Raw genomic sequence first — 57,671 nt, forward strand, 5'->3', positions numbered from 1 at the left:
CTGCCTCGGCGACCCGAATGGATTCAGCCTTGTGTGTACCAGCTGTGACGATGGATGCATAAAGTGCGTCAACCGCGTCAGCTACTTCCGGCGTGGAGCCGGAGGTGACTTTCGTGATCGTCGTCAGTCGGTGTTCCTTGTCGCCGGGGTTTATCCGTTCCGGGCTGTAGCCGCAGAAGAAGTCCTCATTGAACTTGAGGCCCGAGTGCTGCTCCAGAACAGGAACGCAGTCGTCTTCAGTCGCGCCTGGATAGACCGTGCTTTCATAAATAACGATGTCGCCCTTTTTCAGCACTTTGCCGACGGTTTCAGATGCCTTGAGAAGTGGGGAAAGGTCGGGGCGCTTGTGGGCGTCGATTGGTGTTGGAACCGTGACGATAAAAACCGTGGCACTGGCTATTTCGTCGAGCGAATTTGTGAAGCTGAGCTTGGTCGCTTCTTCCAGATGGTCGGCTTCCACTTCGCGGGTCCGGTCATAGCCGCTAGCAAGCTCGTCGATACGTTTCTGGTTGATATCGAAACCGATCGTGGAGCGCTTCCTGCCAAACTCGACCGCTAGCGGAAGTCCAACATAGCCAAGGCCAACAATTGCTAATTTTGAATCCGATCCGATCATGTTTGCCTACTTATTATAGTATTCTCGAAACCATGCGACGAACCGAGCGATGCCGTCATTGAAATCAGTTTGGGGTTGGTAACCTGTCAGTCGGCGGAGCAAGGATGTGTCCGCCCATGTCGCGGGTACATCTCCGAGCTGCATACCCATCATGTTCCTTGTCGCCTTGAGGCCGAGGCACTTCTCGATAGCGTCGATAAAATCGAGAAGCCGGATCTTTTCTGAATTTCCGATGTTCACTATGCGGAACGGCGCCACTGGCGAAAGGCTATCGCCCTCTTCAACTATTCCGTCTTCAGGGCGCTCCGGTACCGCTTCCGTCAAAAGGAAGATGGCGCGAACCAGATCGTCCACGTAGGTGAAATCGCGATACATTTCGCCGTGATTGTAGATGTCAATTGCCCGGCCATCGAGCATGGCATCCACAAACTTGTAGAGTGCCAGGTCGGGTCGCCCCCAAGTTCCGTAAACCGAAAAGAAACGAAACATTGTAATCGGTAGATCATGTAAGTGAGCGTAGGCGTGCGCCATGCTCTCATTGGCCTTCTTCGTGGCCGCGTACATGGTCAGCTGTGTGTCGGCCTTCTCGGTCTCGTGGAATGGCATCTCGTCATTGGCGCCGTACACCGAAGACGTTGAGGCCATGAGGAGATGGTCGACACCAAGGCGTTGCGCAACATCCATCACGTTGAATGTGCCGGTGACATTCGAGCTGATATAGGCGCGCGGATTTTCGAAGCTGTAGCGTACGCCGGCCTGCGCAGCGAGGTGCACGATAATCTGCGGCTTGAAGTCGAACATTGCGGCTTCGACTTTGTCCTGATCTTCAAGCATCCCGATCGTTGCGGAGAAATTACCGTGTTCAAACAGCATGGAATGACGCCGCTCTTTAAGCGTGACGTCATAATAGTCCGTCAGGCCGTCATAGCCGTGCACCGCGTGGCCGTTCGCGAGAAGCAGCTTCGCGAGATGAAAGCCGATAAAGCCTGCAGTACCTGTAACGAGAACTCGTTTCTTCTCTGCCGGATCAGTCATATCTAGTTTTCGGATGTTGCAAGCTGCACCTGTTCAAGAAGACCTTGCGGAGCGATATTTGGCTTTCATGGCCGCGAGTTCGCTTTCAGGCAGGTCCTGACCAATATCCTCAATCTCGGTTTTCAGGATCTCGTATTCAGACAGCTTGCGGGACAAGAAGCGCTTAGTGAGATCCGTCTTGGCCGCAATGCCTTTTGGGGTCAGTACATAAGAATAGCGTCGTTTATCAGGCGCGGCGCGGAAGTTTCCGAGTTTGACCAATCCCTTTTTGACAAAGGCGCTCAGGACATAGTGCACGCCGCCAGTGCTCACGCCTAAGGCTTTAGCCAAGTCGCGTTGGCTGAGTTCGGGGTTGGTCTCGAGTAGTCTCAAAAGTCTGAAGTGGACGTCTTCGCGCAATATGTCTCGCTGGGAGGTCATTGCGCGACCAGCCTGTAAAAAGCTACCGCACAGGAGCTCGCTTCAGGGCATCCTGGTGGATAAAAACCTTCGATGAAAAGCAGACAAATCATGTTCGCTCAATTGTGAGCGATATCGAACTTGTCGCCTTGGGGCAACTAAAATCCGAACCATTACATAGCCGAACCAAGTTACGCTCTTATGTCAGCGAAAGGGATGCAAGTCGCGGTCCAGAAATGTATCCAAGTCTTGGCTGATCGGCCGGCCCAAAGACGGTAGGGGAGCGCACTCAGAAAATTGAGGCGATTGCTGATCGATAGGCTTCCACGACAATGGCCTGGTCAAACTCCCTCGCCATCTTGTGCCGGCCGGCGAGCCCCATCTCAGCCTGCGCGCTGTCAGACAGGCTGAGAAATTGCTCTATCGATCTTGCCAGGCTGGGGGCGCTTCTAGGCTCGCAAAGATAGCCCGAAACCGTTGGGTCGAGAACAGAACGGCACCCTGGCACATCAGTTGTGATGACCGGGCGTGCCATGGCGGCTGCTTCTATCAGCGTGCGCGGCGCCCCTTCCCGGTAAGAGGGCAGCACGATACATGACGCGCCTTCAATAAAGGGTCGCACGTCTTTGGTCGTGCCGAGATAATCTACCACGTCCTCTGCGACCCAAGCTGCTACCTCACTTGCGCCTACGGACGTGCGATTCTCGCTTCCAATGGCCCCCAGCAGTTGGAATTTAGCGCCGGGGTGTTTCTGGCGTATCAGGCGCGCGGCATCTACGTACTCGACGACACCCTTGTCGCGAAGCAGGCGCGATATCATAAGAAATGTTTTGGGCTTAGCACCGATCGGAAAAGGTGTCGCCGGAAAGCGATCAAGATCTATTCCCGAACCGGGCAATAGCTTTGCCTGATCGGAGCGCACCAAGCCTCCTTCCAGAAAAAGCGCAAGGTCGTCTGCGTTCTGAAAGAAAACAACCGGCAGCGATCTGAATGCTGTGCGGTAAAGCTGCTCAGCGATCGTTTGCAGAACTCTCCCTGACAGAAAGGCGGTGCCTAATCCCGTAACATTGGGAACGAATGGGATCCGAAGTGACTTGGCCGCAATTGCGCCGAAGAGATTGTTCTTGATCGTATAGCTCAGGACGAGATCTGATTCCGCTGCGCAGATTATACGCCTGAACTGGCTGATCAGGGAGGCACCATCGAGCGGATTGAGGCCTTTTGCGTCCATCTGAAGCGGTATGAAATCGCATCCAAGGGCTTGCAGGTCTGGGACGCTATCATCTGTCGGGGCAGCAATCGTGATCAAATGCCCATCCGCAAGCAACGCCTCGACCACGGGCTTTCTGAAATTCCAAATGTTCCAGGCGGCGTTCACCGTCATCAGAATGCGCATGATTTGTCCCTCACCCCATTCCACTTCTACGTTTTGAGCTTGGATGGGCGCAAGTCGAACAAAGAGAAAAGCGGCAGGCGCCGTTGAGGCAAGTGCGCGACCATAATGGAAGTAGGCGGACCTTAAACAAGGTCCGCCAGTCCAGTTTAGTCTTATAATCAGTTAGCTACGGTTGTCTGGTGAAATGACAAAGCTCGCATTTGGCGGAAGTTGCTGAAAACTGATCGACTTGAACAGCGGCGCGTCTGCAGCGGCCACTATTACACGCGAACGGAGCGCGTCGGATGCTGAGGGGCCGTCCGGCTGAGGCGTAGATGGGATGTCGTCGACGACTGCTTCATCTTGCTGGGGTGTGCTCGTGGTTTCCAGTTGGTTCCCGGGGGTTTTGGGCGCCACAACAGCTTCAATCTCGTCCGACATGCTTGCGAGCTGAACAAGTGTTTCGGCGTCCATTTTTTCGATGCCTTCGTTACTTGTTGCAGAGTCGCTTGAGACTTGTGCAACTTCTAACGGGCTCTGTTCTGCCGATACGCTTTCGTTTTGCTTCTCGCGTTGTGCGGCGACCGCCAGTGCTTGAGGCGATTGGCTCGCCGGCTTGAGTGCGCCACCCCGTCGGAAATGGTCGATGGTCGTCTCCGACAATGCGACTGCCTGTGGATCGATACCTGCCATTTCATCAGGCAGGAAGCTTCCGCCTTCATGGGTGCGGCTCCAACCGTTTGCATGGGCGAGTTCATGACAAAGCAGGCGTGCATACCAGCCGGACGTGATTGTCTGGCAAGGGTTTGGCATCGTAATCATGCGGCCATCGCCGCAGCCCATCGAGTTGATCTGTGGTACCCCAAAAACGTGCGCACCTCGCTGTGCGCATCTTGCGCCAACAAGCATTGGAGAGACGAATTCAACGGCAACTGTGTTGTCGCCGCGATATTCGAGCGGTGCATTTTTGACCGGCTCCAAGGGGGCGACAGTCATGCATCCTGCCAATAGCGACGAGACGCACAGCGAGCTCATCATTGAGAGGCGTTTTGAAAACTTATTTGTCATGTCCATCATCCCACTTCTTTGAGTTGGTGACGGCACATCTACAGACTGTGCGATAACGGCCGTTTTCAACCGGTCAGCGAATTCAGGTCTTCTTGTATTTGTTTTGTTAATTGTCGGCCGCAAACCGACTGGAGCCTTAATCTTCTTCAGAAATTAGTATTAGAAAACATGCCAGTATAAAAAGCACTGGTTAATAGGAGGGTCGGTTTCTGCGTGCTCAGGGGCTGGGAAGAAACAAAAAAAGCGTGCCAGATCGGCACGCTTTATAGATTCCATCGCTTAGAAAAGAGATTATGGGCTTGCCGGAGCGCCATCATCATCGTCGCCGGTCGCCGCAACAGCCGCGCCCGCCGCTGCAACAGCGCCGCCTATGATGCCAGCCGCGCCAATTGCCGGAGGTGCCGCTGGTAGGCCGCCTAGCGCAGTGATCTGTTCCCCAGTGAGCGCTACGGGCGTTGTATTACAGAAGGCTGCATTCACGACGACCTGCTGGCCAGGCTGTAGTACTTGCTCGCAGCCCCCGACTATCAAGGTTACGGTGCCAGGTGTGGCGGCAGACTCTGGGAGGGTCTGGATGATGTCGCCCTCAATCAGAACATCTCCTTCAGCAAGCGAGTAAAGCTCTCCGTCGCGCACAACAATGACTGAACCAACCTCAGTAGATAGATTGGCGACCGAACCCATCTGATTGACGGTCTCCACCGCTGCCGTTTCTGACTGAGCGATTGCGAGAGGTGCTGAAGCAGCAAGTGCGGTTGCCGCTATTGTTGCTTTGAGTGCGAGACGCATATCTGTTCTCCTTAAACTTGACCCAGTCATATGCTGACAACGCATGATTGTATATATGCCTGCGCTCAATCTTCGTAAAAAATTAACATTAAGCTTAAGCTAATCAGCCTCACAGTATTGACGCGCCTGGAGAAAGCAAACGTCTTCTCCTTCTAGGCGAACTGCCGTCAGGACTCCCGTGTCATACGCGCCAGTGTCTATGCCGATCCGGTTTAATTGGTTGGATATCTCCGGCTCGACGGTGTGACCGTGCACAATTACAAACCCATGGTCTTTTTGGCTGTCCAGGAATTCGCGTCGGATCCAACGCAAATCTGAAGGATGCTGGTCTTCTATTGGGATCCCCGGACGAATGCCGGCATGCACCATCAGGTAGTCGCCAAACTGTATTCGATCGAGAAAGCCGGCCATGAATTCGACGTGGCGATCTGGGATGGCTGAAATAAGCGCGTGCTCCAAGGCCTCGTTGCCTTGCCGACGAAGATAGGCTTGATCGATCCCATAGCTTTCTGCAGTTGCATCTCCGCCATGCTTGAGCCAACCATCAAGTTGATCCGGCTCGCCGCGAAGCCCGCGGACAAGTGCTTCCTCATGATTGCCCATTATAAAGTGGCATTTGGCATGGGCGGGCTTGTAGTCCATCAGTTTCTCGATCACGCCTCGCGAAGAGGGGCCCCGATCTATAAGGTCGCCTAAAAAAATAATGTGGTTCGACTTGGTCGGACGCTCGCCAATGTCCCGTTCGATCTGCTGGAGAAGGTCTTCCAGCAAATCTAGTCGGCCGTGCACATCTCCGATTGCGTAAGCACGCTTTTTTGGCGGCGCTGAAGCACGGCGAGGTAAAGGCGGATTTTCCACAGATTTCGACAAGAAGCCGAGCATGATGCCTTCTTTTCATTTCCTCGGGCAGCAGATCGCGTGGGTTTTCGTGCTCTGTTGAGCGCCCTCAACTTAGTTCTGCAAAGCGAAACTTGCAACAACGATAGTCGATCTGGCGACAAAGCATCTGCTCGGCACGTATTTTGCTCCGGGTTTGATGAGTCATTAAACAGTCAACCCTGCAGGGTAAACAAAATACTAATATCTGTTGCGCTTGCGAGGCTGGCATGTTTGATCTGTACACACTTGAAATTGGTCGAGGCGTAGATGTTGGGGGCAGGTAGATGGCAATTGAGGGTTCCTGGTTTGCTGTTCAGACCCAGGCAGCGAAGGAGCAATTAGCTGTCTCGCATCTAAACCGGCAGGGCTTTGAAACTCTTTTGCCCCAGCTCTGGCGGTCTGTCCGTCGGTCGCGAAAATCTGTGAATGTGCTGAAGCCAATGTTCCCAGGTTACGTATTCGTGAAAATTGATATGCAGCGCATGAGATGGCGCGCTATAGACAGCACTGTAGGGGTCTCGAAACTCATTCGCTTCGGCGAAAAGCCAGCTGCGCTGCCGGAAGACCTGATCCAAAATCTTCAGACAAGCATTGGCGATGATGGTGCTGTCACGTTTGACCACAACCTGCGTGAGGGTGACCAAATTCGCGTTATGTCCGGTGCCTTTTCTGATTGGCTGGGACGAGTCATTGAGATGGCCGATGCTGATCGGGTGAAAGTTCTTTTCGGCATGATGACCCGGCAGGTCGAAGTAACGCTGCCGAAGCATCACTTGGCTAGAGCCGTCTAGCGCGAGGACTTAACGCATGAACACTCTCAGTCATCTTGCGGTAGGCACCGAACAGCGTGAAAAGTTTTCTCGCCGTTTAGCTGACGCGCTTTTTCGCATCCGTTACCAGCTGACTGGCGCGATCCTACTGGGCGTCTTGGCACCCGTTATCTTGAGAGGGCAGTTTGAGCGCCTGCCCGATCAAATCGCCAGCTACGACAATTCGCTTTTCGGAACGCTATGCGCTGTCCTGATCGGTTATATGGTGTTCCGCAAAGTCACGGCGTTGCCGGGATCCAACGCGTTTACCAGTATTACGCCCGCATTCCTGTCTTCATACGGCATCATCATCGCCATCTTTTTTGTACTGAGGTTGGAGTACAGCCGCTATCAATTCCTTGCAAGTTTCGTCCTAACCACGTGTTGGTTTATCGCCTTATCTTATTATGTGGCCCGTTTCAGGCAGGCGACACTCGGACTTGTCTCCTCTGAAAGAGTGCAGGACCTCGCCTCCCTTCCCGGGGTCAGCTGGGTCAATTTTGCAACGCCAGAAGCAGCGTCGCGTCAACGTCACCTGCCTCTCGTCGTGAATCTTCGGGATCCGAAGCTAAGCCCTGAGTGGGAGCGCTATCTGGCTGAAGAGGCGATCGCAGGGCGCGTAATCTATAACACAAAGCAAATCGTCGAGTCGCTCGAAGGTCGCGTCCGGGTCGATCATCTATCCGAGAACTCATTCGGACACCTCGCGCCCGACTCGATCTATGCTCCAGCCAAACGCTACATTGATGCGGCAACAGCTGCTGTCGCACTTTTCATCCTGTCTCCATTTCTTCTTCTGGTCGCGCTTTGGATCAAGCTCGACACCCCGGGGCCGGTAATTTTTCGCCAGGAACGAATAGGCTATCGTGGCAAAAGATTCACGATGTTCAAATTTCGGTCGATGACAGTCCAGGCACATGACGAAAAGAATACTCGTGATGGAGATATGACGCAGAGTGACGATACACGTATCACTCGGTCTGGACGCTTTATCCGAAAGACAAGAATTGATGAGCTGCCGCAGCTCTGGAACATTTTTATCGGAGAAATGAGCTGGATCGGGCCTCGCCCAGAGACCCTCAGACTGTCTGCATGGTACGAGCAGGAAATTCCCTTTTATCGATACCGCCATATCGTTCGTCCGGGCATCACGGGCTGGGCCCAGGTCAACCAGGGCCATGTGACCAGTGTCGACGACGTTCGTCGCAAGCTCGAGTTTGACTTCTATTACGTGAAACACTTTTCAATGTGGACGGATCTTTTTATTGGCATTCAGACGGTACGAGTAATGCTGACGGGGCACGGAGCAAAATAGGGTTTAAAGGTTGGGCCTCTCCTGCGTGTGAGACTCAGTAGAAGTTTGCGGGATTGAGGAAGAGTTTGTGGCTATGGCTAAGTGCGGCTAGGGCTTCCAGCTAGTCGGGCCCGTCATTTCTGAAACGCTCACCGAACTGATTGTACCATAGCACAAAGACTTTCGTCGCTAGCAAAGCCGGCACAGACCCGAAGCTTCAGACTTCTAGCTTTAGATCACAAGGCTTCGATCATCGTCTTCGGATTGATCACGCCCTCGGCTAGAACGTTTTTTGCGTGCTTGGTCCTGAACCAGGACAGCGAGGCAGGCGGCCGCGACGCAGGCGATGATCGGTGTGCGGGCCGGGTAATCAACCAGACTGTGGAGCATGATGATAAGCAAGGCTATCGTAGCAGCACGACTTGTGTGCCTAATTTCATCGCTTTCCTGTTTCCATGCCTTTTTAAAAAGCTGCCAATAGAGACGCAGGCCTACGATAATCAATATCGCACCAACCAGGCCGGTTTCCATGACGAACTGGAGCACATCGTTGTGCGCATTGTTAGCGTAGGTGCGAGTAACTGAGCCGGGATCTTCATATATCCTGAAGACATCCTCGAACGACCCGAGGCCTGTGCCGAAGAGCCAATGGTCGCGGATGATCTGGAGGGTTGTGCTCCAGATGTGTGGCCGGGACATCTCAGAACCGCTGAGAGACATTAAGCTGAGCCCCCCAAGCACCGGACTTGAGAAAACGAGCAGGCCGGCCATCATAACCAGTACGCCTGCCAAGAGTGAGAATCTGATCATGGATGGGCTGAGCGAGGCTCTTCCATTGAAAATGAAAAAGCTACCGGCGAGCGCGGGCAGGAGTAGTAGATATCCTGCAACAGAGCCCGCAGCGAGCAGGCACAGCAAAATAGGAAGCGCCATCGCAAGGACGCTGATGGCCTTGGCGATATCGACATCGCGTGACAGCCAGCGGCGCTTCATATCGCGAAGCAGGGCCGCCGTGAATGGCAGAGACAGCGCCAGAAAGCAGGCTTGGTGATTTGCGTTCGCAAAGATGCCGACGGGTGAATTCGGGTTAGTGACTTCGTAGAAGTATAGTCGCTGGTCATTGTTCGATAGGATCTGCGCGAACCCCAACAATGCCGTCGCTGCACCCATGGCGGGAATGATCCAGTTCAAAGTAGACGCTGATCGACGTCCGAGCACGAGAACCAGACAGTAAACAGCTAGAAACGGGGTGGCCCCGGATAGCGAAATCCTCCCGCTTTCTGGCGCTAATGAAATCGGCATGGGGTGGTTGGCTGGGAGACTTAAAATCGTCAGTCCTTCTTCAATCACTGATCGGTCACCGAGCTTGCTCCAGATCGCCTCCGGTAGAGGCACCAATTGAAGAATACTCCATGCCGACCAGACGAAGATAATCAGGAGCAGAAACTTGGCCTTAGGTGTCTCGGATTGCCTGAGGGCAAATGGGAGCAATGGAATGACCGTAACGATCGACAGCACGGACAGCCAGATGCGCGGCGACAATTCAGGATTAGCCGCACCGCCTAAGCCAAGGGTAGCGAAAAGGCATGCCGGAAGAGAAAGATAGCGCGCGCGGCGCAAGAAAGAACGGAAACTCATTCCGTTAGTGCCCGCTCTAGTAGATCTATTTCGAACCTTTGAATGACCGCCCGCCCGGTCCGTGGAAAATCTCCTGGTATGCCTGCGAGTTCAATCCGCTGAAACTCACAATCGCTTTCTGGAACAGTGAAGGTTTCGGTCATCGCAGTTGGTTCGGATGGAAGATTTGTGGCCCGCATCGTCCAGATTGGTGTTCTAGAATGATAACAGTAAATGGCCCATTCAAAAGCGTTCCCTCTGTCGGTGACGCTACCAGACATTACAATGCTGGCTTGATTCAATCCCGCTGGAATTTTTGTTGCCTGACGTGCGATGGACTTGCGGCTTGGCCCGTAAGAGCTGGCGGCAAGGCCGCCATTTGGTTCGAAACTGGCTGCTTTGTTGTCGACGGTCCAACTGAACGGCCCGGCACCTCGTAGACCCTCAAAGTTCGCATCATACGGCACCGTGATTGAGGTTGCCGCCTCTGGTTCAAGAAATGTCAAAAATGCGGAGTAAGCTAGGTCCAAGCGATTTTGTCGAAGCAGCGCGCTCACGACCGCCGCTTCACCGCGCTTATCGCCATCAGCCCAGCTCCAAAGATATTTCTCCTGAGCAGACGTAGACGCGAGCCGTACAATCAGAGTTGAGGACCATCGGGGTTGGTCCGCTATTAGGCTAGCAACGAACGGTCTTGTTTGTGAGTTTCTTGCCATCTCAGCCAAAGCGTCTAGCAAGGTACTTGAACTGGGGCCGCCTAGTGCCAAGGCCTTCGATATATGTTGCGTAGCAGCAGCATAGTCTTTTGATAGGAAATCGAGTTCTGCAAGCGAAATTCGCGCAAACGTGCTGCGAGGAGCAACCTTCAGCAAGTGATTTGCTACGCGGCGTCGGTCGGACGAGAACCCTTGGCGGGCCGAGGGTGATGCGGCGAGAAATTCGGCGAAAAGCTCACCTGCAAGAGGGGCTGCGAGGAACTGTTCCCGCAATGCAGGGATTGGCTCTTCGTTGGTGTCGAGGGTGCGGTCGCTGGGCGACGCACCCTCGTTCAAGAGTTTCGGGTCGGATAACTCGGCGCTATCTCCTAAGTCTTCGGATAGTCGGATTAGAGCGCCGGTGCCGAGCCAGATCAGAACAAGCAAGCAGATTAGGGTCGCGAGCCAGCGCATAACTAGCCTGCGTCGCGGATATCTGCCGGATCTTCTGGACCTGAGAAAAGGTGGATTTTGCGCTGACGGCTTTCTTTGGCCGAAAGCTGCTTCTGATCGTAAGCGTAGGCGCCTTTGCCATAGTGGTAGTAGTAGTAGTCGGAATTGTAACCGACTTTCTTCGCGTCGAACTTCGTGAGAATGACGCCCAGAACATTCGTACGGCTTTCCATCAGTCGACCGATTGTACGGACAACTTGGGGCGTGCGGATGGCACTAGACTGAATAATGACAACTGTGCCCTCACATATGGACCCAAGGAGCGGCGCATCTGTGAAACTTAGAACAGGCGGAGAATCGACCAGAACCAGGTCGAACATCTGCTCAGCCTCTTCAATGATCGATTTCAGGCGCGGGTTTGAGAGCAACTCAGCCGGGTTTGGCGGGATGACGCCTGCGGGCAGGAGATAGAGGCCGTCATGACGTGACGTCACGATATTATTCTCAAGTTCAGCCTCGCGCGTCAGCATACCGGACAGACCTATTGATGCACCCGATTCTGCAACAAATGAAGGTTTGCGCATGTCCGCGTCAATGATAAGCACTCGCTGACCAATTTTCGCAAATGCCATGGCGAGCGCCACTGTCGAACTCGTCTTGCCTTCGCTAGGACGGGTCGAGGTCACAAGCAGACTGCGCGGCGCACCGCTGGAAGTGGTAAACTGAAGCGCTGTGCGGGTCGAGAAGAAAGCCTCAGACACAGCGGATTTTGGATCTGAAAGCTCGCTTGAAACGATATCTTTATTTTTCTTCACTTTCGGAACGACACCCACAGCCGCCAGACCGAGTTTATTCTTTACGTCGTCAGGTGTCTTAATCGTGTCATCTATAAAGTTGAGGGCGAAAGCTAGGCCCATGCCGCCAGCAAGGCCCAATACGAGTGCCATCAAGATCGCGCGGCGCAGGTTGGGCTCATACGGATGAGCCGGTACTTTAGCCTGGTCAATCACAGACACTTGGCTGGATCCTACACCACTTGCAATCGAGATTTCCTTCATGCGCTGAAGAAGGGCTTCGTATTGCGTGCGGTTGGTGTCTACTTCGCGTTGAATAATGGTATAATCAATGCGTCGATCACGAAGATCCTGAAGTTCGCCGCGTAGCTCGTTAACACGTTCACTCAAAGAAGCTTCCCGCGCTTCCGTAGCTCGATATTCAGCCTCCAGCGCATCGACGATTGCCGCCCGCTCGACCTCAATTTCTTCGTTAAGCGATTCGACGCGCGCCTGTAGCTGCTGCATCTCTGGATAGCCAGGTTTGAAAGTCCCGAGCTTCTCTTGGTACTCAGCATTAAGCTCTGAACGTCTCATGCGAAGGCGTCGGAGCTCTTCGCTTTCCAACATGCCACGGGTCGTTGGATTATTCTGCGCTTCGCGAAAACGCTGTTCTGCTGCGATACGCTCACTTTCGGCGGCAGCAAGTTCAGAATTGAGTGAAACGATCGAGGTAGCGTCCAGCGAACCACCGCCCCCGGAGTCCAATTCAAGAATATCCTGGCTGGAAGCGTACTCGACAAGCCGTCGTTCGGATTCCTCCAGCGCCTTCCGAGTCGTCTGCAACCGATCCTCAACAAACTGGCGGGCGTAAGCGGTCGTATTGTACTTTCTTTCAAGGTTCGTCTGAATGAAGTTCTCGACTAAAGCATTTGCTATCCGGGCCGCTTCGCGGGGGTAGGGGCTGACAAACTGAACATTGATAACACGACTGCGGCCCTGCGGGCTTACTCTCACGCCATTCACTACTTTGGTTGCAGCTTGTTGTAGACGTTCTTCACGTGGCAGCGACTGATTTGCATAACGCGGATCCGAAGGCAGATTTAACACTTCAGAAACTCGTTCCGCGAGAGAACGGCTGCGCAGCAGTGCATACTGCGTTTCCATATACTGCCCGTCTGCAACGATTGCAGGGTCTACCGACGCTCCCTCAATAATTTGCGTCTCTTGGCGCTGAACCTCGACAGTTGCGTTGGCACGGTACATTGGCGTGACACGCAAAGTTAGTACTGCGGCGATTGAGACACTCAGAAGGGTGATAGCAAGGATCATCCATTTCCGACGGAGAAATACTTGGAGCAAATCCCAGACATTTATCGCTTCATCGCCGCTTCCAGAACCACTAGCGTCGCGATCTATAGCCTCGAATCGTTCCCGAAAATTAGATTCCCGTTCGCCGACAGGCGCGTTTCGCGATTGCCTCTTTGGGAGATTTTCAAACCTGTCGTAATTCATGATCCGATACCGGTTCTGAGACTAAAAAATAAGAAAAAAGCTCAGCAGTGGGATTGTTCGTAGAAGCTCAGTTCGGGCTCGCCGAGCTTCTGAGCCATCGACCACGATGATGTCGTTTCCGAACACTCGTGGGTTCTCTGCTTTGCCGTTGCGAATTGCCGTGAGGTTGTAGCTTGCAGCAACTTGCTCGCCGCCCACTTGGCGAAATACGACTACATTTTTGGGGTTTGCCCCTTCAGTAGGGCCTCCAGCCATCGCTACGACCTGTAAGAGTCCCATTTCACCGGTGACCTGAACCATCCCGGGATTTTTGATCGAACCATCAACGGTAACCCGTTCTATGCGGCTCTGCTGCAGAGTTACTGTTACATCGGCATCTTGCAGGTAGTCGTCTTCAAGCTTGGCTTCCAAAACCCCGGCGAGTTGGAGGGCCGTATTACCCAGCGCGTCCACCTCTCCGATCAGGGGCATTTTGATGCGCCCGCGATGATCGACTTCATATGTGCCATTAAGCTCGTTGACGCCGAAGACCTTCACTTGGACGCTATCGCCGGGCGCAATCTCAAGTTCACCAATCTCAGCCACGATTGTCCTGTCGGGCGCCGGCAGTATCTGACCTGAATTCGCTGCGGGCTGGTTGCCACCGCAGCCGGCAGCTGCGATCGATACAGCTACGGCGAGCCACGAGAGAAATGGTTTCATCTGTTTGTCCCTCTCAAAAGCTAAGGCGAGTTAACTTCTACAGTCTACTTGCTCTGGCGCAACTGGGCGATTCGCGTCTCGGTGCATTAACAATCGCTTGGTTCTGGTAGTGTTGAGCAATTCCCGTGCCAAATCGAAAGCGCCAAGAATGCTAAGTGCAAAGAAAAAGCCCCGCATCCTAAGTGGAAACGGGGCTACAGATGCTAAAATTTTGGACCGTCAGATCCGAACTTGCTCCAGAGCGCTTTGGTAGCCGCGAGAATGCTGGCTGCCGGGGATGTCGATGGCTTCGAGGCGCATGGCGCGGCGATAGATCTGGAGGGTGCGGGCGCCGAGCTCCTCGCGGGTCCAGGATTTGGCTGCTTCGAGGCCAGCCTTGCGCATTTCGAGCATGGCGTGGCGATCGTTAAAGAGGTCGAGTACGGTCTCCGCGATCGCGTCCGATGTACAGACTTCTGCCAGTCGGCCGCAATCGTAGCGGTGGATATGCTCGACAGCTGCTGGATCTTCGGCGCAAGCGACGAGCGGGCGGCCGAATGCGGCGGCCTCGTGATACACCGATCCGAAAGACTGATAGCGCGATGGCGCGAGCACAGCTTGGCAGCGTGCCAGAATGTGCGTCATCGATTCATCGGTGACGCGGCCATAATCGAACACCTGCTCAAGTAGGCTCGTCGACACGCCAAGCTGTGACGCGCGGGCGTCGAGGGCGCCGCTCTTCAGGCCTATCAGGTGAAGCTCAGGCAGGGGCTCACCCTGATCTCGAAGCTGCTCGCTGACTTTCTGGAAGGCCAGAAGCATTTCGTCGAAACCCTTCCGGTCGCTATCGTCGCCGATATAGGCGAGACGGAGCCTGGCGTGGGCAGGTGGGAACTGGGCAGAGATGCCGGCTTTGCGGATCACCGGATCCACCGACAGTGGGGTGACCATGTGAATGAGGCCTGGCGTGATATCGTACCAGTCGCGGATCGCGTTCGCGTGGCTGCGGCTGTTGGAGATGATGGCATCGGCGCTGTGGTTGCACCGCGCTTCCATGCCGCTGACGATGCGGTTGGAAATACGACGACCAAGAGTGCTAGCATTAGCTTCATCAATTCCGTGCGGCGCCGAGTTACGAATAACGACCGGCAGACCACAATCCATGAGCATGGCAGCGGGTGCGCCCCAGTTTGAAGCTTCGATCAGATCGAATGGGCGGCGCTCATGCTCTTCATGCACGCATTCACGGAATGCTGCAGCGGTTGCGGCAAACTCAAGACCCGGGATCTTGCGCATCAGACGGCGAAGGCCGGTGATGCGGCCGGCGCAGCCGATGACTTCAATGCGCTCATGATCAGTGCGGACAACATCGTCGCGGTCCATCGTAAAAACGCGAACGTTCACGCCATGTCGCGCAAGACCATGCGCGACCTCGCAGGCTACGCGGCCTTTTGCCGTCGGAATGGGCGGATACTCCCATGTCAGCAGCGCGACCTCAAGGGGTGGGTTCTCTTCCGGCCCCTCAACCGGCGCGATCGGATTGGTGTGTTGCATCTGTCTCATGCAGACCGAAACGTAAAATGCGGTTAACGGTTGCATTCATGTTTGCAGATGGTAGGAATGGGTGTTGTTTTCCGACCACAGAACCGCTCACCGAACGCGCCTTCAGTAGAAGTTCGCGATTTTGAGGTTTGAAGCTTAAAGTCTTGGTTTTGTGACTGGTTTTGCGGCACACGCAATCTAATTCGGTCTGGTCAGCCCGCGCGCCATTGCCTCCAAATTTTCCGGCAGCTAGGTGTGATGTATAGCTGTGGAAAGGTACGAGCGAGACGCATGTCGAAAGACAAACAGCCATTCGATGAGATGTTCGGAACAGGCGAAGAGCCGCGTGAACCGTACAAATCGTATCATAAATGGTTTGAGGGGGAGCAAAATGCGCGCCTCCGCAAGAAAGCCCACGAGGCCGAGCAGGCGTTCCGGCGCACAGGCATCACTTTCAATGTATATGGGCGCGAAGAAGCAAATGAACGGCTGATCCCGTTCGATATCGTTCCTCACATCCTCTCAAACCGCGAATGGCAAAAGCTGTCCGAAGGTATCGAGCAACGGGTTCGCGCGCTGAACGCGTTTCTTCACGACATTTATCACCGGCAAGAGATACTGAAGGCCGGGCGTATCCCCGCGCACATGATCAGCAACAATGAGGCTTACCTGCCGGAGATGATCGGCGTAGAGCCGCCCGGCAGCATCTACACTCATATCGTGGGCACTGATATCGTCCGTACGGGCGAGGACGAGTTCTTCGTGCTCGAAGACAATGCCCGAACGCCGTCTGGTGTCTCCTACATGCTCGAAAACCGCGAGACGATGTTCGAGATGTTTCCTGAGCTCTTCATCCAGAACCGTGTCTGTTCCGTTTCGACCTATCCCAAACGCCTTCGCCGCTCGCTGGCCGCATGCGCGCCGCCAGCGTGTGACGGCAAGCCGGTCATCGCCGTTCTGACGCCGGGTATTCACAACTCCGCCTATTTTGAACATGCCTTCCTGGCCGATGAGATGGGCGCAGAGCTTGTTGAAGGGCATGACCTTCGCGTCGTAAATGGCCGCGTCGCGATGCGTACGACGCAGGGCTACACACCTGTTGATGTCCTTTATCGCCGCGTAGACGACGCATTCCTTGATCCGTTGAACTTCAACCCGGACTCGATGCTTGGTGTGCCGGGTATCCTCGATGTCTACCGGGCAGGGGGCATTACGATTGCGAATGCACCGGGCACGGGGATTTCGGACGACAAGGCGATCTATTCCTACATGCCGGATATCGTCGAGTTCTATACGGGCGAGAAGGCGAAGCTGCCGAACGTGCCGACCTGGCGGTGTTCAGAGCCAGACTCGCTCGCCTATGTTCTCGACAATTTATCAGAATTGGTAGTGAAGGAAGTGCACGGGTCGGGCGGCTACGGCATGCTTGTTGGACCAGCTGCCAGCCGGAAGGAAATTGCTGAGTTTCGGGCGAAGCTGAAAGCAAAGCCAGATGGCTACATTGCCCAGCCCACATTAGCGCTCTCGACCGTGCCGATCTTCACCAATAAGGGCCTTGCCCCGCGCCATGTTGATCTTCGGCCCTTCGTGCTCGTCTCGCCAAACGGCATCGATATTACTCCGGGCGGCCTAACGCGTGTGGCGCTGAAGAAGGGCTCACTCGTCGTCAATTCGAGTCAGGGTGGCGGCACCAAGGATACGTGGGTGCTTGAATCATGATGCTTGGCAAGACAGCGGGCGGTCTCTTCTGGATGTGCCGTTACCTTGAGCGCAGCGCCAACAATGCGCGTCTCATCGAGGCGGGCTCTCGCATGACGATGACCCGTTCTATGGCAGATGATGCAGAATGGGAATCTGTGCTTTCTACCGCCAATGTGAAGGAGCTGTTCCTCCAGAAGCACGACCACGTAAAGCGCGCTGACGTTATCGATTATATCCTTCGCGACCGGTTTAATCCATCGAGCGTCATGTCGGTCGTGGAGTCTGCGCGCAATAACGCTCGTATGGTGCGCGTCGCCTTGACGCGAGAAGTCTGGGAAGCGGTCAATGATACATGGATGAGATTGAAGGAAGCGCTCGCGCGGCCAGTCGCTGATGCAGACCTTCCAAAAGTGCTTGAGCTTATTCGCCAACAGAGTGCGCAAGTGCGCGGCGCTCTGCAAGGCACCATGCTTCGCAACGATATCTTCAATTTCTGTGGTATCGGAACGTTTGCGGAGCGGGCCGACAATGTCGCGCGCATTCTGGACGTAAAATACTTCGTTCTGCTGCCTTCGGTCTCGATGGTTGGATCGACCATCGACAATTTCCAGTGGGAAGCGATCCTCCGTTCAGCTGCAGCAGAGCGTAGCTTTGCCTGGCTCAACAAGGAAAGCGGGCCGAGGGCGATTGCGGAGTTTCTCATTCTTGACCGGCGGCTGCCACGTTCGATTGCGTTCTGCTACACAAATCTCGCACGTAATCTCGCCTATCTCGAAGAGGAATATGGCGAAACCCTTCCAAGCCGGGAGATGTGCGAAGCAACCTTAGGCCGACTGACGAGTACTGATGTCGAGACCATTTTTGATGGCGGCCTGCACGAATTCATCCAGTCCATCCTGCGGTCCAATAACGCGCTTGGTCAGCAGATCGAGAAAGATTACCGCTTCTACGCATAAGGAAGAGTTTTGCGCCTCAAGATCGCCCACCTCACACACTACCGGTTTGCTGAGCCTGCCATTTACGGTCTGCAGCAAATACGGCTGGTTCCGAAGACGAGGCGAGGTCAAAGCGTCGAGGACTGGAATGTGACCTTTGAGGGCGGGTTCGAGCAGGTCCATTTCATTGACCAGTTCAACAATCACACGCTTCTTATCGGGCTAGAGGAAGGCACCAGCGAACTTGTCATCCGTGCAGAAGGTACGGTTCTCACGCAGGATGAGAACGGTATTGTGGGACAGCATGGTGGCTGGACGCCACTCTGGCTTTATCGTCGCAAGACCGATCTTACCCGGCCCGGTAGCGCCATTCAGGCGATCTGCGACCGGGTAGGGACCGGGTACGAGAATGATGTTGCGCGCCTCCACGCGCTGATGGGCGTGATCGCGGAAACGGTCAGCTATGAAACCGGCACGACAGGTGTGGCCACAACTGCCGAAGAGGCGGCCGTGTCCGGCCGCGGCGTTTGCCAAGACCACACGCAGATATTCGTCACCTGCGCACGGGTTATAGGTTTTCCGGCACGCTATGTCAGTGGCTACCTCATGATGGACGACCGTGTGCAACAGGACGCTTCCCATGCTTGGGCAGAAGCGTATGTTGAGGGCCTTGGCTGGGTCGGATTCGATGTTTCCAACGCCATTTCGCCGGACGCGCGCTACGTCGCCGTGGCGACGGGGCTGGATTACTTGGACGCCGCACCAGTTTCGGGGCTGAGCTTCGGGAGTGCTCAGCAGGGGTTGGAAGTGTCGGTTCAGGTGCAGCAGCAACAGCAGCAGCAATAAGCAAATATGACATACTGCGTGGGTCTATGCCTCGATAAGGGGCTCGTCTTCATGTCCGACACCCGCACTAATGCGGGCGTCGACAACATTTCAAAGTATCGCAAGATGTTCACCTGGAACGTGCCGGGCGAGCGGACCTTCGTCCTGATGACGGCAGGCAATCTTGCGACCACCCAGGCGGTGGTCAGCATGCTCGAAGAGCGCACCAAGGCACCAGAGGAGCGCAACCCGTCTATCCTTGAAGTGCCCTCCATGTTTCAGGCGGCGCGCCTCGTCGGCAAGACCCTTCGGGACGTAATCAAGGAAAGCGCGCCAGCCGCCGGCCCGGATGCCGAGTCGCCATTCCGCGCGACGCTCATCCTTGGGGGCCAGATCGCTGGCAGCGAGCCGCGCCTCTTCATGATCTACCCGGAAGGCAATTTCGTCGAAGCCAGCAAGGAGACACCCTTCTTCCAAATTGGCGAAACCAAATATGGCCGCCCGATCCTCGTGCGCGCTCATGATCCCGCCATGTCCTTCGCCGAGGCTGTAAAGCTGCTCATGGTGTCTTTTGACTCCACGTTGAAGGCGAACCTCTCTGTCGGCCTCCCGCTCGATCTTTTGCTCTACGAGACCGACAGCCTCGATATCCTGAAGCAGACCCGGATCGAGGAAGACGACCCGTACTACTCGCTCATTTCAGACAATTGGGGCGAAGCGCTGAAGACCACTTTTGCCTCTCTGCCACAGTACAGGCTCTAGAGTTCAGCTTGGAAGAAAAGCTAGAGGCTAAACTGGCGAAAATCCGGGATGCGGATCCGATTAATGAGGCGTATTCTGGTTTTACAAGGCACTCAGGGTCGCAAATTCGCTACTTGAGTATCAGGCGATCAGCTTTACAAACCAACCTTAGAATGCGGCCATGGTTACCAGACTCGGTCGAATTGATACAAACCGATGGGGCTGCTCGAATGATTGTCTATATCGCCACCTGGCCACGTTGCGGGAACGCCTTTGTCCGCAATCTTATCTATCTCAATTACAGGGTGATCACCGCCGATGGCTATCCGAGCAAGGCACCATGGCCAGAGCGGCTGAATGCCGAATATTTCTCAGACTTCATCAAGTACCAGGATGAGGGGCAGCCTCCGCGGCTCGCGCTTCAACATGGCGCGCTCGATCTTTTGAACGACAAGCCGGACTTGCGCCGCGAACTCGCTGCCATGAGTGAAACCTTCCTCGTGAAGACCCACGAAATGCCGCCTGAAGATCCTGTCGATGGTGAGGCCTTCGTCTGCATGGTTCGGCACCCGGTGCGGGCAGTTGCCTCCCGCAGGAAGCTGCTCGTCACCAAGGACGTGATGAAGACGGCCCGCGGTGACTATATCGGGGGCCACTGGAGTGACTTCCACCGGCTCTGGCACGACTCGCCGATGCCGCGGGTCAGCGTTCGCTATGAAGACGTCGTTGGCAAACCGGAAGTGGTCGTGCGTCCCTGCGCGGAGCTGCTTGGGCTTCCCGAGCTCGAAGTCGTCCGAGATCTTCCGATTGCCGCAAGCAAGGCTTTGAACCCGGAGCGAAACCCCGGCCTCGGCAATGATGGCTGGAAGACGGTTATCACTGACGAAGAAGCCGCTGCAATCTGGGAAGAAACCGGAGAGGCAGCAAGCGCCTGGGGCTATGAACCCGTCCATGAAGGCGCTCAGTCGGAGCAGAACACGACCGCATAACTGAGAGGCGGGCGGACGCCCCATACCGAACGCCCCCTTTAGCTTCGAATACAGACTGCCCGCATTAGGCTTGCCGCAGCGTCGAGGCTCCGCAGCAAGCAAAATGCGGACGCCATCGCCACTATGCTTCGCTCGACAGTTTTGAGTGATTGATTTCTCAAACCGATGCATTACATCGCGTTTTCCCAAGTGGCGGGCGCCTATAGCTCAGTTGGTAGAGCAGCTGACTCTTAATCAGCGGGTCCGAGGTTCGAATCCTCGTGGGCGCACCACTTTCCAAAAAAACGAAAAAATGTGCAGCACGGGCCGACGGATCGCGCCGGGCCGGGCGTCTAAGCCTTCAGGTAATGCCAATAGAAAGCCTGCAAGCTCATGATTTCACGCCTCTTCAAGTCGCGCTCGGCGCTCGTTCTCGGGATAATCGTTCTAGCCGTGACGGGGTGGTTCGGGCTTAAGGCCACTGTGCTCTCGGGCGCCGAGACCCCGGACTATCAGACCGCGCAGGCGACCCGCGGCGATATTGATGTGACCATATCTGCGGCGGGCAAGATCACGCCGAAAGTATCCGTCGATGTGGGTGCGCAGGTGTCCGGTCAGCTTCAGGAGCTTCTCGTTGAGATCGGGGATGAGGTCGAGAAGGGTGATCTTCTTGCCCGGATCGACCCGACACTTGCCCAGACCAGCGTCGAGGCCAATCGCGCACAGCTATCCGAACTTCAGGCGAGCCGTAAACAGCAGCAGGCGACCCTTGAACTTGCGCGCGCCGAAGCAGACCGCGCCGAAATGCTTCACGAGGCTGATGCCATTGCCCGCGCCGAATTTGAAAGCGCTGAGGCTGAGCTGACAATCGCGCAGGGCCGCCTCGAGGCAATCGAGGCCCAGATCCAGCGCCAGTCATCGTCTTTGCAGTCAGAACTCGCCAATCTCGAATTCACCCGCATCTATGCGCCGATCTCTGGCACTGTCGTGTCGTCATCCGCTGTCGAGGGCCAGACGCTCAACGCCAATCAGACCGCGCCGATCATCCTGACCATCGCGGACCTTGGCGTCATGACGGTCGAAACCGATGTGTCCGAGGCAGACGTGCTACGGATCGATGAAGGCCAGGAGGCTTATTTCACGACGCTTGGTGATGCGACCCGTCGTTGGGAAACGACAGTTCGCCAGGTCTTGCCGACGCCGGAGGTTCTCAATGACGTTGTGCTCTACAAGGCGCTAGTCGACGTTGAGAATCCGCAAGGACGGCTGAAGCCTCAGATGACCGCGCAGGTTTTCTTCGTCACAGGGCGCGCATCCAATGCGGTTCTCGTACCTGTGACGGCCCTTCAGTCACGCCCTGCGCGCTCAGAGCGCCCACAAGGGCAGGGCGGTGGCCAGCCTGTCGCGAGCAATGATGGCCGACGCCGCGGCTTCATGCAGGCCGACGCAGCATCGCCTGCCGATGAAGTCGGAGCAGGTTCGCAGCGTCGGGAAGACTTCCGACGCGCGCGTGACGCAAATCCGGAGACCGAAGCGGCCACGGTCCTTGTGCTGTCCAGCGACGGGACGCCCCAGCCACGCCGGGTTCTTGTCGGCCTGAAGACGCGCACAATGGCTGAAATTATTTATGGCATCGATACCGGAGAGACGGTTGTTGCGGGCAGTGTCTCAATACAACGGCAGAGCGGCGGTGAGCGCGGTGGCCAGCGTAGCGGCGGTCGCCGCTTCATGCGCGGATAGGGGCAGATAAGATGTCAAATCCGCTTATCCAGCTTGAAAATGTCCGCCGCTATTACGGTGCGGGCGACACGGAAGTCCGCGCGCTTGATGGTGTGTCGCTGACGATCAATCCTGGCGAGTTCGTTGCCATTGTCGGTCAATCGGGCTCCGGGAAATCGACATTGATGAACATTCTAGGCTGTCTGGACCGGCCCACGGACGGTACATACACGGTGCGTGGGGAGTCTATTTCGCGGCTAGATGCAGACGAGCTCGCCGCGCTGAGGCGCGAGACATTCGGTTTTATCTTCCAGCGATATAATCTGCTCGCCAGTGTGACAGCCTCCGAGAATGTCGAGATCCCGGCCGTCTATGCCGGCCTTGGTCAGGAAGAGCGCCGGGCAAAGGCGAAAGAGTTGCTTGCCCGGCTTGGCCTTGGCGACAGGACTGGTCACAAGCCCGGCGAACTGTCCGGCGGCCAGCAACAGCGTGTGGCCGTTGCCCGGGCTCTCGTGAATGATGCTGAGGTCATCCTCGCCGATGAGCCGACCGGCGCGCTCGATTCCGGATCGAGCGCGGAGTTGCTGACGCTGCTGGAAGGCCTGCATGAGAGCGGGCGGACGATCATTCTCATTACCCATGATGAGAAGGTGGCGGCGCGTGCCAAACGGGTCGTGACGATCAAGGATGGGCGTATTGTTTCAGATAGCGGCGATCAGCAGGGCCATCAGGAGGCCCGTGAGCCCTATCGCTATACACGCAAGGGACCGTCGCCCATCGGGCAGGTATTCGAAGCGGTGAAAATGGCTTTCCGATCGCTTCGCGCGAATTTGTTTCGCACGGCGCTGACCTTGTTGGGGGTCGTGATCGGCGTGTCAGCCGTCGTCGCCATGCTGGCGATCGGGCAGGGCAGTCAGCAGGAGGTCATGGCGCGATTTGAATCGCTGGGCCCGAACCTTCTCTTTGTCCGGCCAGGCGCGCCCGACCAGCGCCAGCGTGGCAACGCGATCGCCACCCTCACGTTGCAGGATGCCGATGCTTTAGGAGAACTCGACAATATTATTGCCGCCGTTCCTTCGCGGTCCAGCAGCGCCACGTTGCGCGTTGGATCGAATGATGCGCGCGGCCAGATCGAGGGCGTGTCAGAGGATTGGCCACTCGTCCAGAACAGAGGCATGAAGTACGGTACGTTCTTCACGGAAGATGATATGGACCGCCGGATAGGCGTCGTTGTCCTTGGTACCACCACGGCTAGGAACCTCTTTGATGACGTTCAAAGCGCTGTCGGCCAGTACGTCTTCCTGGGGGGCGCACCTTTTGAGGTTTCAGGTATCCTCGAAGAGAAGGGTGCGACCGCATGGGGTCAGGATCAGGACGATGTCGCCCTTGTGCCGATTACCACCGGCATGATGCGCATCTTTGGGCAGGCCTATCTTTCCTCTATCACTTTGGCCGTCGACAATACCGACCGGATCGCCGAGACCGAAGAGGCGGCACGCTCGCTACTCCTCGCGCGGCACGGCACTGAGGATTTCCAGCTGCGCAACACAGCATCGTTTCTGGAATCCATGCAGGAAGCGCAAAGCTCTTTCTCGATCCTGCTGGGATCTGTCGCCTCCATCTCGCTCCTCGTTGGCGGGATTGGCGTCATGAACATCATGCTGGTCAGCGTCTCGGAACGGACGCGAGAGATCGGTGTACGTATGGCGACCGGCGCAAGGCGATCCGACATCATGATCCAGTTCGTGGTCGAAGCGCTTGTCGTTGGGGGCCTCGGCGGGATCGTCGGCGTCCTCTTCGGCCTTAGCGTCTGTTTCATCCTGGCAAAGAGCGGCATGACCATAGCGGTCACCGCAATGCCCGCCATTCTCGCTTTCACATCGGCGCTCGGCACCGGCCTGGTTTTTGGTCTCCTGCCGGCCCGCAAAGCCGCACGTCTCGACCCTGTCACCGCGCTTGCTTCGGAGTAACCCAATGCTGCGTTCATTTCTCATCTCGGCCAGCGTGATCACGCTCTCTGCATGCACAACGAGCTTTGCTCCACAACCGCCCGTCAGCGATGCCGCGATCGCCATGCCAGCTACCTATGATTACGCGGCAGAGGTTGAGACGCTGGCGCAGACCGATGATTCCTGGTGGGAAAGTTTCGAGACCGCAGAGCTTGAAGCTCTGGTGGCTGACGCGCTCGAAGCGAACCAGACGCTGGCGCAGGGTATCGCCAATATCCGCGCCTCACGCGCTGCGCTGCAGATCGCTGATGCGGCCTTCCTGCCGCAGGCGAGCGCCGGGTTGTCCGCCTCTAGCAGTACCGCAGGCGATGGTCTCGATGACATAGACGCAAGCGGCCGCCTCTCTGCCTCCTACCAGCTTGATCTGTTCGGCGCGAATGCCGCGAACCGCGAAGCGGCGCTGGCAAGTCTTGATGCGGCCATCTTTAACCAGCGCGCACTGGAACTCACCGTACAGGCCGATGTGGCGAATAACTACTTTTCCTTGCTGGCCGTGCGGGACCAGCTGTCGGTCGCGCGTCAGAACCTCGAAATCTCCGAACGCATCTTCGATATCGTCGAAGTACGTTATGAGGCCGGCGCGATATCTGGCTTCGATGTGTCGGCGCAGCGCGCCCAGCTGGCAAATGCGCGCGCTCGTATCCCTCAGATAGAGGCGCAGATCACAGGGTTTGAAACCGCGCTTGCGATCCTGAACGGCCAGGTCCCTCAAGGCTTTAGGGCGCCGGGCGATGACATCCTCGACGTGTCCTTGCCGCAGATACCTGCTGGTCTGCCGTCTGACCTTCTACTGCGGCGCCCCGACCTTCTACAGTCTGAAGCCAGCCTTCGCGGGGCCAATGCCAATATCGCGGCCGCGCGCGCGGCCTTCTTCCCGACGGTGGACCTTGGCGCAGGTCTCAGCGCGCTGCTGACCGGCGGCTCAAGTCTGACAGGGTCGCTATCGGCTGGGCTTGCTCAGACCGTATTCTCCGGCGGGCGGCTCGACGGCCAGCTTGAGGCGTCAGTTGCACGGCGCGACGCCCAGCTAGCGGCCTATCGCCAGTCCATATTGAGCGCGCTTCGCGATGTGGATGTCAGCCTGCAGGCCTCAGACACCAATGCCGCGCGCGAGGCGCAGCTGGAGATTGCCGAAGCCGCTGCCGCCGATGCGCTAGAGGCAGCAGAGCTGCGCTACCGCGCCGGTTCAGATGACCTCACCAGCCTGCTCAATGCCCAGCAGACTTATTTCGACGCATCGAGCAATCTGGTTCAGGTCCGTCTCGACCGCCTGACGTCGGCGATCAATGTCTATGTCTCGCTGGGTGGTCGGTATTAGGCGCACATGCAGGATTGGAGCTGAAGGCGGGCGCTCTACATCGGTTTCATGAGAATCTTGCCAGCGATCATTGCCGTCATCTTTGCAGGATGCGGCGCTCCTTCAGAGCCATCGACGTCGAACGCGCAGACGGCGTCCAACTTCAGCCAGGCGTCGCCAGCGGTGCCAGCGACTTCCGGTCTCAACGAACAGCTGATCGAGGAGATGCTGGAGGCAGCCGAGGGCCTACCGCAATTGCGATCATTGATTGTGATGCGTGATGGCGAGGTCCTTGTCGAAGAGCGGTTCAATGGCGGCCCGCCTCTGGACCGGGGCGTGAACATCAAGTCGGCTTCCAAATCCGTCATTTCTGCTCTGGTGGGCATCGCGATCGATAAAGGCGTGCTGACCGGTGTCGATCAAACGGTACTCTCCGTTCTCGAAGCTGATGCGCCTGCCGATCCGGAACCGATGCTGTCAGAGGTGACCGTTGGCAACCTCCTGTCGATGCAGTCCGGTCTGGAGCGTACCTCTGGCGGCAATTACGGCCGCTGGGTCGTCAGCGATAACTGGGTGCGCCACGCGCTATCCCGGCCCTTCGTCGATGAACCTGGCGGACGCATGCTCTATTCAACGGGGAACACGCACCTGCTTTCGGCCATGCTGACGGGCGCCTCAGGCAGCGATACCTATCAATTGGCAGAGGACTGGCTGACCGATCCGCTCGGCATCAGCATCCCTAGCTGGCAGACCGATCCGCAGGGCATCTATTTCGGCGGCAACAACATGTCGATGAGCCCGCTCGATATGGCCGCCTTTGGAGAGCTCTATCGGCTCGGCGGCGTCGTCGACGGCCAGCGTGTGCTCTCGGAAGACTGGATCGAGGAAAGCTGGACGCCGCGGACCGTTTCGCCGTGGAGCGGGGAGCAATATGGTTATGGCTGGTTCATCAGCAACGCCGCTGGCTATCCGGTGCGCTATGCATGGGGCTATGGCGGCCAGATGATCTATGTCCTGCCAGATCTCGCCCTCACCGTTGTGATGACGTCCGACACAGGCAGCGAGCGCGGCAGTAGCCACATTCGCGAGCTTCACGAGCTGCTGGAGGAAGGGATCGTCCCGGCCGCTGTAGAAGGCGAATAGCTCTACACAGCTTGAGGCATCTCGTCATCGCGCAGGGGCCGTTGAACCTGCGACCGTCATATCGCGCTATCCAGACGCTCGTCGCCGGAACTGATTCGTCGATACGGCATTGATTCGCCATTGGAGGCCCCACAATGGCTATGCGTGCTTACTGGAAGGGCTATTTGCGCCTTTCTCTCGTCAACATTGGAATAGAGCTCTATTCAGCGACCTCGTCCTCGAACCGCGTTTCCTTGCGCCAGATCCACAAGCCGACCGGCAAGCGGATCCGCTACCAGAAAATCGCCGAGGGCGTCGGTCCGGTGGATACCGATGAAATCGTCAAAGGGTTTGAGACCAGCAAGGATGAATATGTCATTCTGGAGCCTGAGGAGCTTGATGAGATCAAGCTGGAAAGCAAGCGGACCATAGACCTCGTCCAGTTTGTAGAGTCGTGCGAGATTGATCCGCGCTATTTCGAGAAGCCATACTATGTCGTCCCCCGTGATGATGAGGTTGCCGCCGAAGGCTTTACAGTCATCCGCGACGCGCTGCGCAAAAACAAGATGGTTGGCTTGGGGCAGATGGCGGTACGCGGGCGCGACTATGTGGTCGCGATCAAGCCTTGCGGGGATGGCCTCCTTCTCGAGACGCTACGTTTCGCCGACGAGATCCGCGAGAGCGACAAGATCTTCGACGAGATACCCGAGGTCAAACCCGACAAGGAGATGCTGGACCTTGCGAGCGAGCTGATCGCGCGCAAGACCAAACCATTCAAGCCTGAAGCCTTCAAGTCCAGCTATGCCGATGCGCTCATGGAGCTCATCAAGGAAAAAAGGGAGGACGGGGCCGTCAGCCATGATGACAGCGGCGACGGCGATACCTCCCGCAGCAAGGGCAAAGTGGTCGACCTCATGGAGGCACTCAAAAAGAGCGTCGACAAGGACAAGAGCGGTGCAAAGAAGAAAACCGCCTCAAAAACCTCGTCCAGGTCTTCAAAGTCGAAGTCTGGAAAGGCGGCGTAATCAGGCATGGCGCAATCCAGCTCCGATACCCTCAAGACCTATCGCGAGAAACGCGACTTTTCACGAACGCCCGAACCTGACGGCTCCTCAAAGCGCAAATCAAAGTCGAGGGGCAAGCTCAGTTTCGTCGTTCAGAAGCATGATGCGAGCCGCTTGCATTATGACTTCCGGCTGGAGCTGAACGGCGTTCTGAAAAGCTGGGCGGTCACGAAGGGGCCGAGCCTCGACCCCGCTGACAAGCGCCTTGCAGTGCGCACGGAGGATCATCCCCTCGATTATGGCGACTTCGAAGGGGTCATCCCGGATGGCTATGGTGCCGGGACGGTCATGCTCTGGGACCAAGGAGAATGGGTCCCGCGTGAGGACCCTGCAGAGGGCCTGAAAAAAGGCTCCTTGAAGTTCGACCTCAAAGGTCAGCGGATGAAAGGGGGCTGGGCGCTCGTCCTGATGAAGAACAACTCAAGCAAGGGCAGGGAGAACTGGCTTCTCATCAAGGAAAAGGATGACGAAGCCGACCGCAACTCCGACCCGCGCGAGACCTGGCAGACCAGCGTCACCACAAATCGTGATTTCGTTGAGATCGCCGTCGCTGCGGCAGGTGGGGAGGCTAACATTCTGGGCGAGGATGAGGCGCCCGATTTCCCGGACTTCGTTGAGCCTCAGCTTGCAAAACTGCGCGATGATCCGCCATCGGGCGAAGAATGGCTGCATGAGCTGAAATTCGATGGCTACCGCATTCAGGCACTGATCGCAGGACATCAGGTTCGCCTGATCACGCGGAACGGCAAGGACTGGACCGACCGCTATCCGAGCGTCGCCAAAGCGCTTGCAGAGCTGGATGTCGAGAGCGCAGCGATCGATGGCGAACTCGTTGCGCTGGATGATCGCGGCCACAGTCATTTTGCGTCACTGCAAGCGGCCACAAAGGGTGAGGGCAACGCGGCGCTGGCCTATTACGCGTTCGATCTCTTGTCCCTTAGCGGCAAGGATTATCGCAAGAACCCGCTCACCGCACGCAAAGCTGCGCTCAAGAACATCATCCCGAAAGATGAAGAGATCGTCCGCTTCTCCGATCACATCGAAGGCAAGGGCGAGGATGTCATCGGCAAGGCCTGCGGCATGGGGCTCGAAGGAATTATCTCCAAGAAGGGCGCCGCGAAATATGTGTCGGGGCGTGGCTCCGGCTGGATCAAATCGAAATGCGTGGGGCGCGATGAATTTGTGATCGGCGGGTATCGCAAGTCCGACAAGCGAGGTCGGCCGTTTGCTTCGCTGCTGCTCGGTGAGTTCGAGAATGGAAAGCTGCTCTATCGCGGCCGCGTCGGCACAGGCTTTGATGAAGCGCTCATGGATGAGCTGGCCGATGCAATGGCAAAGCTGGAGCGTAAGACGCCCGCTTTTGAGGAACTTCCATCGGACGCGAAACGCGGCGCGGTCTGGCTGACGCCGAAGCTTGTCGGTGAGATCGCCTACACAGAGCGCACGCCCGACGGCTTGCTGCGTCATCCAAGCTTTCAGGGCCTGCGAGAAGACAAGGCGCCAGAGGATGTCAAGACGACAGCAGCAAAGCAGGTAGAGGCTGTAGACGGAGACGATGGCGAGGTGCTGGGTATCCGCATCAGCCACCCGGACCGTGTGGTCTATGAAGAGCAGGGCGCGACCAAGCGCGAAATCGCCGAATATCTGGCAGAGATTGCGCCGCGCATGATCCCACATATCAAGGACCATCCGGTAAGCCTGGTACGGTGCCCATCAGGGGCAGGGGGCAAGTGCTTCTACCAGAAACACCACACTGACTCAGTGCCCGAAGCGATCGGCGAAACGAAGATCAAGGAGAAAGATGGCGACACATCGAGCTATCTCGTGCTGAACACCGCGGAGGCACTTGTTTCTGCAGCGCAGATCGGCGCGCTTGAGCTACACATATGGGGCTCGCGAACGGACGAGCTCGAGAAGCCGGACCGTCTCGTACTGGATCTCGATCCTGATGAGGGGCTTGATTTCGAGGACGTGAAGTCAGCCGCCTACGAAGTGCGCGACGTGCTACGCGCGGCGGGTCTGACGACATTTGTGCTGCTGACTGGCGGCAAGGGTTTGCATATGATTGCGCCGCTTGAGCGCCGACAGGGCTGGGACGAGGTTAAGGCCGCCTCGCGGGGCCTCGCCAGAAAGCTAGCGGAGGCTGCGCCGGATACCTATGTCGCCGAAGCATCGAAGGCCAAGCGCAAAGGACGTATCTTTATCGACTGGCTGCGCAATGAGCGCGGCGCGACGGCGGTCTGCCCGTATTCGCTCCGCGCCCGCCCCGGTGCCCCGGTTGCGACGCCTGTCCGCTGGGATGAGCTATCGGGCATCTCATCCGGACACGACTATACGCTATCCAATATCAGGCGGCGTCTAAGCTCTCTCAATTCAGACCCGTGGGAGGGCTATGATGATGTCAGGCAGTCAATTTCGAAGAGTGTACTAAGCGTACTCGCAGACGATTAAGCCCCAAGCGCCTGCGCGCCCTTCAATAGATCCTCGATCTTGATCGGGTAGCGGGCCGTCCGAATGCCCGTTGCATGCCAGACCGCGTTGGCAATCGCGCCAACCGTACCCGTAATGCCAAGCTCGCCGACACCTTTTACACCAAGGTCATTCACGTGCGGATCATCTTCATCGACCAGTAGTGCTTCAAGGTGCGGCACGTCAGCCAGCACCGGAATGTGATAACCCGCAAAATCATTGTTGAGCGGCCTGCCAGTACGCTTGTCGTGCATGCCTTCTTCGTGAAGGGCAAAACTAACGCCCCAGATCATACCGCCAGTGAGCTGGCTTTGCGCGAGGCGCGGATTGATGATCCGCCCTGCAGCAAACGCGCCGACCAGCCGGGTGACGCGCACCTGGAAGAGGTCGGGATCGACCTTCACCTCGGCGTAGACCGCGCCGTGTGAGAACATGGCATATGTTTCGGTACTTGCCTTGTCGCGGTTGCCGCGGCCTCTGCCTTCGATCTCTTCGATACCGGCCCTCTGCAGGATGTCGATGTAGCTCTCACCGACGTTCGGATCCTCGGCCTTGAAGAGGCGGCCATTCTCTCCCAGCACGCGTTCATTGCCCGCGCCAAAGAGCGGCGAATCCTTGTCCTGCGTTGCGATCTCGGCAAGCTGGCGGATGACATCATTACCCGCCGCAAAGAGCGCGCCGCCTGCCGATGCTGTATGTGCCGAGCCGCCGGCGACACTGCCATCAGGCAAGTCGGAATGGCCGATGTCGAACTCGATATCGTCAGCCGCCATGCCAAGTCCGTCAGCAGCCATCTGCCAGAGCGCCGTCCAGGCGCCCTGACCCATGTCAGCGCCGGAGGTTTCGGCCCGTGCGCTGCCATCCTTGCGAAGGACCGCCCGCGCCTTTGCGGGGAAAAAGGGCGCATGGAAGATGCTCGTGCCCATGCCCCAGCCTGTCAGGAGGCCGTTCTCGTCGCGCATCTGGCGAGGCTTTAGCGGCCGATCCTTCCAGCCGAAACTGTCAGCTGCTGCCTTATAACATTCGCGCAAAGCCTTGGCAGAATAAGGTTTTCCGTTTGACGGGTCTTTTTCTGCATAATTGAGAAGCCGGAATTCAAGCGGGTCCATGCCTGCCTTCTCCGCGGCCACGTCGATCGCGCATTCGATGACCGCAGAGCCGGTAGCAATACCCGGTGCCCGCATCGCACCCGGCGTGCCGGTGTCAAAGCGCGTACCGGTATGGCTGACGCTGATTGATGGTGTGGCATAGAGGCTAAGGCCAGCATTTGCGGCGCCATCCAGCCAATTGTCGAAGCTGCTGGTGGAGACGTTCGCCTTATGCTCGAAGGCGAGGAGGTTGTTGTCTGCGTCCATGTCATAGCGAACGCTCTGGCGCGTTGCGCTCCGGTGCTGGACCGGTCCGAACATCTGGTCGCGTTTCAGCGCAAGCTTCACGGGCCGCTTCATTTCACGGGCCGCGAGGATACCCAGCATCTGCGGCCCGAACAGCACGGCCTTTGAGCCGAACCCGCCGCCAAGATACGGCGAACGAAGCGTCACATTTTCAGGCGGGATGCCGAAATAATTGGCGATACCCGGCTTGGCGAGGCCGATGGCCTGATTTGGCATGTCGACGGTCACGTGGTCGCCATCCCACTCGGCGACGACCGCATGGGGCTCCATTGCATTGTGATACTGGAGCGGCGTCTCCATTTCGACGCTGGCCGATAGGGCCGCCTTCTTACGATTGCCCTCAAAATCCCCCGTCGAGAATTTTGGCGGCGTGGAGATGCCGACCGCTTCCGGGTCGAACGCTTCGCCATCATCAAAGCCGATCCGCGCCTGATCGCTATCGTACGTCGCCTTTACCAGACGGGCGCCTTCGACAGCGGCTTCGAGCGTTTCTGCGAGAATAACCGCGATCGGCTGGCCGGCATAGCGGACCTTGTCATTCTGCAGTACGTCGATGCGGGCGGTGAAAGGTGTGGTCTTCTGATCGGGATCCTGCGACAGGGCAGGGGTATTGTCTGGCGTCATGACATGCACAACGCCCGGATGTGCAAGGGCAGCCTCAATATCCAGTGATGTCACCCGACCGCGGGCGATACTTGCGCCTGCAAACACGGCGTGGAGAAGGTTCTCCGGATGATTGTCCGCGGCATAGGTTGCGGTCCCGGTGACTTTCGCGATGCCATCTCGGCGTGTCATTGACTGGCCTGAATTGGAGCCTAGCCGGACATGATGGGCGGCGACCATAGGTGTGTCAGCCATTAGCGGGCCTCCTTTCCAACGGCAAACACAGACCCGGGCAGGTCCGGCATCTTCGGCGGCGTGCCATCTGCGGCAGCTTTTAGTGCGCGCACCAGGATGCGTTTTGCCAGTTCGATCTTGTGCGCATTGTCGCCCGACGGTCTGGCACCTGCCAGCGCCGCATCGGCAGCCTTTCTGAAGGAGGCCTCATTTGCTTCGGCGCCATTCAGGGCGTCTTCTGCTTCGCGCGCCCGCCATGGTTTTGCGGCGACACCGCCAAGCGCAATCCGCGCATCCTTGATGCGGCCATCTCCGACGTGGAGCATCGCGGCTGCCGAAACGATGGCGAACGCAAAGGATGTCCGGTCACGCAGCTTGATATAGCGGGCCCACGGCGCAAACCGCTTGGCGTCCGATGGCAGGATGATCTCAGTGATGATCTCGCCCTTTTTCAGGGCGCTTCCGGGCGGCTGGACGCTGCCGGGCAGGCTGTAGAAATCATCGATGGAAATCTCACGCGCCCCATCCGCACCGTCCACCACGACACGCGCGCCGAGCGCTGCCAGCGGCACACAGAAATCAGACGGGTGAACCGCGATACAAGTTTTCGTCCAGCCAAGCACAGCATGCTTGCCGTTCTCTCCTTCGAGCGCGTCACAGCCCTCACCAACTTCGTGCAGATTGCACGCGCTATTTGGGTCGTAGAAATAGGCGCAACGCGGCTGTTGCATCAGATTACCGCCAACTGTCGCCGAATTGCGAAGCTGACCGGACGCCCCTGAGAGCAGTGCTTCGGCAATCGCTGGATAGTCGCTCACGATATCGGCGTTGCGGGCAAGGTCCGAATTTCGCACCAGCGCACCGATGCGCAGCGACCCGTCTTTCTGTGGCTCAATCCGTTTGAGGCCATCAAGCCGCGTAATGTCGACAAGGCTATCGGGCGTGCGCACGCCAGCCTTCATCAGATCGAGAAGATTGGTGCCACCGGCATAAAAAGACGCGCCGGGCTTACTCGCGGCCTTGATCGCCTCTGCGACGGTTTCAGGGCGCTGATACTCAAACGACTTCATGACTTGGCTCCCTTCGCGATGCGCGCCTGAGCGTCCATGACAGCGTCCTGGATGCCGGCATAGGCGCCGCACCTGCAGAGGTTGCCGCTCATGCCTTCGCGCACGGCTTCGGCAGATGCCTTGCCTTCTGTCTCGCTCAGCAGGCCGATCGCGCTCATGATCTGGCCGGGCGTGCAATACCCACATTGGAAGCCGTCATGCTCGATGAAGGCAGTCTGGACGGGATGAAGAGCATCGCCATTGGCGAGCCCCTCCACAGTCGTAATTTTCGCTCCCTCAAGGCTGACAGCGAGAGTGAGGCAACTATTTACCCGCCTCCCATCAACCAGCACTGTGCAGGCGCCGCACTGGCCGCGGTCGCAGCCTTTTTTTGTCCCCGTAAGTCCAATGCGTTCGCGCAGCACGTCAAGCAGTGTCGGGCGCGGATCTTCAAGATCCACACCGTGTTCGGTGCCATTTATGTTCAGGGATATCCGAAGCGCCATGTTCCCTCCACGCTAGCGTTTCTATTCTTCATGCTAGTCTGGGGCTGGGACTTAGGCGAGCCATTCCAGAAGTTTTTATTGGTTTCCCCAACGAAAAAGCGCCCCGGACGAACCGGGGCGCTTTCCATGTCGGGTCTGTCAAAGCTGACTTAGTTGACGTCGAAGCGGTCGAGCATCATCACCTTGTTCCAGGCCTTCACGAAGTCATTCACGAACTTCTTCTCGTGGCCATTCTCAGCGTACACTTCCGAAAGGGCACGCAGCTGCGAGTTTGAACCGAAGACCAGGTCAGCCCGGCTTGCCGTCCACTTCAGGTCGCCGCTGGCGCGGTCATGACCTTCATAGAGGTGCTCGTTCTCTTCCGATGCCTTCCAGGCCGTCTCCATCTGGAGCAGGTTGACGAAGAAGTCATTCGTCAACTGGCCGACGCGCTTGGTCAACACGCCATGTGGCTTGCCATCGGAATTGGTGCCGAGGACACGCATGCCGCCAACGAGGACCGTCATTTCTGGCGCACTCAGCGTCAGAAGCTGGGCCCGGTCGACGAGGAGTTCCTCGGCTGGCACAAGATAGTCAGGCTTCACGAAGTTGCGGAAGCCGTCCGCTTTCGGCTCGAGCCAGGCATAAGATTCAACATCCGTCATTTCCTGGGTCGCATCCGTGCGGCCCGGGGTGAACGGCACGTCGACGTCATGGCCTGCATCCTTGGCTGCCTTCTCGACAGCGGCGCAACCGCCGAGCACGATCAAGTCAGCCATGGAGACTTTCTTCGAACCGGAGTCGAAGCCAGACTTGATCTCTTCCAGTTTGGAGAGGACCTTGGCGAGCTGCTCTGGGTTATTTGCTTCCCAGTTCTTTGCCGGGTCGAGGCGCACGCGTGCACCATTGGCACCGCCGCGCATGTCCGAACCGCGGAAGGAGGCCGCGGATGCCCATGCCGCTGACACAAGCTCTGAAACCGAGAGCCCGGAAGAAAGAATTTTTTCCTTCAGCGACTTGATGTCGGATGCATCGACGAGGTCGTGATCGACCGGCGGGATCGGATCCTGCCAGAGGAGGTCTTCCTGCGGGGCTTCTTCGCCGAGATAGCGGGTCTTCGGACCCATATCGCGGTGGGTCAGCTTGAACCAGGCGCGGGCGAACGCATCCTCGAACTCTTTCGGGTTCTCATAGAACCGGCGAGAGATTTTCTCGTAGGATGGGTCTGTCTTCAGCGCGAGGTCGGTCGTCAGCATGATGGTGCTGACCTTCTTCGAGCCGTCATCAGCTGCCGGTGCGAGGTCGCTTTCCTTCACATTTTTCGGCTCCCACTGATAGGCACCAGCCGGGCTCTTGGTGAGCTCGTAGTCATACTCGAACAGCATGCGGAAATAGTTCATGCTCCACTCGGTCGGGGTTGGCGTCCATGCGCCTTCCAGACCGGATGTGATGGCATGACCGCCAACACCGCTTTCGTGTTCGCTCGCCCAGCCAAAGCCTTGAGCTGCGATATCCGAGCCTTCAGGCTCAGAACCGACCAGGCTCGCATCGCCTGCACCGTGACACTTACCAAATGTGTGGCCACCGGCGATCAGCGCGACGGTTTCCTCGTCATTCATCGCCATGCGCGCGAATGTATCGCGGATGTCGAAGGCCGACTTCATCGGGTCTGGCTCACCGTCTGGGCCTTCAGGGTTCACATAGATGAGACCCATCTGGACGGCTGCGAGCGGGTTTTCTAGCGCACGGCCTTCAGCGTAGCGGCTGTTCGGGTTGTCAGAAGGGGCAAGCCATTCTTCTTCTGTGCCCCAGTAGACATCTTTCTCTGGCTCGAAGACGTCCTTGCGGCCGCCAGCAAAGCCAAAGGTCTTGAAGCCCATATCCTCAAGCGCGACGTTGCCGGCGAGGATCATGAGGTCAGCCCAGGACAGGCTGGCACCATACTTCTGCTTGATTGGCCAGAGCAGGCGGCGTGCCTTGTCGAGGTTACCATTGTCCGGCCAGGAATTGAGCGGCGCGAAGCGCTGCTGGCCCGTGCCTGAACCACCGCGGCCGTCGCCGACGCGATAGGTGCCTGCTGAGTGCCAGGCCATGCGGATCATGAATGGACCGTAGTGACCATAGTCAGCTGGCCACCAATCCTTGGAATCCTTCAGTGCGACCGCGATGTCTTGCTTGACCTGCTTGAGGTCGAGCTTCTTGAAAGCTTCGGCATAGTCGAAGTCCTCACCCATCGGATCACCTGCCGGGTGTCTCTGATGTAGAATGTCGAGGTTGAGGAGTTTCGGCCACCACTCCTTGTTGGAGCGGCCCTTGAAGAGCCAGTGGCGCTCTTCACCGTGAATTACTGGACACTTGGCGTCGTCAGCCATGGTTGGATCCTTCCTTCTAACCTGTGCGTAGAATTGATGCTGAACAGTACCTCATCAAGCAGCATCGAACAAATCAAAACGGCGATAAGTAACTATTGGTAAAATCAATAGGTGAGCCCAAAGCAAGACAGGCCGGGGGTGCCGGCCTGTCTCCTGATACTGCAAATTTTGTCTCGGATCAGATGTCCACAACAATCTTGCCGAAGTGTTTCTGACTCGCCTGGTGCGCGAATGCGTCTGCCAGCTTTTCTAGCGGGAAGTGATCGCTGATCACAGGCTTGATGCCGGATGATTCGATCGCGGCGATCATGTCTTCCTGTGACTGACGCGACCCCACCGTGATCCCGGAGACGGTGATATTAGAGCTGAACAGCGCTGCTGTCGGCACTTCGCCGGAGATACCCGTCAGCACGCCAATGAGCGAAATGTGGCCGCCGATGCGGCAAGCAGCGATCGACTGGGCCATCGTGCCCGGGCCGCCAATTTCAATGACTTCATCGACGCCGCGCCCGCCGGTTAATTCCTTGGCTTTGGCGCCCCACTCTGGGGTTTCCTTGTAGTTGATGACGTGATCGGCGCCGAGCTCTTTCAGCTTTTCGAGCTTCTCATTCGAGGAGGATGTCGAGATCACGCGAGCGCCTGCCGCCTTGGCAAACTGAAGCGCGAAGATCGAGACGCCGCCGGTACCCTGCGTCAGGACCCAATCGCCGGGCTGGATCGAGTTCTCAACCATCAGACCGCGCCAAGCTGTCAGCGCGGCGCAAGGCAGGGTGGCAGCTTCAGCAAAGCTCCAGCCTTCAGGCATACGGGTCAGGCCCTCCGCAGGTGCCGCGACGAGTTCAGCGGAAAAGCCGTCAATCCTGTCTCCCGGAACGGCGAGCATCTTGTCGAGCTCCGGCGGGCCATCGCGCCAGCCCGGGAAGAAGGTAGAGAGGACCTTGTCGCCTTTTTTGAAGCGCGTGACGCCTTCGCCAACTTCGACCACTTCGCCGGCGCCATCAGACATCAGGACCCGGCCATCAGGCGTCGGTATTCCGCCCTGCGCGACAACGAAATCATGATAGTTCAGTGAGCTCGCCTTTACCCGCATTAGCACTTCGCCGGCTTTGGGTTTCGGGTCATCGCGGGTTTCGATCTGGATGTTCTGCAGACCGCCCGGTTTCTTCAGGCTTGCAACTTTCATTTAGGCTCTCCCTTGTCATCGCTTGATTTGGGCAAGCCAAAGCATCGCTGCCCCTGCGAAAGCCAAGCGAAAAGCCGTGAAGGTGACGCCACGGCGCATGTTTCAGAACAACGGCGCTGGCGGTCGCAGTCGCCTACGCGCAAATAAAAAGGGCGGCAGATCGCTCTGCCGCCCTTCTGATTCGATAGTTCTACCGGACTAGCGGCGGAGCGTGAACTCGACGCCGACCAGGCGACCCTTCTTGAGTGGCGAGAATGTGCCGCCACCTGGGAGTGGCTGGTAAGGCGTCTGCACACCGTTCGACAGCGGGCCAGGGAATGGCAGCTGCGTGTCGTTACCGGCCTGAACGCTGTCGAGCAGGTTCTGACCGAAAAGCGACACGGTGAAGCCATCATATGGCGTTTCCCAGCTGAGGTTCGCCGACAGCTGATGGGAGTCCTGGATCCAGCCATAGTTGCTATCGGTGTACGCGATACGGTCGCGGTACTGATAGTTCGCGCGGGAGATCAGGGCACCCATGTCACCGAGGTCCACATCGTAGATTGCGCCGACACCGTAGGTGATCGGAGGCACGCGCGGCAGGTCGAGACGCTGGTCGAGAATGTTGACCTGCGTGTCGCCAGAGATGTCGAAGCGGACATCGTCATAGCTTGCATCGATCAGGCCAGCATTGAAGTTCACCAGGAAGTTGTCGGTTACGGCAACGCGGCCTTCGACTTCGACACCGATGATGGTCGCATCAGCCGTGTTCAGGATGTTCTGAACGACGCCCGATGGGCCAGCAGTATTCACTTCGCGCTGCATGTCAGCGATTTCGGTCAGGAAGGCTGCACCATTTAGCTGGATGCGGCCGTCTTCGCTGCTCGACTTGAAGCCGAGTTCGAAGGCGTCGACTTCTTCTTCGTCAAAGCCGAAATTGCCGCCCGTTGCCGGAACGATCTGGTTCAGGAATACGCCAACGTCCGTGATGCGGAAGTTGTAGCCGCCCGAACGGAAGCCCTTGGTGTAGTAGCCATAGGTCTGGAAGTTGTCGGACCAGAAGTACTGGAGACCAAGCTTTGGGGTCCAGTTCGACCACTCATCGCCGTCGGAGAAGCCGTTAGGCTCCTGTGCGCCAAGGGCGCCGAGAAGGGTGTTGAAGCCCGTGGTCGGGCAGCTGCCTTCAACGACAGAGCATTCAAATCGCGGACGGATGAAGGTCACGTCGGCGTCTTTTTCTTCCTTCGAGTAGCGAAGGCCGACCGTCGCGATCAGGTCAGGCGTGATCGAGTAGTCGACGTTTGCGAACGCACCATACACCGTGTGGTCCTGCGAGCCGCCACCGTAGAAGATCCACGGAATGGACGCTGGAAGAGGTGCCGGACGCGTGGTCGGCAGGTTGCGGACTTCGGTATAGTCGAGCGTCTGGTTGAAGTAGTAGACGCCCGTGGTGAGGTCCACGTCGCCGAAGGTGCCAGCATAGCGCAGCTCGTTGGAGATCTGCTCCTGCAGGAATTCCGCGTTTGAGTGGAAGAGGGTGAACGGCGTTGCGTCGATGTCGCTGCCTTGGCTCAGCGAGTCATATTCGCGGTAGCCGAGGATGTTGGTGATCGTACCGTTGCCGAAGTCGACATCATAGTCAGCGCGGAGCGATGCGAAGACGGTCTCTGCTTCGCCGGTGCCCGGGCTGTTGATCGAGAAGTCAAAGCTGTCGCGATCAAAGTATGAACGGTTCTGTCCTGACGGGCCGTCGACGCGGCTGTCAGTATACTCAGCCTTCGCGAGGAAGGTGAGACGGTCATTTGCAAACCACTCGAGCGCGCCGCGATAGATCGCGACCTGAGCCTCGCCGTGGTTGTCGCCGTCATTCAGGTTTTTGAAGTAGCCAGCGTCGGTGTTGTAGTAAGCACCGATCTTGCCGTTCAGGACGCCGTCGATCAGCGGACCGGAAACCGTGCCCTGGATGGTGGAGTTGAGGCCGCCGCGATCATCGTCGATCGGGCCATCAAAGGTTGCTTGTGCCTTGTAGCTGAACTCGTCGGTCGGGTTGCCCGTGTTGACGACCAGCGCACCGCCGGTGGTGTTACGACCGAACAGGAGGCCTTGCGGGCCGCGCAGGACTTCAACGCTGTCGAGGTCGAACAGATCGACAACAACGCCGCTGTTCACGCCGAGATAGACGCCGTCGATGAATACGCCAACAGCAGGGTCAATCGAAGGGATCGAGGAGTTCACGCCAAGACCGCGGATCGCGAAGTTCGCCGTGCCGCGCGCCGTTCCGACATCATCAAGCGAGACGTTGGGCGTGGAGTAGGATAGGTCTTCGAGGTTTGCGACGTTAAGTGCGTCGAGCGTGTCTTCGTTAAACGCGGTGACAGACACTGGAACGTCCTGGACGTTCTCGACGTTCTGTTTTTTCGTCGCTGAGACAGTGACCGTCTGAAGGACGCGGTCGACAGCCGACTCGCGCTCTGCTTCAGGCGCTTCCTGGGCGATGGCAGGAAGTTGCGCGAGTATTGCGGTAGAAGCCGCGGTCGCGAGGAGGAATTTGCTGCGTTGCATTAAGTTTAGACTCCCAGATCATTATTTTTCTGATTTGCGAGGCGATAACTCCAACAGGCATTGGAGATCGCACCGCAGCACGGCATAAAGCGCGCTGCGGCAAATTCTCAATGGCAGAATTCAGCGTTATGCAAAAATACTTCACTAGTGATGTTTTGTTGCATCACTTTGGGGAAGCATAGACGTCAAAAAATGCATTGCAGCATAGGTTCGCGGGCAAAAATTCTAGCCTGAGGGGAATTTCGCTGTGCGTTTCTCGAGAAACGCGCTGTAACCTTCGCGAAAGTCGGCACCGGCAGCACCTTCAACCATGTAGCCAAGAAGTTCATCGTCGCTCGCATTACTTGCGATTTCGCTGACCATTTTTTTTCAACGCTTTCACCGACCAGGAGGAGTTAGCGGCGATGTCCTGAACTGTCTGTCGAGCTGCCGCGAGCGCGCCGCCCTCGCCAGCGATTTCGTTCACCAATCCTAGAGACAGCGCCTGAGCTGACGAAAACCGGCGCGCGGAGAACAGCATATGCTTGGCATTCGAGGGGCCTACCAGCTTCACAAGCCTTCTCAGATCGGCCGGCGGGTAGACAATGCCCAGCTTCGCCGGAGGTAGTCCGAAAGCTGCATTGGCCGACGAAATCCGAATATCGCAGGCGACCGCCAGTGCGATCCCCGCTCCAAAACAGCTGCCCTCGATGGCGGCGATCACGGGCTTGCTGCAATTTTCGATCGCACTCATCGCGTCTGAGATAATGCCGGTAGTCTCGCGCGTGCTCGCTTCGTCTGCGTAGATCGTCTCGAACTCGGAGATATCCACACCGGCGGCGAAATGGCCTACCGATCCGCCGTGAATGACCAACGCCTTCGCCGCGCTATCAGCGTCTACCGTTCTTACAAGGACTGGCAAGGCAGACCACATGGACATGCCAAGCGCATTACGCCGAGATGGCGCATTAATGACGATTTCCGCAACGCTGCCTGAGCCTGCTAGAAATACGGGGCGTTTTTCCGATGTGGACATTGGCCACCGCTTTCAGCTTACACGTGTGCCGTCAAGTCGAGATCAACTCCGGACGCCTGTAAATCCAAGGCTTGGCTTCTTCGAGCTCATAGGCGAGGGCCAGAAGCAGACCGTCATCTCCCTGCCGGGCAGAGAACATGGTGCCAATCGGAAGGCCGCCCTCCGACCAGAAAAGCGGCACGCTCATGGAGGCGGCACCAGAGACATTCATATACGGTGTGTAGGCGACATAATCTGTGACAGACTTCATGACTGTATCGAAGTCACCATCGGGGGCCTGCTCGCCTATTTTCGGCGGCAGCTTGGTGACAGTTGGCGAGAGCAGCACGTCGAACTCGTCAAACCAGCTCGCATATAAGCCAGAAAAGGCCTGAAGATCTGCAACCGCGTCAGCGAACTCGCCCTGGCGCTCACTGAACATTTTGGCGAGCCCCAGCGTCCACGGCTCGATTGTATCGGGTGAAGGCGGGGCGCCCAGCATGGCGGTAGCATCCTGCATGAATTGCGCAGCGCCAGCTGCCCAGAACAGGATAAACTGGTCCTGGAACTTGGGCGCATCAATTGGCATGTCCCATTCGATGACTTCGTGACCAAGCTCCCGGCAAAGCGTGGCAGCCTGTTCGGTCGCGGCGCGCACTTCAGGGTCTAGTGATGCATCGGTTCCCGGCTCGGGCGCAAAGGCGATCTTCAATCGGCGGGCCGACGGCCCCTTGATGTCACCGATCTTCGGCAAGGTCTCGCCCGTTTCGGTTGCAGCAAATAGCGCTGCGCTATCGCGTACGGTAAGCGTCACGGCATGATTGACGCTGAGGTCGACAGGCGCATTGCTCTGAGGAGACGCTAGGGCACCGCGAGAGGGTTTCAGGCCGAACAGGCCGCAACAGGCGGCCGGGATCCGGATAGAGCCGCCGCCATCGCTGGCATGAGCAAACGGAACGACGCGTGCCGCTGTCAGGGCAGCTGCACCACCTGATGAACCGCCCGGAATGCGGGAGAGATCCCATGGGTTGCGTGTCGGACCAGTCACGAGGGGCTCAGTTGATGAGATCAGGCCCATTTCAGGTGTGGTAGATTTTCCGATCGAGACCACACCCGCTTCGCGCCAGCGCGCGGCGAAAACCGAATCTTCTTCAGCCAGGTTTCCGCGAAAGGCACGGCTGCCATACATGGTCGGCGCGCCCTTCCAGTTCACCAGGTCCTTGATAGCTGTCGGTACGCCGCCAAACGAGCCTTCAGGCGCCGCTGCAGCACGCGAGCGGGCGAGATCATACGTCTTTGTCGCAAGAGCATTGATGGACGGGTTCACCGCCTCGGCGCGGGAAATTGCCGCCTCGGTCAACTGGAGGGAGGTAGTCTCACCGCGCGCAATCATCTGCGCCATGGCAACACCGTCGAGATCAGCTGAGCCGGTGCCGGCTGCCATAACGGTCGCGGGGGCACAGGCTTTTGCGAAAGGCAGAAAGGCAGCGAGCGTTGTACCGCCTGCTAGAAGGCGGCGGCGTGTCATCGTGGTCATCGTTTTCCTCCCGGGGTCGGCCTCTGTCGGGCCATATCTGCGCTAGCGTGCGTTGGTCTTGCCGCAAAGGCAAGCAGGATATAGCCCGGTAGGCGTTTCGTTTTTTCGCGTATCGGACGTTTTCTTCATGCTGTCAGTTCTTGACCTTTTTCGTATCGGGCTCGGCCCATCGAGCTCACACACTGTAGGTCCGATGCGCATTGCGCGCCGCTTCCTGCAGGAGGCCGACAGGGCAGGGCGGCTGGACGGCGCGGTGCGGGTCGAGGTATCGCTTCAAGGCTCCCTGGCGCTTACAGGCGTCGGGCATGGGACCGACAAGGCCGTGATGCTCGGGCTTGAGGGCATGCAGCCAGAAACGGCGGACCCCGTTGAAGCCGAATCGCGCTTCCGGGAGATCGTCCAGGCCAAGACCATCCGCCTCGAAGGTGGCCCGCAGATCGATTTCAGTCCGCTAAAAGATCTCAAATTCTGCACGGATATCGTCCCGGACCTGCACCCCAACGGCATGGTCCTCACATTGTTCGGCGCTGAGGACACGGAGCCCTATTCGCGTGAGTACTACTCAACCGGCGGTGGCTTTATCGCATCTCGAAAACAGCTGGCGAAGCCAACCAGCGGCGATATGGTCGCCAGTGCGCGCGGCGCGCCATATCCGTTCCAGTCCGCCGAAGAGATGATCGGACTCTGTAAAACGCATGGCTGGCGGGTCGATGAGCTTGTCGTTCATAATGAAGACGCGCGAAGATCACGCGACAAGACGCAGAAACGACTGGATAAAATCGCACATACCATGATGGAGTGCATCCGGAGCGGTCTGACGTCCGAAGGTACGCTTCCCGGCGGGCTCGACGTAAAGCGCCGTGCGCCGGACCTTTATCGCCGCCTGGTCGATAATCCGGGCTCGAATGAGCGCGAGCAGTTGTTCGACTGGCTCAATGTCTATGCCATGGCCGTGAACGAAGAGAACGCTGCGGGCGGACGTGTCGTGACGTCGCCGACGAATGGGGCAGCCGGCATTCTTCCATCGGTGATGCGCCATTATTGCTGCGATGATGACAAGCTCGATCTTTCAAAGGCGCGCCGTTTCCTGCTGACGGCGGGCGGTATTGGTCTCCTTTATAAACAGCGTGCCTCGATCTCTGGCGCGGAGATGGGCTGCCAGGGGGAGGTGGGCGTTGCCTGCTCAATGGCGGCTGGCGGACTTGCCGCTGTCTGGGGCGCCGATGCTGAAACTGTCTGTGTAGCTGCTGAAATTGGCATGGAGCATAATCTGGGCCTGACATGTGACCCGGTTGGCGGCCTGGTTCAGATCCCCTGCATCGAACGCAACGCTTTTGGCGCTGTAAAAGCGGCTAACGCGGCGCGCCTGGCCCTTCAGGGGACCGGACATCACAAGGTGAGCCTTGATCAGGTGATTGAGACGATGCGTCAGACCGGGAACGACATGTCGAACAAGTATAAGGAAACCAGTACTGGTGGTCTCGCTGTGAATGTCATCGCCTGCTAGCAGAAATGATAGGATCTTCCGCGCGGTCATGGATTGGTGAAGGGTGACTCACGTGTCACCCTTGGCGGTATGGATGGCTTAGAAACGAAAACGCCGGCAAGGCCCGGCCTGACTTACCCTTTCGATGAACAGGTCCCCGCGCAGGGCGAAACGACGGAGATTATGCCCGGTCTGCACTGGGTCCGCATGCGCCTGCCATTTGCGCTGGAGTGGATCAATCTCTGGCTCATTGACGACGGTGAGCGCGGCTGGACCATTGTCGACACAGGTATGCCGCTGCCTGAAACCAAAGAGGCCTGGCGCACCATCTTCGAGACATGTCTTGGCGGCAGGCCGGTCTGGCGCGTGATTGTCACCCACATGCATCCCGACCATGTCGGCAATGCGGGCTGGCTGACACGCAAATTCCCCGGCGCTGAGCTCTGGATGAGCCAGCTGGAGTACATTTCGTGCCGGATGCTCGTCGCTGATACAGGCCGCGAAGCGCCAGCCGCCGGAACTGACTTTTACGTCGCCGCGGGCTGGAACGAAGCGCAAGTCGAGACCTATCGCAGCCGGTTCGGGCGGTTCGGCAAAGGTGTCAGTCAGATGCCGGACGCCTATCGCCGTCTTGTCGATGGTGAAACGATACGATTGGGTGGGCGCGATTGGCAAATTGTGACGGGCAATGGTCACTCGCCAGAACATGTCTGCCTATTCTGCAAGAGCGAAAATGTGATAATTTCCGGCGATCAGTTGCTGCCGCGAATTTCGTCCAATGTCTCCGTTCATCCGACTGAGCCGAAAGCCAATCCACTCAAGGACTGGCTGCAGAGCTGCAACAAGTTGAAGACGGCAGTCAGTGACGACGTTCTGGTTCTGCCTGCCCACAATACACCCTTCCGCGGCGCCCATAAAAGGCTGGACCATCTCATCCGTGGTCACGAAGTGGGGCTGAAGCGTCTCGCTCAGCGACTTGGCGAGAACCCTCGGCGTGTCGTCGATACCTTTCCTGCACTTTTTGGACGCAAGATCGGGGAGGAATCGCTCTCCCTCGCGACGGGTGAAGCGCTGGCTCACCTTAACTATCTCATAGCGGCAGGAAAGGCTGTCGTTGAACGCGATGGGGACGGCGTAGACTGGTATCGCGCAATGTAATCTCACTGCGAAGCAGACCGGTCACAACCCATGACGAATCGCAGAAGTGGTCAATGATCTACTTGACCGCGGCCCCGTCTGTGCTCAAAGCCATGACCGTTCGGAACCTTTGCGGTGCCCGACCAGTAATTGTTTTCGAAGCCGGACGTTCACCGCGCCCGCTGCAAGGGGGCTCTATCAGCCTGTCATGAGCACTTCATCCGACATGTCTGAATCAGAGCCCGAGGACAACCGGACGCTCAAGCAGAAAGTGCTGCACGAACTTCGCGAATGGGCAGTCACGCTGCTCATCTTCATTCCGGCGTTCTATGTCTTCTCATTCCTGATCTACGAACAGCGCGTCATTCCGTCGGAAAGCATGGTGCCTAACCTGCAGGTCGGTGACCGCGTAGCTGTTAACAAGTTCGCGTATGGCTATAGCCGCTACAGTCTTCCATGGGGCGCCTGGCGGCTGATCCCGCAGGGCGAAGGCAGGGTGCTGGGCGGCAAGCCAGACCGCGGCGACGTTGCCGTCTTCATGCATCCGCATACCGACCGCGTGATGATTAAACGTATCATCGGCCTCCCGGGCGACCGGGTGCAGATGATCAATGAGCAGCTTTACCTGAATGGTGTGCCGATCGATCGTGAGTTCATGCGCAGCGTAACTTACCGTCCGCATGATTTTCGGGGCACCGAAACGGCCCGTGAATACCGCGAAACGATTGGCGACAAGTCCTGGCTGAGCCACCAGTGGCAACAGGGGCCGAGCCAGGTTCGCAGCCTCGACAACACACCCGTTTTTGACATTCCAGAGGGGCACTACCTCTTCATTGGTGATAATCGTGACAATTCCGAGGATGGCCGCTCCATCACCGGTCACTGCCCGGTTGGCGACGATGGGGTTATCGATCAAGCTGGATGTGAACTTGCGCCCGGCGTGTCTGCAGAGCGGGCATCGGTCGGCTTTGTGCCAGCTGAAAACCTGATCGGCCGCGCGGACACTGTCCTCCTGTCGACCTATTCCTGCGCACGTGCAGATGCGGACCCGTGTATGAAAAAGCGCCTCTGGAGAGGGCTCTAGACCTTACTCCTTACGCGCGAATTCTGGCGCAATGTTTGCAAAATCCTAATCCGTATCTGCTTGAAGGTACGGCATGGAAAAGACTCGCTTTCGTCTCTTGCGTTTTGAGAGTGTGACCGAAGACATCTGGTCGCAATTCCACGCGCTGCGCGATGCGCGCTCTCGCTATGATGATCCATTCTTCGACCCGGACTATGCACGGCTCGTTGCGCGCGTTCGTCCAGATGCCCGTCTAGGGCTCGCACTTGAAGGTGATGAGCTGGTCGGTGTCTGGCCAATTCACCGGCGCCCTGGCGCCTGGGCGCGTCCAATCGGCGGGCCGTTTTCCGACTGGCACGGGCCCGTCCTGTCAGCAGGCACGGACCTTAACGCGCACGCTTTCCTTCGCGGGATCGGCGTACTCGGAATGTCGAGCTTCGGCTGGCTCCCGCAGGACGCTGAAAGCGAGAGCAGGCTCACCGTCGCCGGCGCTAATATGAGTGACGTGAGCGCTGGCTGGGACGGCTTCATGGGGAACCAGGGCGAACGTTGGCCAAAGCATTTCAAGAAGATGCGCCGTCTTGCACGCAATATGGAGCGGGACTTCTCCGAAGTAGAATTCCGCTTTGACGATCAGTGCGATGACACGTTCAGCAGGCTCATTTTCCTGAAACGAGAGCAGTTCCGCCGAACCGGCCGCCACGATGTGCTCGGCACGCGCTGGGCCCAGCAATTACTCGATGCCCTTCGCCACCAGAAGGATGAGAGATTCCGCTTGAGGCTTGTCAGCCTTCATCTTGATGGGAAGCACGCGGCCAGTGAGCTGGTTCTTCAGTCGCGCAACGTGGTGCATGGCTGGATCACGGCCTACGAAGCCGACTATGCGCAGTATTCACCCGGCAACTTCGTTGTTCAGCACATGCTGGAAGGGATGGCGAACCGCGATGGCCCGAAAATCTATGATGCCGGGCCGGGCCTTGATCACTACAAACGCCATTACTCCAACTTCCAGCTGCCTGTTGGGTCGGGCGTCGTGCGCAGCAAGGCGCTCGCTATCCGACCGGACCGCGTTCTTGGCTACGCCTGGCGGACAGGTGAGCAAACGCTGGATGGCCGGCTGTCTGATGTCATGAAATCTGCGCGCCGCCGTCTCGATCAGGTCTGCATCAGTGAGATCAAACCTACGGGACGTCTCATCGGGATCGGAAACTCCCTTCGACGGACAGCGGCAGCTCTTGATCTTGCCGACGGTACTGCGTCCCGTTAAGCGCTTCATCTGTTGAGCTGGTAGCGCGAGTCATGGAAGGCTCGCGTCCGCTTTTGATTTGGGATGAAGTATAATGAGTGCAGCCAGGCGCGAAAAAGACAAGACAGCGCGCGGGCCGATTATCGTTTCCCGTCACGGCCGTCCGGCCTTGGACAGGACGGCGGGACCTCGACTGGACTGGCGGGAATATCGTGACTGGTGGGATCGCTACGAAATCGGCAGTCTCGCCGAAGGTCAGCAAGCGCCAGAGAACCTCAAGGAAGCCGTCGCCGACGCCGACATCATCCTCAGCTCGACGGCGCCGCGCGCAGTTGAAACGGCCATGCTGGCGACGGGCCGCGAGCCAGAGACTTTCCCTGTCTTTGTCGAAGCGCCGCTTCCACCGCCGCGCCTGCGCAATCGCAAATACCTTCCCAAGACATGGAACATAATCGCGCGTACCGCCTGGCTTTATGGTCACAGCCTTGATGGTGAGAGTAACCGTCAGGCCCGCGACCGCGCGAACAAGGCCGCCCAGCACCTGCATGAGGCGGCAGCCGACGGGAAGGTCTACCTGGCCGCTCATGGCTGGTTCAATCGCATGCTGAGACCGGCAATGGCGCGAATCGGCTGGGTCTGCGTGCGCGATGGTGGCGACAAATACTGGAGCTACCGCATCTACGAATATCGCGGGAAATCTTGATCCCGGACCATTGTGATGCAGCCAGCGCCTGCTTAGGGTGCGGCTGCTCAACACGTATGAGGAATAGCTCTCATGAGCGATCAGACAGTGACTGACATCGAAAAAATGAGCTTCGAACAAGCCCTTCGGGAGCTCGAGACGATCGTCCGTCAGCTTGAAGGCGGCGAAGTTGAGCTTGAGAAATCCATTGAAATCTATGAGCGTGGCTCGAAACTGAAATCGCATTGCGAGGCCCGGCTGAAAGCGGCTGAGCTCAAGATTGAGCAGATTGTTCAGGGGCCTGACGGCAAACCCACAACCGAGAGCGCAAGCTTCGAGTAAGGAACCGCTTCATGGAGTTCGAGACGCGCCTGACCGAAATCGCCGACAAGGTAACGGTCGCGCTGGATCAGCTCATCCCGCCCGCGCAGGGGCCTGAGGCTGACCTGATGCGGGCGATGCGTCATGCTGCCCTCGCGAATGGCAAGCGGATGCGTCCCTTCTACGTCATCGAGACGGGCGCGCTCTTCGACGCTGACCACAAAGCCCTTCTGCGGACAGCTGCAGCACTTGAATGTGTCCACACCTATTCGCTGGTCCATGACGATCTTCCCTGCATGGACGATGATGATCTGCGTCGCGGCCAGCCGACGGTGCATAAGGCCTTCGACGAGGCGACAGCCGTCCTCGCTGGCGACGCTCTGCTGACGCTGGCCTTCAAGATCCTCGCAAGCGATGAAACCCATAATGATCCGGCTGTGCGCCTGAGACTCATCGAGAGGCTCGCGGATGCCTCCGGCGCGACCGGGATGGTTGGCGGACAGATGATCGACATGTTGCAGGAAGCCAGCCCACGCGACCTCAATACCATCACCCGCATGCAGCGTCTCAAGACTGGCGCACTCATCTCCTATTCGGTCGAAGCGGGCGCCATTGTGGGCGGCGCGAGCGCCAATGCAAAACACGCGCTTGCCGGGTTCGCGCAGGACCTTGGCCTGGCCTACCAGATTGCAGACGACCTCCTTGATGCGACCGGCGATCAGAATGTCGTTGGCAAAACGCTGCGCAGCGATGAAGCGGCCGGGAAGGCGAACTTTGTGACCATTTTGGGGATTGAGGGTGCGCGCGAACGTATCAATCTTCTTGCAGCACAGGCTCGTCAGCACCTCGATTTTTTCCGTGGTCGCGCCAATATCCTGCTGCATTCGGTTGATTATGTTCTGGACAGGACACGTTAAGGACTGTCTGAACGCAAACAAGACTGTCCCTTGAAAGGACCCGGCCGCATGAGCTTGCCTGCGAAAACCCGCCTTCTCGATACGATTAATTCTCCGGCTGATCTGAAGTCCCGCTCGCGCGAAGACCTCGAACAGCTCGCCGAGGAACTGCGTGCAGAAGTGATCGACGCGGTGTCTGGCACGGGTGGCCACCTTGGTGCGGGCCTTGGTGTGGTTGAACTGACGCTGGCGATCCATGCCATTTTCGACACGCCGTCGGACAAGCTCATATTCGATGTTGGTCACCAGTGTTATCCGCACAAGATCCTGACCGGGCGCAAGGATCGTATCCGCACGCTTCGTCAGGGCGGCGGTCTTTCGGGATTCACCAAGCGCGACGAGAGTGAGTACGACCCATTCGGCGCGGCCCACGCCTCGACCTCGATCTCGGCGGGTCTTGGTTTTGCGAAATCGCGCGATCTGCAGGAAAAGGATAACAAGGTTGTCTGCGTCATTGGCGATGGCGCGATGTCAGCTGGCATGGCCTATGAGGCGATGAACAATGCGGGCTCTGATCTCAGCGACATGCTCGTGATCCTGAACGACAATGACATGTCGATTGCGCCGCCTGTCGGTGCGATGAGCCACTATCTGTCCAAGCTTGTTTCCTCGCGCTCCTATCGGGGGCTGCGCAAGTTCGCCAAATCCATCGCCAAGCCGATCGGTCTGGAAAGCCAGGCCCGCAAGGCCGAAGAATATCTTCGCGGTTTCGCCATGGGCGGCACCATGTTCGAGGAACTTGGCTTCTATTATGTCGGCCCGATTGACGGCCATGACCTCGACGTACTCCTTCCGGTCCTTGAAAACTGCAAGGCGATGGAAACCGGTCCGGTCCTGCTGCACGTCGTGACGCAGAAGGGCAAAGGATACGAGCCGGCCGAGAACTCTGCCGACAAGTATCACGGCGTCGCAAAGTTCAACGTGGTCACCGGCGAGCAGCAGAAATCAGCTGGCGGTCCGCCTGCCTACACGAAGGTCTTTGCCAAGGCCCTCATCGAAGAAGCCCGCCGCGACGACAAGATTGTCGGTATTACGGCTGCCATGCCGGGTGGCACAGGAATGGACCTGTTCGAACAGGAATTCCCTGAGCGGATGTTCGATGTTGGTATTGCCGAACAGCACGCAGTGACGTTCGCTGCCGGTCTTGCGGCGGACGGCATGAAGCCGTTCGCAGCGATCTATTCGACATTCCTGCAGCGTGGGTATGATCAGGTCGTCCATGATGTGGCGATCCAGCGCCTTCCTGTTCGTTTTGCGATCGACCGTGCCGGCCTTGTCGGGGCTGATGGCCCGACCCATGCTGGCAGCTTTGATGTCGGTTTTCTTGGTGCGCTTCCGGGCATGGTCTGCATGGCTGCTGCCGATGAAGCCGAACTGGTGAACATGGTCCGCACGGCTGTCGAGATTGACGACCGGCCGAGCGCCTTCCGCTATCCGCGCGGCAATGGCGTCGGTATTGATCTGCCGGCCCAGCCGACCGCTCTCGAAATCGGCAAGGGCCGGATCGTGCGCGAAGGCTCTACCATTGCCTTGCTTTCCTATGGGGCTCGGCTCCAGGAATGTCTGAAAGCGGCAGAGATGCTCGCGGCCCAGGGGCTTTCCTGCACCGTGGCAGATGCGCGTTTCGCCAAACCACTGGACGAAGAACTTGTGAACCGCCTCGCCAGCGAGCACGAGGTTCTGCTGACGGTCGAAGAAGGCTCACGCGGCGGTTTTGGCGCGTTCGTGCTGCATCACCTCGCTGAAACGAACGCTTTCGATCGCGGTCTCAAGGTTCGCACGCTTCACCTGCCGGATATTTTCCAGGATCAGGACAAGCCAGAGATCATGTACGCGCAGGCGGGCCTCGATGCGCAAAGCATCGCGACGCGGGCCATTGATGCGCTTGGGCGCGGCGACATGCGCGAAATCGAGCGTTTCGCAAGCGCCTGAGGCGCAGTCGATTTTCTGCCTAACTTTTTGGTTAGCCCGTTTGCCATAATGGCGGCTGGGGATATGGTCGCCGCAATTCGGCTTTCCATGAGGACGACAATGAGATCACTAGTGCTTGCCGCAATCGGCGCTTTCATGCTGGTTGGCTGTGAAACAGTCCCCCAGGAAGTGAACATGCAGCCAATGGCGTTCCAGACGGCTGTGTCGCGCGCGACCGCAGCCTGGCATCCTTATGCGGGCATTCAGGATCTCAGCACGATGCTTGAAACGCAGACCCTGTCGTCAGCACAGCGTGCTCGGGTCCTGTATGAGCGGGGCCGTCTACGCACTGAAAACGCAATCGAGCTTCCGAACGCAATCCAGGACCTCCAGCAGGCCGCGGCGCTACAGGCAACCGTCGTGCCGGAAGAAGGGATGACGACCGTGCGTTCGATTCCTGATACCTCCTCAATGATCCGCATTGCTGAGGCAAAGCTTCAGCTTTCACGGGCGCGCCTCGCAGGTCTTCAGACCCTGCCGCAATGGTTTGATGACAAGGTTGCGGTGTCGGAAGTCGCCGAGGCGGCAGACCGCTATCGCAACTCCGGGCTCGCACCCGATCCCTTCGATGCAGGTTTGCTGGAGGCAGGCGGTTACCTTTGTCGCAGCACCTCTGCCGGGGTCGGAAAATGGCAACTCGGTGAGAATACCAGCCACCTGTCTGATCTCGACTGGTGTCCGGTTGCGTCGCCTGCATCTTCGACGCCTGTCGCCTCATCCTGAGGGACGCTGGTCCAGCTTTCTGATTGATTTTGGCCTGCTTGCGACAGGTCGCACTTCCATGCTCGGCGCGCTCGTGATTGAGTGCGCCCGACTAATTAGAACTATGAGGGAGTCACGTCATGGCCGCTGATGCCGCACCCGCCTGGCCTGCAATGTCCATTGCGCAGGCGAATGAAATGCTTGCCCAGCCAGGAACGCCGCTTGCCGTCGCAGAAGGCGAGATTAATGGCGTGACCATGCGCTATTACCCCGAAGCGCCACCGACGCTTCGCTTCCTTGTAGAGGCGTCACGGGCGCACGGAGACCGCACCTTCCTCGTCTACGAGAATGAGCGCGTGACGTTCGATGCTCACTGGCGCGCCGTTAGCCATTTTGCCCACGTCTTGAAGTCTGAATTTAATGTGCAGAAGGGCGACCGTGTCGCCATTATCATGCGCAATTATCCCCAGTGGCCGGTCGCGTTCTTCGCGGCGCTGAGCATTGGCGCGATCGCTACGCCGATGAATTCCTGGTGGACCGGCGAGGAACTGGAATACGGGCTGCAGAATGCTGGCGTCAAAGTCGCGGTCGTGGACCCGCAGATCTTTGAGCGGATGCGCGAACACATGTCGGGCCTGTCTGATCTGGAAGCGGTAATCATTGCGCGCGAAACCGAAGAAGAGCGCAACAATCCGCGTGTCCACAATTTCGAGAGCTTTATCGGCGAACCGAACACCTGGGCTGAGCTGGAGAATAAAGGTCTGCCCGAAATTGACCTCGGCCCGGATGACGATGCGACCATCATGTACACGTCCGGTACGACAGGAAAGCCGAAGGGCGCGCTGGCGACGCACCGTGCCGTCATCTCGAACTTCCTCAACTCCATGACCTGCCAGGCGCGCATGTTCCTGCGCCGCGGTGAGCAGCCGCCGGAGCCGGATCCGAACGAACAGCGTGCGACGCTCCTTTCCATTCCTTTCTTCCATGCGACAGGCTCATTCGCCGTTCTTATTCCGACGCTTCTGCGCGGTGATAAGATTGTCAGCATGTACAAATGGGATGCCGGCAAGGCACTTCCGATCATTGAAGCTGAGAAGATTTCGACGATTGGCGGCGTGCCAGCCATCGCTTGGCAGGTGCTGGAGCATCCTGACCGCGACAAGTATGATCTCTCGTCGATCATCGCCGTCTCCTATGGCGGCGCGCCGTCTGCGCCTGAGCTCGTCGCGACGATCAAGAAGCGCTTTCCTGAAGCGATGCCTGGTAATGGCTGGGGCATGACTGAGACGTGCGCGACGGCGACGCTCAATATCGGCGAAGACTATGTCCATCGTCCGACAAGCGCTGGCGCCCCTCCAAAAGCTGTGGAGCTAAAGGTGGTGAGCCCTGAAGGCGAGACGCTTCCGCCCGGCGAGGTTGGAGAACTCTGGTGCAAAAGCCCCGCAAACTGCAAGGGGTACTGGAATCGCCCTGATGCGACTGCTGAAACCTTCAAGGATGGGTGGGTTATTACGGGTGACCTCGCACGCCTCGACGAAGACGGCTTCCTTTTCCTCGTCGACCGCGCCAAGGATATGCTGATCCGCGGCGGTGAGAACATTTATTGTATCGAGGTCGAGAACGCCCTGTACGATCACCCGGCTGTGATGGATGCTTCTGTGGTCGGCATTCCGCACAAAGTGCTCGGTGAGGAAGTTGGCGCGGTGGTCCAGCTGAAGCCTGGTAAGTCGGTGACACAGGACGAACTTCGCGCTCACGTCGCCAGCCAGCTCGCTGCGTTCAAGGTGCCGGTCGAAATCCGCTTCCAGGATGAGCCTCTGCCGCGCAATGCCAACGGCAAGATCCTGAAACCGGCCCTGCGTGAGCAGTTCGCACCGCGCAGCTAGGCAGAAAGGAGCGTCATGACGGATCGCAAGATCGGTGACACGATGGTATGGCCCATCGGGCTTGGCTGTATGAACCTCAGCCACGCCTATGGGCCGCCAACACCGCCCGACGAAGCTTCGGCCTTGCTCAACAGCGCGCTTGATCAGGGCTGTAACTTCCTCGATACGGCGACGATCTATGGTGCTGGCACGAATGAGGAGCTTATTGCTTCGTCAATCGGGCATCGGCGGAATGAGTATTTCCTGGCGAGTAAGTGCGTGCTTGGTGTCAAGAATGGAAAGCGCGTTCTAGATGCCCGTCCGGAATCGATAAAGGCAGCCTGTGACGCAAGCCTGAAGCGTCTCAATACCGATGTGATCGACCTCTACTACATGCACCGGCCTGACCCGAACGTGCCGATCGAGGACTCGGTCGGGGCGCTGGCTGATCTGGTCGATGCCGGGAAGATCCGCTTCATCGGCTTGAGTGAGATGGGCGCAGGGCTCGTACGCAGGGCCCATGCCGTCCACCCGATTGCTGCACTGCAGACTGAGTATTCGCTCTGGGTCCGTAACCCGGAGATCGCGGTGCTTGAGCTCTGCAAGGAGCTTGGAATAGCATTCGTCGCCTTTTCTCCTGTCGGTCGCGGCTTCCTCGCTGACCCGCCCCATGACCCCGCGAATATGCATGACGGCGATATGCGCCGGCTTTTTCCGCGCTTCTCAGCGGAGAATTATCCCGGCAATCTCGCTTTGCTTGAGAAGGCACGCCACCTTGCCTCAGATGTAGGCTGCACAGTAGCGCAGCTGGCGCTCGCCTGGCTGTTGGTGAAAGGCGATCACGTCCTCCCGATTCCGGGTACGACACGTACAGACCACCTGAAAGACAATATTGAAGCAGGCCGCATCACACTGCCAGCACATATCGTCGAGCAACTTGATGCGCACTTCGCACCGCAATCAGCGGTGGGGCCGCGTTATGCGCCGAAAATGCAGGCCACGGTGGATACTGAACAGTTCGATTTTGAACAGGGCGAGGCCTGAATGTCGGACGATCAGGACGATATCGGCTCCAGGGGCAAGTCGGTCGCGCTTGAGGCCCGCAACACGGGTGAAGATGGGCGGCGCTATTCGCCGTCGGCCGCCCGCAATAGTGAGGCCATTGCGGATGTGTTGGCCGAACACATGCCCGTCGCCGGACACATTCTCGAAATCGCGTCGGGGACGGGTGAACACGGCGCGAGGTTTGTTGAGCGTTTTCCGGACCTTCGCTGGACGTATTCCGATCTCGATGAGATCAGCCTGTCGAGCCAGGCCGCCTGGATCGCGCAAGCAGATGCAGGCGACCGTCTGGCAGGACCACTGCGCATTGATGCCACCCGCTCGGACTGGGGCGACGCAGAGCGCCCGGAGAGCTTCGACGGCATGTACTGCGCCAACATGGTGCACATCGCGCCGTTCGAAGCCGCTGAAGGTCTCATCAAAGGGGCAGGGCGCCTTCTGAAGCCGGGCGGCAAGCTGATGCTCTACGGACCGTTCGCGCAGGATGGTGAGATCGCACCATCCAACTCCGCGTTCAGCGAAGACCTGAAGCGCCGCGACGAGAGCTGGGGCGTGCGTGACCTCGTGCAGGAAGTCCTGCCATTGGCAGTCCGGGCCGGCCTGACGCTCGAACGCATTGTGGACATGCCGGCTAACAATCTGAGCGTCATTTTCCGCAAGACATAGGCTGCTGGTTTCAAAGCCAGCGCATGCGTCGGAACAGGAGCAACAAGCCAAGCGTGACCACTGTCATGCCGATACAAAGTGCCGTGAAAGCGATCGGGCTGGCCGCACCGGGCATACCGCCAAGGTTCACGCCGAACAGGCCGGTTACGAAACCGAGCGGCAGGAAAACGGCAGAGATAATCGCTAGAACGAAAAGACGCTGGTTCATCCGTTCGCTTCGTTCCTCGACGACCTGCTCCTGCAGGACGAGAGAGCGCTCACGTATGGAATCGAGCTCTTCGCCAATGCGAGTCACCCGGTCTCCGATTTCGCGCAGGTGCAGGATGTCGCCCTGCGAAAGGATACCCTCCCCCTCGCGAGCCAGATGGGAAAGTGCTTCGCGCTGAGGGATGATGTAACGCCGTAGTGCTAGCACCTTGCGCCTGAAATTGGCGAGCGCTGTCTTTGGCAGGCTGGCTCCCGGTTGCAGCAACAGCTCCTCAAAATCATCGGCCTGACCATCAAGGTCCGAGACGACGGGTTCGATCCGGTCGGTAAGGCGGGCGGCGATGAACGTAATAATTTCGCCGGTTGATTGCGGAACGTCACCCGACATGATCTGGTCGCGAAGATCCTGCGCTGCGCGAATGTGGAAGGCGCGGAGAGAGACGACGACATTTTCGGTCATCCAGATGCGGATAGCGATCATGTCTTCGGGCTCGGCGCCTTCATTCAGGTTCACGCCGCGCAAATTGACGAGCAAGCCCGAGCCATGACGGATGCAGCGCGGGCGGGTATCCTCCTGCAGGAGTGATGCGTCGATCACATTCTCTATGCCGCTCTGCTCTGTGAGCCAGCCGCGCACCTCAGGCGACAACCGGTTGAGATGGAGCCAGCGATAGACGCCGGGCCGCTCGGCCGGGGCCGACTTCACGTCCTCCCAGCTCAGGCGCTTTGCCCCACCATCGCTGTCGAATTCAAAGCCATGTATGAGAGACGTGGCGGACGGTTCGCTCATCTGCGGCCTTGTTCCATGGCGACGTAGCCAAGCGCTTCTACCCAGACGATGACGTCCTCGCCGACGCCTTCATCGCGCAGGAAGGCGGCAAACGCTGGCATAAATTCCTGCGAACGGGAACAAAGGGCCGCCGCTTCGTTGATTTCTGGCAGGACGATCCTGTCGAAGTCGCTGGCAAGGTCGGAAAAGTCATCCGCCAGCGTCGCAAGCTGGATCGCCAGGAGCGGGCCCGGATTATCAATGTCGCCGGACACGCGCCGCAGCGCCCGAATGGTATCCATGTTCGAATAGGCAAAGCGTTCAAGGACCTGATCGGTTTTCCATTCGATCCATTCAGGTGTGCAGGGGTCTGGCTGCGTGACGCAGGCGGTCAGCATGGCTGCCGCAACTGCGACACCGGCGAGGCGGGTGAATATGCGTCTGGATGTCATCCTTCAGACATATCGCACAGCGAGGTCAGGCAAAGCTGAAATGTGTGACCTCTCCTTCGGTCCGGGTCGTGACGCGCGCGCCGACGGGGCTTTCTTCTTCACGCAAGCGGTCCAGCGCGGCCGGGTCCGCAATTGCGAGGAAGCGCTTGCCTTCATCCGTGCGACCAAAAATGACGCCGTGCTGCGGGCCTTCGCGACCATGTACCACCGTGTAGGTTTCGACAGTGCCGCCATCCGGTTGCGGATCGAGCTCAACCTGTTCTGTCGGCTTGGCGGAAGGTGCCACAGGCTTGTAGGCACCCGG

The 57,671-nt window shown here is 57.9% G+C and carries 48 protein-coding genes and 1 tRNA gene (2 of these 49 only partly in view); 26 read left to right on the top strand and 23 right to left on the bottom strand.

Annotation, left to right across the window (positions count from 1 at the left end; all coding sequences use genetic code 11):
* The 7 genes from tviB to D1224_RS15260 form a co-directional block, all read right to left on the bottom strand.
* A protein-coding gene (gene tviB / locus D1224_RS15230; RefSeq protein ID WP_119380788.1) for a Vi polysaccharide biosynthesis UDP-N-acetylglucosamine C-6 dehydrogenase TviB crosses the window boundary here: on the bottom strand, window positions 1-616 show its beginning. The gene continues 659 nt to the left of window position 1, outside the view; the window shows 616 of its 1,275 coding nt (coding positions 1-616); its start codon is at window positions 614-616; its stop codon lies beyond the left edge, outside the window.
* Between the two features lie 6 nt (window positions 617-622).
* Window positions 623-1,651 (bottom strand): NAD-dependent epimerase/dehydratase family protein, encoded by a 1,029-nt coding sequence (locus tag D1224_RS15235; RefSeq protein WP_119380789.1) that lies wholly within the window; start codon window positions 1,649-1,651, stop codon window positions 623-625.
* Window positions 1,652-1,684: 33 nt separating this feature from the next.
* Window positions 1,685-2,050, bottom strand: a complete 366-nt coding sequence (locus D1224_RS15240; RefSeq protein WP_233350577.1) for a MarR family EPS-associated transcriptional regulator — start codon at window positions 2,048-2,050, stop codon at window positions 1,685-1,687.
* A gap of 289 nt (window positions 2,051-2,339) precedes the next feature.
* A complete protein-coding gene (locus D1224_RS15245; RefSeq protein ID WP_233350578.1) occupies window positions 2,340-3,446 on the bottom strand; it encodes a glycosyltransferase family 4 protein in 1,107 nt (368 codons plus the stop codon).
* Between the two features lie 162 nt (window positions 3,447-3,608).
* A complete protein-coding gene (locus D1224_RS15250) occupies window positions 3,609-4,502 on the bottom strand; it encodes a hypothetical protein (RefSeq protein ID WP_119380791.1) in 894 nt (297 codons plus the stop codon).
* Between the two features lie 282 nt (window positions 4,503-4,784).
* A complete protein-coding gene (locus D1224_RS15255) occupies window positions 4,785-5,282 on the bottom strand; it encodes a hypothetical protein (protein ID WP_119380792.1) in 498 nt (165 codons plus the stop codon).
* Window positions 5,283-5,381: 99 nt separating this feature from the next.
* Window positions 5,382-6,164: a metallophosphoesterase gene (locus D1224_RS15260; RefSeq protein WP_119380793.1), complete on the bottom strand. Its 783-nt coding sequence runs from the start codon at window positions 6,162-6,164 to the stop codon at window positions 5,382-5,384.
* Window positions 6,165-6,445: 281 nt separating this feature from the next.
* Here D1224_RS15260 and nusG point away from each other — a divergent pair, with 281 nt between their 5' ends.
* Complete coding sequence (nusG, locus tag D1224_RS15265) at window positions 6,446-6,952, top strand: transcription termination/antitermination protein NusG (protein ID WP_119380794.1); 507 nt, start codon at window positions 6,446-6,448, stop codon at window positions 6,950-6,952.
* Between the two features lie 16 nt (window positions 6,953-6,968).
* Window positions 6,969-8,285, top strand: a complete 1,317-nt coding sequence (locus D1224_RS15270) for a sugar transferase (protein WP_119380795.1) — start codon at window positions 6,969-6,971, stop codon at window positions 8,283-8,285.
* Between the two features lie 210 nt (window positions 8,286-8,495).
* On the opposite strand, the gene D1224_RS15275 is transcribed toward D1224_RS15270, so the two are convergent.
* From D1224_RS15275 to D1224_RS15295, 5 genes are all read right to left on the bottom strand, one after another.
* Window positions 8,496-9,902 carry an O-antigen ligase family protein gene (locus D1224_RS15275; protein ID WP_119380796.1) on the bottom strand — a complete coding sequence of 469 codons (1,407 nt, stop codon included), beginning with the start codon at window positions 9,900-9,902 and terminating at the stop codon, window positions 8,496-8,498.
* Window positions 9,899-11,050, bottom strand: coding sequence for a hypothetical protein (locus D1224_RS15280; RefSeq protein ID WP_119380797.1), 1,152 nt, complete (start codon window positions 11,048-11,050; stop codon window positions 9,899-9,901). The genes D1224_RS15275 and D1224_RS15280 overlap by 4 nt, the downstream gene beginning before the upstream one ends.
* Window positions 11,051-11,052: 2 nt before the next feature.
* Entirely contained in the window at window positions 11,053-13,317 is a 2,265-nt protein-coding gene (locus D1224_RS15285; protein WP_119380798.1) for a GumC family protein, read from the bottom strand.
* A gap of 21 nt (window positions 13,318-13,338) precedes the next feature.
* Entirely contained in the window at window positions 13,339-14,019 is a 681-nt protein-coding gene (locus tag D1224_RS15290) for a polysaccharide biosynthesis/export family protein (RefSeq protein WP_119380799.1), read from the bottom strand.
* A gap of 219 nt (window positions 14,020-14,238) precedes the next feature.
* On the bottom strand, window positions 14,239-15,561 hold the full coding sequence (locus D1224_RS15295) for a glycosyltransferase family 4 protein (RefSeq protein ID WP_182482333.1): 1,323 nt from the start codon (window positions 15,559-15,561) through the stop codon (window positions 14,239-14,241).
* A 270-nt stretch (window positions 15,562-15,831) separates the two neighbouring features.
* On the opposite strand from D1224_RS15295, the gene D1224_RS15300 reads away from it, so the two are divergent.
* The 12 genes from D1224_RS15300 to ligD all read left to right on the top strand — a co-directional run bounded on the left by D1224_RS15300 (window position 15,832) and on the right by ligD (window position 30,372).
* Entirely contained in the window at window positions 15,832-17,259 is a 1,428-nt protein-coding gene (locus D1224_RS15300) for a circularly permuted type 2 ATP-grasp protein (RefSeq protein WP_119380801.1), read from the top strand.
* The gene (locus tag D1224_RS15305) at window positions 17,259-18,197 is read left to right on the top strand and encodes an alpha-E domain-containing protein (RefSeq protein WP_182482349.1); all 939 of its coding nucleotides are present in this window, start codon (window positions 17,259-17,261) and stop codon (window positions 18,195-18,197) included. The genes D1224_RS15300 and D1224_RS15305 overlap by 1 nt, the downstream gene beginning before the upstream one ends.
* A gap of 9 nt (window positions 18,198-18,206) precedes the next feature.
* Entirely contained in the window at window positions 18,207-19,022 is an 816-nt protein-coding gene (locus D1224_RS15310) for a transglutaminase family protein (RefSeq protein ID WP_119380803.1), read from the top strand.
* Between the two features lie 6 nt (window positions 19,023-19,028).
* Window positions 19,029-19,763: a proteasome-type protease gene (locus D1224_RS15315; RefSeq protein ID WP_119380804.1), complete on the top strand. Its 735-nt coding sequence runs from the start codon at window positions 19,029-19,031 to the stop codon at window positions 19,761-19,763.
* Between the two features lie 209 nt (window positions 19,764-19,972).
* Window positions 19,973-20,731: a sulfotransferase family protein gene (locus D1224_RS15320; RefSeq protein WP_119380805.1), complete on the top strand. Its 759-nt coding sequence runs from the start codon at window positions 19,973-19,975 to the stop codon at window positions 20,729-20,731.
* A gap of 196 nt (window positions 20,732-20,927) precedes the next feature.
* Window positions 20,928-21,003 (top strand) — tRNA-Lys (locus tag D1224_RS15325).
* 100 nt (window positions 21,004-21,103) lie between these two features.
* Window positions 21,104-22,450, top strand: a complete 1,347-nt coding sequence (locus D1224_RS15330; protein ID WP_119380806.1) for an efflux RND transporter periplasmic adaptor subunit — start codon at window positions 21,104-21,106, stop codon at window positions 22,448-22,450.
* Between the two features lie 11 nt (window positions 22,451-22,461).
* Window positions 22,462-24,399: a MacB family efflux pump subunit gene (locus D1224_RS15335; protein WP_119380807.1), complete on the top strand. Its 1,938-nt coding sequence runs from the start codon at window positions 22,462-22,464 to the stop codon at window positions 24,397-24,399.
* A 4-nt stretch (window positions 24,400-24,403) separates the two neighbouring features.
* Window positions 24,404-25,756 (top strand): efflux transporter outer membrane subunit, encoded by a 1,353-nt coding sequence (locus D1224_RS15340; RefSeq protein ID WP_119380808.1) that lies wholly within the window; start codon window positions 24,404-24,406, stop codon window positions 25,754-25,756.
* Window positions 25,757-25,804: 48 nt separating this feature from the next.
* Window positions 25,805-26,878 (top strand): serine hydrolase domain-containing protein, encoded by a 1,074-nt coding sequence (locus D1224_RS15345; protein ID WP_233350580.1) that lies wholly within the window; start codon window positions 25,805-25,807, stop codon window positions 26,876-26,878.
* A gap of 134 nt (window positions 26,879-27,012) precedes the next feature.
* Entirely contained in the window at window positions 27,013-27,882 is an 870-nt protein-coding gene (ku, locus tag D1224_RS15350; RefSeq protein WP_182482334.1) for a non-homologous end joining protein Ku, read from the top strand.
* 6 nt (window positions 27,883-27,888) lie between these two features.
* Window positions 27,889-30,372: a DNA ligase D gene (ligD, locus tag D1224_RS15355; RefSeq protein ID WP_119380809.1), complete on the top strand. Its 2,484-nt coding sequence runs from the start codon at window positions 27,889-27,891 to the stop codon at window positions 30,370-30,372.
* Here the strand turns inward: ligD and D1224_RS15360 are convergent.
* The 8 genes from D1224_RS15360 to D1224_RS15395 form a co-directional block, all read right to left on the bottom strand.
* Complete coding sequence (locus D1224_RS15360) at window positions 30,369-32,642, bottom strand: xanthine dehydrogenase family protein molybdopterin-binding subunit (protein ID WP_119380810.1); 2,274 nt, start codon at window positions 32,640-32,642, stop codon at window positions 30,369-30,371. The genes ligD and D1224_RS15360 overlap by 4 nt on opposite strands.
* Entirely contained in the window at window positions 32,642-33,691 is a 1,050-nt protein-coding gene (locus tag D1224_RS15365) for an FAD binding domain-containing protein (RefSeq protein ID WP_119380811.1), read from the bottom strand. Before D1224_RS15365 ends, D1224_RS15360 begins: the two co-directional genes overlap by 1 nt.
* The gene (locus D1224_RS15370) at window positions 33,688-34,176 is read right to left on the bottom strand and encodes a (2Fe-2S)-binding protein (protein ID WP_119380812.1); all 489 of its coding nucleotides are present in this window, start codon (window positions 34,174-34,176) and stop codon (window positions 33,688-33,690) included. The genes D1224_RS15365 and D1224_RS15370 overlap by 4 nt, the downstream gene beginning before the upstream one ends.
* A gap of 149 nt (window positions 34,177-34,325) precedes the next feature.
* A complete protein-coding gene (katG, locus tag D1224_RS15375; RefSeq protein WP_119380813.1) occupies window positions 34,326-36,527 on the bottom strand; it encodes a catalase/peroxidase HPI in 2,202 nt (733 codons plus the stop codon).
* Window positions 36,528-36,705: 178 nt separating this feature from the next.
* Window positions 36,706-37,710, bottom strand: a complete 1,005-nt coding sequence (locus D1224_RS15380; protein WP_119380814.1) for a zinc-dependent alcohol dehydrogenase family protein — start codon at window positions 37,708-37,710, stop codon at window positions 36,706-36,708.
* Between the two features lie 198 nt (window positions 37,711-37,908).
* Window positions 37,909-40,251, bottom strand: a complete 2,343-nt coding sequence (locus tag D1224_RS15385; RefSeq protein WP_119380815.1) for a TonB-dependent receptor — start codon at window positions 40,249-40,251, stop codon at window positions 37,909-37,911.
* 340 nt (window positions 40,252-40,591) lie between these two features.
* Window positions 40,592-41,266, bottom strand: coding sequence for an enoyl-CoA hydratase/isomerase family protein (locus D1224_RS15390; protein WP_119380816.1), 675 nt, complete (start codon window positions 41,264-41,266; stop codon window positions 40,592-40,594).
* 31 nt (window positions 41,267-41,297) lie between these two features.
* The gene (locus tag D1224_RS15395) at window positions 41,298-42,782 is read right to left on the bottom strand and encodes an amidase (protein WP_119380817.1); all 1,485 of its coding nucleotides are present in this window, start codon (window positions 42,780-42,782) and stop codon (window positions 41,298-41,300) included.
* Between the two features lie 127 nt (window positions 42,783-42,909).
* On the opposite strand from D1224_RS15395, the gene D1224_RS15400 reads away from it, so the two are divergent.
* The 12 genes from D1224_RS15400 to D1224_RS15455 all read left to right on the top strand — a co-directional run bounded on the left by D1224_RS15400 (window position 42,910) and on the right by D1224_RS15455 (window position 55,939).
* The gene (locus D1224_RS15400; protein ID WP_119380818.1) at window positions 42,910-44,289 is read left to right on the top strand and encodes an L-serine ammonia-lyase; all 1,380 of its coding nucleotides are present in this window, start codon (window positions 42,910-42,912) and stop codon (window positions 44,287-44,289) included.
* Window positions 44,290-44,358: 69 nt separating this feature from the next.
* Window positions 44,359-45,426 carry an MBL fold metallo-hydrolase gene (locus D1224_RS15405; RefSeq protein ID WP_119380994.1) on the top strand — a complete coding sequence of 356 codons (1,068 nt, stop codon included), beginning with the start codon at window positions 44,359-44,361 and terminating at the stop codon, window positions 45,424-45,426.
* Between the two features lie 187 nt (window positions 45,427-45,613).
* Window positions 45,614-46,489 (top strand): signal peptidase I, encoded by an 876-nt coding sequence (gene lepB, locus D1224_RS15410; protein ID WP_119380819.1) that lies wholly within the window; start codon window positions 45,614-45,616, stop codon window positions 46,487-46,489.
* A 73-nt stretch (window positions 46,490-46,562) separates the two neighbouring features.
* Window positions 46,563-47,735, top strand: a complete 1,173-nt coding sequence (locus tag D1224_RS15415; protein ID WP_119380820.1) for a GNAT family N-acetyltransferase — start codon at window positions 46,563-46,565, stop codon at window positions 47,733-47,735.
* Between the two features lie 73 nt (window positions 47,736-47,808).
* Window positions 47,809-48,417: a histidine phosphatase family protein gene (locus tag D1224_RS15420; RefSeq protein ID WP_119380821.1), complete on the top strand. Its 609-nt coding sequence runs from the start codon at window positions 47,809-47,811 to the stop codon at window positions 48,415-48,417.
* 72 nt (window positions 48,418-48,489) lie between these two features.
* Window positions 48,490-48,738, top strand: coding sequence for an exodeoxyribonuclease VII small subunit (locus tag D1224_RS15425; RefSeq protein ID WP_119380822.1), 249 nt, complete (start codon window positions 48,490-48,492; stop codon window positions 48,736-48,738).
* A gap of 11 nt (window positions 48,739-48,749) precedes the next feature.
* Complete coding sequence (locus D1224_RS15430) at window positions 48,750-49,634, top strand: polyprenyl synthetase family protein (protein ID WP_119380823.1); 885 nt, start codon at window positions 48,750-48,752, stop codon at window positions 49,632-49,634.
* A gap of 54 nt (window positions 49,635-49,688) precedes the next feature.
* Window positions 49,689-51,605: a 1-deoxy-D-xylulose-5-phosphate synthase gene (gene dxs / locus D1224_RS15435; RefSeq protein WP_119380995.1), complete on the top strand. Its 1,917-nt coding sequence runs from the start codon at window positions 49,689-49,691 to the stop codon at window positions 51,603-51,605.
* 99 nt (window positions 51,606-51,704) lie between these two features.
* The gene (locus tag D1224_RS15440; RefSeq protein ID WP_147372415.1) at window positions 51,705-52,367 is read left to right on the top strand and encodes a hypothetical protein; all 663 of its coding nucleotides are present in this window, start codon (window positions 51,705-51,707) and stop codon (window positions 52,365-52,367) included.
* Window positions 52,368-52,486: 119 nt separating this feature from the next.
* Window positions 52,487-54,232, top strand: coding sequence for a class I adenylate-forming enzyme family protein (locus D1224_RS15445; RefSeq protein ID WP_119380825.1), 1,746 nt, complete (start codon window positions 52,487-52,489; stop codon window positions 54,230-54,232).
* Between the two features lie 15 nt (window positions 54,233-54,247).
* Complete coding sequence (locus tag D1224_RS15450) at window positions 54,248-55,255, top strand: aldo/keto reductase (RefSeq protein ID WP_119380826.1); 1,008 nt, start codon at window positions 54,248-54,250, stop codon at window positions 55,253-55,255.
* Window positions 55,256-55,939: a DUF938 domain-containing protein gene (locus D1224_RS15455; RefSeq protein WP_119380827.1), complete on the top strand. Its 684-nt coding sequence runs from the start codon at window positions 55,256-55,258 to the stop codon at window positions 55,937-55,939.
* A 10-nt stretch (window positions 55,940-55,949) separates the two neighbouring features.
* Here the strand turns inward: D1224_RS15455 and D1224_RS15460 are convergent, their stop codons facing one another.
* The 3 genes in view from D1224_RS15460 to D1224_RS15470 are tightly spaced (at most 25 nt apart) and all read right to left on the bottom strand, a layout consistent with a single transcriptional unit that may run on beyond the window.
* Window positions 55,950-56,936, bottom strand: a complete 987-nt coding sequence (locus D1224_RS15460; protein WP_119380828.1) for a zinc transporter ZntB — start codon at window positions 56,934-56,936, stop codon at window positions 55,950-55,952.
* Window positions 56,933-57,367, bottom strand: a complete 435-nt coding sequence (locus D1224_RS15465; protein WP_119380829.1) for a hypothetical protein — start codon at window positions 57,365-57,367, stop codon at window positions 56,933-56,935. Before D1224_RS15465 ends, D1224_RS15460 begins: the two co-directional genes overlap by 4 nt.
* Window positions 57,368-57,392: 25 nt before the next feature.
* On the bottom strand, window positions 57,393-57,671 hold the final stretch of the coding sequence (locus tag D1224_RS15470; RefSeq protein WP_233350582.1) for an acetyl-CoA acetyltransferase. The gene runs 1,230 nt beyond the window's last position; 279 of the gene's 1,509 nt are visible here — the last part of the coding sequence; its start codon lies beyond the right edge, outside the window; the stop codon is at window positions 57,393-57,395.

It is taken from the genome of Henriciella barbarensis (genome assembly GCF_003576345.1).
Classification (GTDB): domain Bacteria; phylum Pseudomonadota; class Alphaproteobacteria; order Caulobacterales; family Hyphomonadaceae; genus Henriciella; species Henriciella barbarensis.

Excerpts from the sequence above, each read along its gene's own strand:
- D1224_RS15235 (WP_119380789.1), bottom strand. The coding sequence starts at position 1,651 with ATGACTGATCCGGCAGAGAAGAAACGAGTTCTCGTTACAGGTACTGCA.
- D1224_RS15245 (WP_233350578.1), bottom strand. The coding sequence starts at position 3,446 with ATGCGCATTCTGATGACGGTGAACGCCGCCTGGAACATTTGGAATTTC.
- D1224_RS15250 (WP_119380791.1), bottom strand. The coding sequence starts at position 4,502 with ATGATGGACATGACAAATAAGTTTTCAAAACGCCTCTCAATGATGAGC.
- D1224_RS15255 (WP_119380792.1), bottom strand. The coding sequence starts at position 5,282 with ATGCGTCTCGCACTCAAAGCAACAATAGCGGCAACCGCACTTGCTGCT.
- D1224_RS15260 (WP_119380793.1), bottom strand. The coding sequence starts at position 6,164 with ATGCTCGGCTTCTTGTCGAAATCTGTGGAAAATCCGCCTTTACCTCGC.
- nusG (WP_119380794.1), top strand. The coding sequence starts at position 6,446 with ATGGCAATTGAGGGTTCCTGGTTTGCTGTTCAGACCCAGGCAGCGAAG.
- D1224_RS15270 (WP_119380795.1), top strand. The coding sequence starts at position 6,969 with ATGAACACTCTCAGTCATCTTGCGGTAGGCACCGAACAGCGTGAAAAG.
- D1224_RS15275 (WP_119380796.1), bottom strand. The coding sequence starts at position 9,902 with ATGAGTTTCCGTTCTTTCTTGCGCCGCGCGCGCTATCTTTCTCTTCCG.
- D1224_RS15280 (WP_119380797.1), bottom strand. The coding sequence starts at position 11,050 with ATGCGCTGGCTCGCGACCCTAATCTGCTTGCTTGTTCTGATCTGGCTC.
- D1224_RS15285 (WP_119380798.1), bottom strand. The coding sequence starts at position 13,317 with ATGAATTACGACAGGTTTGAAAATCTCCCAAAGAGGCAATCGCGAAAC.
- D1224_RS15290 (WP_119380799.1), bottom strand. The coding sequence starts at position 14,019 with ATGAAACCATTTCTCTCGTGGCTCGCCGTAGCTGTATCGATCGCAGCT.
- D1224_RS15295 (WP_182482333.1), bottom strand. The coding sequence starts at position 15,561 with ATGAGACAGATGCAACACACCAATCCGATCGCGCCGGTTGAGGGGCCG.
- D1224_RS15300 (WP_119380801.1), top strand. The coding sequence starts at position 15,832 with ATGTCGAAAGACAAACAGCCATTCGATGAGATGTTCGGAACAGGCGAA.
- D1224_RS15305 (WP_182482349.1), top strand. The coding sequence starts at position 17,259 with ATGCTTGGCAAGACAGCGGGCGGTCTCTTCTGGATGTGCCGTTACCTT.
- D1224_RS15315 (WP_119380804.1), top strand. The coding sequence starts at position 19,029 with ATGACATACTGCGTGGGTCTATGCCTCGATAAGGGGCTCGTCTTCATG.
- D1224_RS15320 (WP_119380805.1), top strand. The coding sequence starts at position 19,973 with ATGATTGTCTATATCGCCACCTGGCCACGTTGCGGGAACGCCTTTGTC.
- D1224_RS15330 (WP_119380806.1), top strand. The coding sequence starts at position 21,104 with ATGATTTCACGCCTCTTCAAGTCGCGCTCGGCGCTCGTTCTCGGGATA.
- D1224_RS15335 (WP_119380807.1), top strand. The coding sequence starts at position 22,462 with ATGTCAAATCCGCTTATCCAGCTTGAAAATGTCCGCCGCTATTACGGT.
- D1224_RS15340 (WP_119380808.1), top strand. The coding sequence starts at position 24,404 with ATGCTGCGTTCATTTCTCATCTCGGCCAGCGTGATCACGCTCTCTGCA.
- D1224_RS15345 (WP_233350580.1), top strand. The coding sequence starts at position 25,805 with ATGAGAATCTTGCCAGCGATCATTGCCGTCATCTTTGCAGGATGCGGC.
- ku (WP_182482334.1), top strand. The coding sequence starts at position 27,013 with ATGGCTATGCGTGCTTACTGGAAGGGCTATTTGCGCCTTTCTCTCGTC.
- ligD (WP_119380809.1), top strand. The coding sequence starts at position 27,889 with ATGGCGCAATCCAGCTCCGATACCCTCAAGACCTATCGCGAGAAACGC.
- D1224_RS15360 (WP_119380810.1), bottom strand. The coding sequence starts at position 32,642 with ATGGCTGACACACCTATGGTCGCCGCCCATCATGTCCGGCTAGGCTCC.
- D1224_RS15365 (WP_119380811.1), bottom strand. The coding sequence starts at position 33,691 with ATGAAGTCGTTTGAGTATCAGCGCCCTGAAACCGTCGCAGAGGCGATC.
- D1224_RS15370 (WP_119380812.1), bottom strand. The coding sequence starts at position 34,176 with ATGGCGCTTCGGATATCCCTGAACATAAATGGCACCGAACACGGTGTG.
- katG (WP_119380813.1), bottom strand. The coding sequence starts at position 36,527 with ATGGCTGACGACGCCAAGTGTCCAGTAATTCACGGTGAAGAGCGCCAC.
- D1224_RS15380 (WP_119380814.1), bottom strand. The coding sequence starts at position 37,710 with ATGAAAGTTGCAAGCCTGAAGAAACCGGGCGGTCTGCAGAACATCCAG.
- D1224_RS15385 (WP_119380815.1), bottom strand. The coding sequence starts at position 40,251 with ATGCAACGCAGCAAATTCCTCCTCGCGACCGCGGCTTCTACCGCAATA.
- D1224_RS15390 (WP_119380816.1), bottom strand. The coding sequence starts at position 41,266 with ATGTCCACATCGGAAAAACGCCCCGTATTTCTAGCAGGCTCAGGCAGC.
- D1224_RS15395 (WP_119380817.1), bottom strand. The coding sequence starts at position 42,782 with ATGACCACGATGACACGCCGCCGCCTTCTAGCAGGCGGTACAACGCTC.
- D1224_RS15400 (WP_119380818.1), top strand. The coding sequence starts at position 42,910 with ATGCTGTCAGTTCTTGACCTTTTTCGTATCGGGCTCGGCCCATCGAGC.
- D1224_RS15405 (WP_119380994.1), top strand. The coding sequence starts at position 44,359 with ATGGATGGCTTAGAAACGAAAACGCCGGCAAGGCCCGGCCTGACTTAC.
- lepB (WP_119380819.1), top strand. The coding sequence starts at position 45,614 with ATGAGCACTTCATCCGACATGTCTGAATCAGAGCCCGAGGACAACCGG.
- D1224_RS15415 (WP_119380820.1), top strand. The coding sequence starts at position 46,563 with ATGGAAAAGACTCGCTTTCGTCTCTTGCGTTTTGAGAGTGTGACCGAA.
- D1224_RS15420 (WP_119380821.1), top strand. The coding sequence starts at position 47,809 with ATGAGTGCAGCCAGGCGCGAAAAAGACAAGACAGCGCGCGGGCCGATT.
- D1224_RS15425 (WP_119380822.1), top strand. The coding sequence starts at position 48,490 with ATGAGCGATCAGACAGTGACTGACATCGAAAAAATGAGCTTCGAACAA.
- D1224_RS15430 (WP_119380823.1), top strand. The coding sequence starts at position 48,750 with ATGGAGTTCGAGACGCGCCTGACCGAAATCGCCGACAAGGTAACGGTC.
- D1224_RS15440 (WP_147372415.1), top strand. The coding sequence starts at position 51,705 with ATGAGATCACTAGTGCTTGCCGCAATCGGCGCTTTCATGCTGGTTGGC.
- D1224_RS15445 (WP_119380825.1), top strand. The coding sequence starts at position 52,487 with ATGGCCGCTGATGCCGCACCCGCCTGGCCTGCAATGTCCATTGCGCAG.
- D1224_RS15450 (WP_119380826.1), top strand. The coding sequence starts at position 54,248 with ATGACGGATCGCAAGATCGGTGACACGATGGTATGGCCCATCGGGCTT.
- D1224_RS15455 (WP_119380827.1), top strand. The coding sequence starts at position 55,256 with ATGTCGGACGATCAGGACGATATCGGCTCCAGGGGCAAGTCGGTCGCG.
- D1224_RS15460 (WP_119380828.1), bottom strand. The coding sequence starts at position 56,936 with ATGAGCGAACCGTCCGCCACGTCTCTCATACATGGCTTTGAATTCGAC.
- D1224_RS15465 (WP_119380829.1), bottom strand. The coding sequence starts at position 57,367 with ATGACATCCAGACGCATATTCACCCGCCTCGCCGGTGTCGCAGTTGCG.